Genomic DNA, 57,671 nt, shown 5'->3' on the forward strand with positions numbered 1-57,671 from the left:
GTGTAATCGGCAAGGTGATTACGTACAGTGCTTTCATGAATGCGTAATGCTTGAGAAATCATTGCCGGGGTCCAGCCTTCGGATGCAAGCAGTACTGCTTTGATGCGGTCACGAATACGCCCGTCACGCGTTTGAGCATGCTGGGTCTCTAGGACTTGTTTTTGTTCAGGAGTAAGGAGTAGTTTCATAATCGTTAGCTTGATCCTCATTTCACTGAAAATCAAGCATCTTCATTGATCACGGGTATAAGTACTTTATTAAACAGTTATTATAAAGCTGGGCAGTGATCGCTCAATCGTAGGCTAAATTTTACCGACAATAAAAAAGATGCCCTTAGGCATCTTTTTATGGAACTCATGTTATCGAACAAATGCTGTGACTGTTAATCAACAATACGCAGTAATTCGTTGATACCCACTTTACTACGGGTTTTTGCATCGACTTTCTTAACGATAATAGCGGCATAGAGGCTGTACTTGCCACAGGCTGATGGTAAGTTGCCAGAAACAACAACAGAGCCTGCTGGTACACGACCGTAATGCACTTCGCCGGTTTCGCGATCATAAATTCGAGTACTTTGGCCGATATACACACCCATGGAAATCACTGAGCCTTCTTCAACCACGACGCCTTCAACAATCTCAGAACGCGCACCGATAAAGCAGTTATCTTCGATGATGGTTGGGCCCGCTTGCAATGGCTCAAGTACGCCACCAATACCTACACCGCCAGATAAATGCACATTTTTACCGATTTGTGCACATGAGCCAACGGTCGCCCAAGTGTCAACCATAGTGCCTTCATCAACATAGGCACCTAAGTTCACATAGGATGGCATCAACACGGTATTTTTACCTATGAATGAGCCTTTACGTACTGTCGCCGAAGGCACTACACGAATGGCTTCCGCTTTAAAGCGGGCTTCATCATATTCGGCAAATTTTAACGGCACTTTGTCGAAGTATTTGGTTTCGGCGCCATCGATAACCACGTTATCGAAAATACGGAAGGACAGTAATACCGCCTTTTTCAGCCATTGGTGCACATGCCATTGTCCGTCGATTTTCTCGGCGACACGGACTTCACCTTTGTCGAGCATATTGATGACATTTTGCACATCGTCACGCACACCGGCGTCAACTGTGCTTGGTGTGATGTCGGCGCGCGCTTCAAAAGCCGCCTCAATACGTTGGCGTAAAGCCTCCATTTACTTCTCCCACTGGTCTCGTTAATTAACTGATTCGATATTCTTTGCACTCAGGGCACTGATTAAAGCGTCCCTGAGGGTATTCTCTTGGGTTTCGTTAAGTTGCAAGCCGTCATTGGTCTGCAGCATAAAAAAGTCTTCGGCTCGCTCACCAATGGTGGTGATTTTGGCCGCAAGTAATGTTGTGTTGCAACGGTAAAAGATATCCCCGACTTTTGCCAGTAATCCTGGAGAATCTAAGGCGATAAGCTCCATCATACTTGTACCATGACGACTGCTTTCGAGGAAACTCACTTGTGTCGGCACATTAAAAGGTTTCATCTTGCGCGATAGTTTTCTAAAGCGCGGCAGTTTTGGACTGTCGCTCGACAGGGCTTTCTCGAGCGCCTTACGGATACTTTGGATGCGTGAAAGCTGGCTAACGGGCTCACCATCCTGCTCTAAGATCACAAAGGTATCGAGGGCATAATTGTCTTTTGACGTCATGATGTTGGCATCATGGACGTTGATATTTTTATTGTCGAGTACCGCCATCACAGTTGCGAACAATTTAGGTCTGTCTTGGCAATAGACAAATAGCTCAGTACCACCACGGGTGGTGTGTTTGGACACTAAGACTAAAGGCTCATCCTGTTGTTTGTGCTTTAAAATTGCTTCGGCGTGCCACGCGACTTGATTTGGCTGATGGCGTAAAAAGTAATCTGCCTTAAAACGTTGCCACAGGGCATCGAGATCTTTCTCTTTCAATCCGCGGCGCAGCAGCTCTTTTTTCGCCTTAGCTTGGTATTCACGCACTCTGGCACGAATATCGACGGGTTTTTCTTTACCGCGGGCGAGCACCCTTTGGGTCGAAAAGTACAAATCGCGCAGCAGTGAGCCTTTCCAGTTGTTCCAGGTTTTTTCGTTGGTGGCGCAGATATCGGCGACGGTTAAGCAGTACAGATAGCTTAAATGCACGGCATCGCGGACTTTATTGGCAAAGTCGGCCACCACATCGGGATCGGAAATATCACGGCGCTGGGCGGTGACAGACATCACTAGATGATTCTCAACCAGCCAAGCGACTAGACGGCCATCGTGATCGTTTAACCCGTGCAGCTTACAAAAGGCGAGGGCATCGCTTGAGCCCAGTTTACTGTGATCGCCACCGCGGCCTTTGGCGATATCGTGGAAGATAGCGCCTAATACGAGTAAACCTTTTTTAGGCAGTTGGTTGATGAGAATCGAGCCTAAGGGAAATTCTTCCTTTTGTTCGGCTTGGGAAAAACGCTCGATATTGAGCAGTAATCTGTGGGTGTGTTCATCGACCGTATAGGCGTGGAACAGGTCGAACTGCATCTGGCCTTCAATATTTCGCCATGCGGGTAAATAGGCCGATAACACGCCGTGTTTATGCATTAAAGACAAAGCAACAATGCCGCGGGGATGGCGCAGAATTTCCATAAAGGCTTGGCGACAAAGCGGGTTTTCTTGTAAGGCTTGCGGCTGGGCGCGTCTTGCTCGGCGCAGCGAACGCAGCGTTGGTGCGTAGATACCTTTGATGTTGGAGTTTTTAGCGACCAACAAAAACAGCCGGACAATTTCTTCGCCGCTATCGAAAAGATCATCGCTTAGCGCTTCAATAAAAGTGCCGCGGCGCTGGTAGTGTTTATCTATCGATTGAATTTCTAAAGCTTTTGTATGCCCCAGTGTTGCCCGTTTAAACAGCTGCAGCAACATTTCGTTTAGCTCCATCACTCGACGTACCGTGCGATAGTAACGTTTCATCATTTGCTCAACAGCAAGCTGGGTGGCGTCTTCATACCCCATAAGCTCGGCAACTTGGCGCTGTACATCAAAGAGTAAGCGATTTTCATCGCGACCGACCACCATATGCAGAGCAAAGCGTAACTTCCACAAAAAGTGCTGACATTCGAGCAGCTCTTCTAATTCACCGGGCTCTAAAAAGTCGTATTGGACTAATTCTTCGAGGCGAGCGGCGCCAAAGTGACGCATGGCTACCCAAGCAATGGTTTGAATATCCCTAAGACCACCGGGACAACTCTTGATATTGGGTTCTAAATCGAAGGCACTGGCTCTGGCATGGCGGGCATTTTGCTCATCCCGTTTTGCGATAAAAAAATCGCTTGAAGTCCAAAAGTCACTTTGACGAATCGCATCATAAAGTTGATCGAATAAAAATTCGGGCCCTTCGAGCAATCGTGCCTCTAACAGATTGGTGGCTATGGTGATGTCTTCACGGCCGAGGATAATCGTGTCGTTTAACGTACGGACACTGTGGCCGATTTCCAGATTGGCATCCCATAGAAAGGCAATAAACTGACTGAGTGCTGCTTCGGCGGCGGGTGACAAGATATCATTAAACAGGAACAGCAAGTCGACATCCGAGTGGGGATGCAGCTCACCACGGCCATAGCCGCCCACGGCAATCAGGGCAATATCATATTCCCTTAGACCGTGCTGTTCCCAAGCTTGCTTGACAAGGGCATCGACAAATTGACAGCGCTGCGTGACGAGCTCTTCAATCGGGGTTTTAGCCTTAAAACTGGCCAAAAGAATCTGATTCTGTTCGATTAATGATTGTTTAGCGAGCAGAGCTATATTCATCGAGTCCCTTGTTTTTATGTTTGTTAGTGTGGCCTATCGCTCGTGATTGATAATACGTGGGAAATCCTCATCCTCACGCAGGGTAAGTACTTCAACCCCTTTTTCAGTCACCAGTAAGGTATGTTCCCACTGGGCTGAATTTTTACCATCGGAGGTCGTTACCGTCCACTTATCATCGCGATCGAGTATGGTCGTGTGGCGACCGGCATTGATCATAGGTTCAATGGTGAAACACATGCCTGGGCGTAATACTGTGTTATCGCCGTTACGGTAGTGCATGACCTGAGGTTCTTCATGGAAACCCGAGCCAATACCGTGGCCACAATAATCTTGCACGATGGAATATTTCTCAAGGCCTGTTTTGCTTGCTTTGATGAATTTTTCGATAGTATTGCCGATTTCACCCAGTTTTAAACCTGGACGAACCTTACGAATAGCTAAATACAAGCTTTCTTGCGCGATGCGGCACAGACGTTTGTCCTTCGCGCTCACTTCACCGATTAAAAACATCATCGAGGTATCGCCGTGATAACCGTCTTTAATCACTGTGATGTCGATATTGAGGATATCGCCTTCTTTCAATGGTGGGTTGTCGTTTGGAATGCCGTGGCAAATCACATGGTTTACAGAAGTACAAATGGATTTAGGAAAACCATGGTAGTTAAGCGGCGCCGAAATCGCACCTTGCTCTTCGGTATATTTGGCGCAGAGGTCATTGAGCTCATTGGTGGTCACGCCCGGTTTAACATGCGGCGCGATCATTTCTAATACCTGTGCGGCTAGTTTGCCCGCAGCACGCATTTTTTCAATTTCTTCAGCGGTCTTGATGACTATACTCATTGCGTTTTCTCTTGTGTCTTTAATGTCTGTTGGCCACGCAACCTAATGCAAAAATTTGTGCTTTAGGGCTATTTATGGTATAAAGCGCGCCGTTATGTTTAAGTCTTGATGAATTGTCTAAGCCAGCTTTTGCGCTGCTTTGATACTTGCAAGACTAAAGATGGCGGCCATTATACATGGCTATTTGTCTAAATACTAAATCACACACGTGTCGACACATTCTTCGGGGTGCCCTCAGTTGTTATATAAGGGGTCGAAGACATGGGATACGTGGAGGTCTAACCCCCTAAACTTTAAGGTAATAGAAATGACTACAGTTTCAATGCGCGATATGCTTCAGGCCGGTGTCCACTTCGGTCACCAAACCCGTTACTGGAACCCAAAAATGAAGCCATTCATTTTCGGTGCTCGCAACGGTGTTCACATCATCAACCTTGAGCATACTGTGCCAATGTTCAATGAAGCGCTAGCTTTCATCAGCAACGTAGCTTCAAAGAAAGGTAAAGTATTATTCGTTGGTACTAAACGTGCTGCTGGCGAAGCGATCAAAGAAGCTGCTCTGTCTTGTGACCAGTACTATGTTGATCACCGCTGGTTAGGCGGTATGCTGACTAACTGGAAAACCGTTCGTCAGTCAATCAAACGTCTGAAAGAACTGGAAAGCCAATCAGTAGACGGTACTTTCGACAAGCTGACCAAGAAAGAAGCGCTGATGCGTACTCGTGAGCTTGAAAAGCTGGAAAAATCTTTAGGTGGTATTAAAAACATGGGCGGCCTGCCAGACGTATTATTCGTCATTGGTGCTGACCATGAGCATATCGCTATTAAAGAAGCTAACAACCTGGGTATCCCTGTTGTTGCAGTTGTTGATACTAACTCTGCGCCAGATGGTGTTAACTACATCGTTCCTGGTAACGACGACGCTATGCGTGCTATTCGCCTGTACACTTCTTCTGTTGCTGCTGCTGCAAAAGCTGGCCGTGGTCAAGATTTGGCTGTTCAAGCTGAGCAAGACGGTTTCGTAGAAGCCGAATAATAATAAGGCGGGATGATTATCATCACCCTTATTAACCAAGATTTTTGATTGGTTAACAGGGGCCATTCGGCCCCTGTTTTATATCTGCAAATTAGTCGATTTTTTATAGAGGATTTAACAATGGCAATTACTGCTGCCCAAGTTAAAGAACTGCGCGACCGTACTGGCGCAGGCATGATGGATTGTAAAAACGCTCTGACAGAAGCTAACGGCGACATGGAGTTAGCAATTGACAACATGCGTAAGTCTGGCGCTGCTAAAGCGGCTAAAAAAGCGGGTAACATCGCTGCTGACGGTACAATTCTGATCAAGAATGGCGAAGGTTTCGCTGCGCTATTAGAAGTTAACTGTCAAACTGACTTCGTTGCTAAAGATTCAAACTTCTTAGCATTCGCGAACGCAGTATTAGATGCCGCTGCTGCATCTAAAGTGACTCTTGAAGATTTAAAAGCACAGTTCGAAGATGCACGCGTTGCATTGGTAACTAAAATCGGTGAAAACATCAACATTCGTCGTGTTGAGTACATCGATGGTGCAAACCTATCTTCATACCGTCACGGTGAGCGCATTGGCGTTGTTGTTGCCGGTGAAGCTGACGAAGAAACCTTAAAGCACATCGCAATGCACGTTGCTGCTTCTAAGCCTGAATACGTGAACCCAGAAGATGTTCCTGCAGAAATCGTTGCAAGAGAACAAGCTCTGCAAATCGAAATGTCAATGAACGAAGGCAAATCGGCAGAGATCGCTGAGAAGATGGTTCTTGGTCGTATGAAGAAGTTCACCGGTGAGATTTCTCTGACTGGTCAAGCTTACATCATGGAACCAAAGAAAACTGTTGGCGAAATTCTGAAAGAGAAAGGCGCTAAAGTCACTAACTTCATTCGTTTAGAAGTGGGTGAAGGTATTGAGAAGAAAGAAGAAGATTTCGCGGCTGAAGTTGCTGCTCAAATCGCTGCTTCTAAAAAGGCTTAATCGCCAACGCTAAATACCCCCAAGACCGCGGCAATAGCTGCGGTCTTGTTATGACCAGGATAAAAATTATGAGCACCAATCCAAAACCCGCATTTAGACGCATTCTTCTTAAATTAAGTGGCGAAGCACTGATGGGCGACGAAGGCTTCGGCATCGACCCTAAAGTATTAGATCGCATGGCTCAGGAAGTGAAAGAGCTGGTTGAGCTGGGTATTCAGGTGGGTGTGGTTATTGGTGGTGGTAATCTGTTTCGCGGTGAAGGCCTAGCAAAAGCAGGCATGAACCGTGTGGTGGGCGATCACATGGGTATGCTGGCAACGGTTATGAACGGCTTGGCAATGCGAGACGCCCTGCACCGTGCCTATGTTAATGCTCGTCTGATGTCAGCTATCCCGTTAAAGGGTGTGTGTGATGATTACAATTGGGCTGAAGCGATCAGCTTGCTAAAATCTGGCCGAGTGGTTATTTTTGCTGCCGGTACAGGTAATCCTTTCTGCACGACCGATTCTGCGGCCTGTTTACGCGGCATTGAAATCGAAGCTGAAGTCGTATTGAAAGGCACTAAAGTCGACGGTGTATACTCCGAAGACCCAATGAAGAACCCAGACGCCGTTAAGTATGATGAAGTGACTTATGCGGAAATTCTGGAAAAAGAATTAAAAGTAATGGACTTAGCCGCCTTTACTATGGCGCGTGATCACGACATGCCTATTTTAGTCTTCAACATGAATAAGCCTGGCGCTCTACGCCGCGTTATCATGGGTGAAGAAGAAGGCACGCTGATCAGAGCGAAAAAAGTTATTTAATGACCAAGAAGGACATTTAACGTGATTGAGAACATTAAGAAAGATGCGCAAGAGCGTATGGGTAAATGCGTTGACGCGACTAAAAACCAAATGGCAAAAGTGCGTACCGGTCGTGCCCACCCAAGCCTGCTGGATTCCATTCAAGTCTCTTACTACGGCACTATGACGCCACTAAACCAAGTGGCTAACGTGGGCGTTGAAGATTCACGCACTTTGTCTGTGACTGTGTTTGACCGTAGTGCTATCCAAGCCGTTGAAAAGGCTATTATGAGCTCTGATTTAGGTCTGAATCCTATGTCAGCTGGCGCGACATTACGTATTCCATTACCCGCGTTGACTGAAGAACGTCGTAAAGACTTCATCAAAGTGGTGCGTAACGAAGCTGAAAACGGTCGTATTGCTATCCGTAACGTGCGTCGTGATGCGATTTCTGAAGTGAAAAAGCTTGAAAAAGCTAAAGCTTGTACTGAAGATGATGTGCGTCGCAGTGAAGAAGAAGTGCAAAAGTTCACCGATGCTCACATTAAAAAGGTCGATGAGATTTTAGCGGCCAAAGAAATTGAGTTGATGGAAGTCTAATCTCAGTTCGATAAGCTAGAGTTGATGCGCCGTGTAGGGGTATACTACACGGCGTTTGTCTATTTTAAAGGGCTGTATTAGATGTCATCCACAGTGGAACTTGATCCGCACCCTAGGACGAGTGAGAGTGATTTATACACTCAAACGACCTTGCCGGGACAATTACCCGAACTCGTGAAACAGTCGTTACCTAAGCATGTTGCTATTATCATGGATGGCAATGGGCGTTGGGCACAAACCCAAGGTAAACCACGAGTGATGGGACATAAGGCTGGTGTTAAGGCCGTTAGAAGAGCCGTAAGCACGGCAAGCCAATTAGGCATTGAATCGCTAACCTTATTCGCATTTTCTAGCGAGAATTGGCGTAGACCGGATAAAGAAGTCAGCTTGCTGATGGAGTTGTTTTTTACCGTATTACAGCGCGAAATTAAATTGCTGGATAAGAATCAGGTTAAGCTCAACATTATTGGCGATATCAGCCGCTTTTCGGCGCGATTACAGAAGCAAATTGCTGCTGCTCAAGAAAAGACATCTCGCAATACTGGCTTGGTTCTGAATGTTGCGGCTAACTATGGTGGCCGTTGGGACATACTTCAAGCAGCACAAAAATTAGCGGAAAAGGTCGAAACTGGCGAAATGACCAGCAGTCAGTTCACCGAAGAAGCCTTAAGTGCACATTTGTGCATGCAAAATCAGAGTGAAGTTGATTTAATGATCCGCACGGGCGGGGACTGTCGCATCAGCAATTTTGTGCTGTGGCAGGCGGCCTATGCAGAATTGGTGTTTACCGACACCCTTTGGCCTGATTTCGATGAACAGGCTTTTCATGAAGCGATAGCCATTTTTGCAAGTCGCCAGCGCCGTTTTGGTCTGACTGGAAGTCAGATTGATGAGATGCGTGCATTGTAAAACCTCATGAGGGATTTTTTTTGCTAAAACAACGAATAATAACAGCAACTTGGTTAGTTCCATTAGTTTTGGGGGCGATATTTTTGCTCCCTGCCAGCTACTTCGCCTGGGCCTTAGTTGCCGTCTTCCTTATTGCAGCAAAGGAATGGGGAAGAATTATCGATAATCAGTGTGATGTCACTCAGTGGAGCTTTACCTTCACAGTCGGCATCCTATTGGTGGCAATTAATCTGATTGTGCCAATTGATGCAGTTTGGTTAAGCCACCAGTTACATCCTATCTATTTGGCCATTCTCTATATTGGTGCATTCTGGTGGTTAGCATCACTATTATTAGTGGTAACTTATCCTAAAAGCGCTAAGTTCTGGCAAAAGAATCCTATGTTTAAGTCCATGTTTGGACAGTTAACCTTAGTGCCTTGCTTTGTTGCTCTTATCGCGCTCAAATCTATTAGCTCACAAACTTCACCCTATTACGGCCCAGTATTAGTACTGTTAGTGATGTTGATTGTGTGGGCCGCAGATTCTGGGGCTTACTTCGTCGGTAAAGCGATAGGTAAAACGAAACTGATGCCTGCAGTGAGCCCTGCTAAAACCTTGGAAGGCCTAGTTGGTGGTTTAGTGACGACTATGCTCGTGGTTGCAGGTGTTATGTATTATTCGCCAGAGCAAGAACTGGGTTTAGTTGTGGCAGTGACCTTATTTGTTGCTTTAGTGTCAGCGCTGGGCGATTTATCTGAGAGTATGTTTAAGCGTGCGGCCTGTATTAAAGATTCTGGCACTATTTTGCCCGGTCACGGCGGCGTGCTCGACCGCATCGACAGCCTGACTGCAGCCTTGCCGGTGTTTACCCTGATCTACATTGCATTCTGGATGTAACGCTATGCAAAATATGGTGATTTTGGGTGCTACCGGTTCAATTGGTGCTAGTACCTTAAGCGTGATTTCGGCTAATCCATTGGCTTATAGCATCTATGGATTGGTGGCCAATGCGAGCGTTGATAAGATGCTGGCTTTGTGTGTAGCCCATAAACCGAAAGTCGCACATATGGTGGATGAAGAGGCTGCGAAACAGTTACGCGCCGTTTTACCCGCTGCGCTCAATATCCAAGTCACTACTGGCATAAACGATTTACTCGGTTTAGTGACGGCTGCCGAAGTGGATACCGTAATGGCAGCGATTGTCGGGGCGGCAGGGCTAGTACCAACCCTTGAAGCCGTGAAGGCGGGAAAGCGAGTATTACTGGCCAATAAAGAAGCTTTAGTCATGTCGGGTGAGTTGTTTATTGAGGCGACTAAGCGCTCTGGTGCTGTGCTATTGCCCGTGGACAGTGAGCATAATGCTATCTTTCAATGTTTACCCCTAGAAGTGCAGGCTAACCTCGGCCGTTGCGATTTAGCTGCGTCGGGTATATCCCATATTTTGTTAACCGGTTCTGGCGGACCTTTCCTGCGGTCGGATCTTGCGACACTTGCGGCCATGACGCCTGCCCAAGCCTGTAAACACCCTAATTGGTCCATGGGACCTAAAATCTCTGTTGACTCCGCCACTATGATGAATAAGGGTTTAGAGTTCATTGAGGCGCGGTGGTTGTTTAATACTCAGGCTGAGCAACTTAAAGTGGTTATTCATCCGCAAAGCGTGATCCACTCTATGGTGCAGTACCGTGATGGTTCGGTTATCGCCCAAATGGGTAACCCAGATATGCGCACACCGATTGCCCATTGCATGGCTTATCCGCAAAGAATTCATTCGGGCGTTGAACCTTTAGATTTTTTCAAAGTCGGACAGTTAAGCTTTTATGAACCTGATTTTGAACGTTTCCCCTGTTTGGCTTTGGCTATGGAGGCGTGTGCCCAAGGCCAAGAGGCTACAACCGTATTAAACGCTGCCAATGAGGTCGCTGTTGAAGCATTCTTGCAGGGGCAAATTGGTTTTACACAAATTGCAAAAGTGAATGAGGCTTGTTTAGTCACTGTGCCTAAACGTCCTATGGGCAGCATAGAAGATATTTTAGCCTTAGATGCGCAAACCCGCGTCTATGCGCGTGAGACATTAGCAAGCATCGCTTAGCAATAGCTGAGTGATTAAATTTATAACGTAAGGAGTGGGATGTTAGATTTTTTATGGAACTTAGGTTCTTTCATCGTTGCACTGGGTCTGTTAATTACTGCCCACGAATACGGCCATTTCTATATCGCGCGACGTTGTGGCGTGAAAGTCGAACGTTTCTCCATTGGTTTTGGTAAGGCTATTTGGCGCCGTGTTGGTAAAGACGGCACTGAATATGTGTTAGCCATGATCCCCCTTGGCGGCTATGTCAAAATGCTCGATGAGCGTGTTGAAGACGTTCCCGATGAATTAAAAGATCAAGCGTTCAATCGTAAAACCGTATGGCAACGTATTGCGATTGTGGCCGCAGGTCCAATTGCTAACTTTATTTTTGCCATCGTTGCCCTGTATTTTATGTATCTGATTGGTGTGCCATCACTTAAGCCTGTGATCATCTCGACGACCCCCGGGACTGCTGCTGCGCAAATTCAAATCACAGAGCCAATGCAAATAACGGCCATTTCCGGTCAGGCTGTGCGTAACTGGGAAGAGGTGAATTTAGCTTTAGTCGGCCACATAGGTGATGAAAGTCTGAGTGTATCGCTAACGCCATTGAATGGTTTGCAAGGTTTAGACTCTAGTGCGCGGTCTTATACCTTAGATACGCGTAATTGGCGTTTTGATCCTGAAAAAGAATCCCCGATTACGGCATTAGGGTTAGGGATTTATCGTCCCGAAATCGTCCCCACCATTGCTGCGATTAGTCCTGACAGTGCCGCTGCGAATAGTGAGCTAAAAGTCGGTGACACCTTAGTCGCAATAAATGGTAAAAATTATACCGATTGGCAGGCTTTTGTTGACATTATTCAACATTCTGCCAATGTGCCTGTGAGTTTAACTGTGCGTCGCAATGGCGAACAGTTTAATGTGGCAGTGACACCCTTAAGCAGTAAAAATGCCGATGGCCAAGAGATAGGTATGCTCGGGGTGAGCCCAACCCAAGCACAATGGCCAGACAATATGCGTTTACAACTTGAATATGGACCAATCGATTCTTTCGGTATAGCAGCGGATAAAACATGGCAACTTGTTGCTGTGAGCTTTAAGATGATTGGCAAATTATTTACCGGCGATGTGTCGGTGAAAAACCTGAGTGGACCCATTTCGATCGCACAGGGTGCGGGCAGTAGTGCAAACTATGGCTTGGTCTATTTTCTCGGGTTCCTCGCGCTCATCAGCGTCAATTTAGGCATCATTAACTTGCTGCCTTTACCTGTGCTCGATGGGGGACACCTGCTGTATTACTTTATTGAAGTAATAACTGGTAAACCTGTACCTGAAAAGGTGCAGGAAATAGGATTCAGATTTGGGGCAGCAATACTGCTGATGTTGATGAGCGTTGCGCTTTTCAATGATTTTGCCCGACTCTGAGCAAGGACAGACTAATAATTAGAAGTGCTCTATGAGATTGAATAAACTTTTTGCCTCGATGTTATTCGTCGGTGCGTCGTTTTCAGGGACTGTGTTGGCTGATACTTTCCAACCGTTTGAAGTGACCGACATCCAAGTTGAAGGTTTGCAACGAGTTGCACTCGGTGCTGCCTTGTTAAGCTTACCAGTAAAAGTAGGTGACACTGTTGACCAGTTAAGAATCCAGCAAGCGATTAAAAGCTTGTATGCATCGACTAACTTTGAAAATGTCTCCGTGAGCCGAGATGGCGGCGTATTAGTGGTGAAAGTCACTGAACGTCCTACCATCAGTGCCGTGACATTCGATGGCAACAAAGACATTAAAGACGAACAGTTACAGGAAAGTCTGGACGGTTCTGGCGTTAAAGTCGGTGAGTCGCTCGATCGCACTATGTTGACCGGTATTGAAAAGGGTCTGCAGGATTTCTACTACGGCGTGGGTAAATACGGCGCGAAAGTGGAAGCTCAAGTGATTAACTTACCCCGTAATCGGGTTGAGCTGAAATTTAAGTTTACCGAAGGTTTAGCGGCCGAAATCCGCCAAATTAACGTGGTCGGTAATCATGAGTTCACCGATGCTGAGTTGATTGGCATGCTGGAACTTAAAGATTATGTGGCTTGGTGGGATCTGTTCGGCGAACGCCGTTATCAGAAGCAAAAGCTGCAGGCCGATCTCGAGACCATCAAAACCTATTATCACAATAAAGGTTATATCCGCTTCGAAGTCACCTCGACTCAAGTGGCCATGACGCCTGACCGTAAAGGTTTATATATCACCATCAACGTAGATGAAGGTGAGAAGTATAAAGTTAAAGAAGTAAACCTGACGGGTGATTTGATGGGCCGTGAAGAGTTGATGAAATCAATTCTGCCAATCAAAGCAGGTGATATGTACAACGGCGGTGATGTGACTTTCACCGAAGAAATGTACAGCAAGTATTTAGGCCGCTTCGGTTATGCTTACCCTGAAGTGAAAACCTACCCTGAAATTGATGATAAGACTAAAGAAGTCACCTTAAACATCAATGTTAAACCGGGTAAACGTGTTTACGTACGGGCGATTAACTTCACTGGTAATACAGTGACTAAAGATGAAGTGATGCGCCGTGAGCTGCGTCAGATGGAAGGCGCTTGGTTAAACTCAGCGCAAGTTGAGCAATCTAAAGCCCGTCTTAACCGTTTGGGCTTCTTTGAAACCGTTGACACTGAAACCATTCAAGTGCCGGGTACTGATGACTTAGTTGATGTTGCGGTTAAAGTGAAAGAGCAGCCATCGGGCTCATTTAACGCGGGTGTCGGTTATGGTACTGAATCAGGTCTGAGCTTGCAGTTTGGCGTACAGCAAAACAACTTCTTAGGTACAGGTAATCAAGCGGGTATTAGCTTGAGTACAAATAAGTACTCTAAAAACGTTAACTTATCCTATACCGATCCGTACTGGACAAAAGACGGAGTGAGTTTAGGCGGGAGCGTTTATTGGAGTGAGTTTGACGCCAATGAAGCTAACTTAGAACGCTATAAAAACAGTTCGTATGGTGTGGCGCTTAACTCGGGTTTCCCGATTAACGAATACAACCGTATCAATGGTGGTATTGGCTATCGTCACAACACGATTTCTGAAATTTCTGCCTATGAGCAGGCACGTCGTTTCTATAACATCTATCGTGATGATGATCCGAATGCCGACTTAAGTTTTGATAACTTCGAACTCAGCCTAGGCTGGTATCGTAGTACCTTGAACCGTGGCACTTTCCCAACAGATGGCTCGTCCCAGCGTCTGAATGGCAAAATGACTTCGCCAGGGTCTGATTTACAGTATTTTAAGACAGACTTTGACACTAACTTCTATTTTCCTGTTAACCGCAGTCAGAGCGTTGTGCTCTTGGCCCGTGGTCGATTAGGTTATGGTAACGGTTATGGTCAATTTAATGATAATGACCAAATTTTGCCTTTCTGGGAAAACTATTACTCAGGTGGTAGTAGCTCACTACGTGGCTTTAAGTCAAACTCGGTCGGTCCTCGCTCCTTCTATATGTATAGTGGTAGCGAACCTTGCTTGGATCCATCGGGTGATGGTTGTAACTTCCCTCAACCGGATCCTGATAGCATTCAAGTCAGTTCTGGCCGCTCTATCGGTGGTAATGCTCTTGCAACGGCAAGTATGGAGTTGATTGTACCAACCCCATTCTTGGATGAGGCTTACACTAACTCAGTTCGTACTAGCTTCTTCGTCGATGCGGGTAACGTCTGGGATACTGAGTTTGACTATGATTTTTATCGAAATAGTTTGCCTGCGGAAGAGTTTGCTAAGTTACAGGACTTTAGTGATCCAGCACGCCTGCGCGCCTCTTGGGGCCTGAGTGTGCAATGGTTATCACCTATGGGACCTATGGTGTTCAGCTTGGCGTGGCCGCTTAAAGAATATGAAGGTGACCAAACGGAGATCTTCTCTTTCAATATTGGCAAAACTTTTTAAAAGGCATACACTCGGCAAGTTTTGCTGACAATAACAAGGTAACAAGGAGTTTATTTTGAACAAGATGGTAAATTGTGCGCTGATGACGTTAGTTTTGTTAGGCGCGCCGTTAGTGGCACATGCTGAGAAAATTGCCGTAGTGGATATGGGCGCTGTGTTTGAACAGCTCCCACAACGTGAACAGATCTCTCAATCTCTGAAGAAAGAGTTTGGTGATCGCGTAGCTGATGTCCAAAAAATGCAAGAAGAAATGCGTTCTCTGATGGAGAAACAGCAACGTGATGGTGCATTAATGAACGATGCACAAAAAACTGAGCTGGTTCGTAAAATGGAATCGCTAAAATCTGAATATCAGTTAAAAGGCAAAGCATTGGATGAAGACCTACGTCGTCGCCAAGGTGAAGAGCAAAATAAACTGTTAGTTAAAGTGCAAAAAGCCATCAACACTATCGCTGAAAAAGACCAATATGATTTGGTATTACAACGTGGTGCTGTCATTTATGTTAAGCCTAACGCTGACATCAGTGGCAAAGTGGTTGAAGCCTTAAGCAAAGGCAAGTAATAGATGAATAGTGTGACTTTAAAAGAGCTATGCCTGTTATTAGACGGTGATATCCAAGGCGACGAAACGCTAATTATTAATAGTGTGGCGACCTTAGAAAATGCCAAGGCGGGTCAGATCTCTTTTTTAGCCAACAGTAAATACCGCTCTCAGCTTGAGGCAACTCAAGCGAGTGCGGTGTTATTGTCAGCTAAAGATGCGCAGGATTATCAAGGTACTGCGTTAATTGTAAAAGATCCATATGTCGGTTTTGCTCGTGTTGCTCAGTATTTGGACACGACACCCAAAGCGGCGGTAGGTATCCATCCTTCGGCACAAATTGATTCTTCAGCCCATTTAGGGGAAGGTGTCGCTATTGGCGCGAATGCTGTGATTGGTGCGAACGTCATTTTAGGTGAAAATGTGCAGATTGGTGCCGGTGTTGTGCTGGGACAAGATGTGGTTATTGGCTCAAAAACACGTTTGTGGGCTAATGTCACAGTCTATCACGATGTGCATTTAGGACAGGATTGTATTATCCATTCGGGTGCCGTATTAGGCTCAGATGGTTTTGGTTATGCTAACGAACGTGGTCAGTGGATTAAAATTCCGCAGACAGGTGGCGTGCGTATTGGCGATCGGGTTGAGATTGGTGCTAATTCAACGGTAGATCGTGGGGCATTAGGCCATACAGAGATCCACGACGGTGTGATTATTGATAACCAAGTGCAAATTGCCCATAACGATATTATCGGCGAAAATACTGCTATCGCAGGCAGTACTACTGTCGCAGGCAGTGTCACTATCGGTAAATATTGTATTATTGGCGGTAGTTGTGCCATCGCAGGTCATTTGAGCATTGCCGATGGTGTGCATGTGTCTGGTGCTACCAATATCACCACTAATATGCGTGAGCCTGGCTTATACTCTTCTGCCACCGTGGCAATGGAAAATAAACTTTGGCGTAAAAATACAGTTCGTTTCCGTCAGTTAGATGAACTGTTCCAGCGTGTTAAAACGTTGGAAAAAAATTTAAAAACACCAGATTAATTGCCCCAAGGCAATTTGAGGAACTCGGTTCGTGTCTAATCAAATGAACACTATGGATATTAAAGAAATACTTAAATATCTACCCCATAGATATCCATTCCTATTGATCGATCGTGTGCTTGATTACACTCCTGGTGTTAGTCTGCAGGCGATCAAAAACGTTTCAATAAATGAGCCATTTTTTCAGGGACATTTCCCGATACAACCTGTGATGCCAGGTGTGCTTATTTTAGAAGCGATGGCACAGGCAACTGGCCTGTTAGCCTTTAAAACGATGAGTAGTGATGTACCACCGCCAGGTGTGTTGTATTACTTTGCTGGTATCGATAATGCGCGTTTTAGACGTGTGGTTGAGCCAGGAGATCAAATTCATTTTGATGTCAAAATGATTAAAGAGCGCCGCGGGATTGGCGTTTTCTACGGTGAGGCCAAAGTGGATGGTGAAGTGGTTTGTTCCGCTGAAATCATGTGTGCCCGCAGAGAGATTAGTCAGTGATAGATACATTAGCGTTTGTGCATCCCGATGCAAAAATTGGCAATAACGTCACTATTGGCCCTTGGACCTATATCGGTGCGGGCGTCGAAATTGGTGATGATTGTTGGTTGAGTTCCCATGTGGTGGTCAAAGGTCCAACGATTATCGGCAAAGGGAATCGTATTTTTCAATTCGCCTCCGTTGGTGAAGAATGCCAAGACAAAAAGTACGCTGGCGAGCCGACACGACTGATCATTGGCGACAATAACGTCATCCGTGAAAACGTGACCATTCACCGCGGTACAGTTCAAGATAACAGTGAAACCCGTATTGGGTCGAATAACCTGTTTATGAACTATGTGCATATCGCCCATGACTGTGTGGTCGGCGATAATGTCATCATGGCGAATAACGCATCTATTGCAGGTCACGTGCACGTCGGTGACTGGGCGATTTTAGGCGGTATGACAGGCGTACATCAGTTTGTGCATATTGGTGCCCATGCGTTTACTGCCGGTTGTTCTTTAGTTTTGCAGGATGTGCCTCCTTTTGTGATGGCAGCGGGTCAACCGACAGTGCCTCGCGGCTTAAACAGCGAAGGTATGAAGCGTCGCGGTTTTTCTAAAGAAAGCCAGTTAGCCGTGCGTCGTGCTTATAAAACGTTATATCGTAGCAGCTTAACGGTAGAAGAAGCGATTGAAGCATTAGCTGAAGATGCGCAGAACGATGAGCAAGTCAAATTACTGCTTGAGTTTGTAAAGTCATCGAGTCGCGGCATTATTCGCTAACTTGATGACCACATGACAACAAAAGGGCATTTTTATGCCCTTTTGTATTATTGGTTTAAGCCTTTTTTGTGGTAGACGTAGTCGTTAAAAATGCGTTTATTCATCAATGCATTCGACCATAAATGAGCTTAGTCATTAATTGAATCATTAACTTAACATAAGTGTAGGCTTGGAACGATGCATTTTAGGTGTGGTTTACCTCTTCATCCAATGCCATTAATTCATGAGACGTGATTGGTTTATGAGCAATAAAACTCCATTAGTGTTTGCCATGGTTGCCGGAGAACTCTCAGGCGATATTTTAGGTGCAGGTTTAATGGCTGCGCTGCAAAAGACCCATCCCGATGCGCGCTTTGTCGGTATCGGTGGACCCCGCATGGAAGCCCTAGGCTTCAAATCCCTGTTTGCGATGGAAGAACTCGCAGTGATGGGAATCGTTGAAGTGTTATCTCGTCTACCTCGCTTATTAAAAGTGCGGTCATCCTTGATTAAAGAGATCACCGCGCTTAAGCCCGATTGTTTTATTGGCATAGATGCACCGGATTTTAATATAGGCCTCGAGCTTAAACTTAAAGCCCGCGGTATTAAAACCGTCCATTATGTGAGCCCATCCGTGTGGGCATGGCGCCCAAAACGTATATTCAAAATCGCGAAGGCGACCCATATGGTGTTGTCGTTATTGCCATTTGAGAAAGCTTTTTATGACAAGCATCAAGTACCTTGCACCTTTGTGGGTCATACCTTAGCGGATGATATTCCGTTGCGAAGCGATAAAGCGGCGGCGCGTCAGTTACTTGAACTCGATGCCGATGCAGAATATTTAGCTATTCTACCGGGATCCCGTGGTGGCGAGTTAAAGCAACTGGCTGAGCCTTTCGTGAAGGCGGCTTTACTGATTAAACAGAACTTCCCTGATATACGTTTTGTGACGCCACTGGTCAATCAAAAACGCCGTGAGCAATTTGAGCAAGCGCTGAAGGATTTTGCACCGGATCTCGAAATTCATATGGTCGAAGGTCAGTCGCGCGAAGTCATGGCGGCTGCCGATGGCATTTTATTAGCATCTGGCACCGCGACGTTAGAAGCCATGTTGGTCAAGCGTCCAATGGTGGTGGCTTATCGTGTTAGCCCTATGACCTATTGGATTGCTAAGCGCATGATGCAGGTCGAGCGTTTCTCGTTACCGAATCTACTGGCTGGAAAAGATCTCGTCCCTGAGCTCATTCAAGAAGATTGCACGCCAGAGAAAATAGCTGCAGCGGTCACAGTCGAGTTAAATCGAGATTTTACGCCGCTCAAAGCTGAGTTTGATGCCCTGCACCAAGTGTTACGCCGTGATGCGAGCTTAAAAGCCGCTGAAGCGGTAATGGCACTGGTTGAGCCTAAACCAAGTCATGCTAAATCGCTGGAGGCTAACTAGTGGCAACTTTTAAAAGTTTAACCGAAGCCGATTTGCTGGCCTTTTCGACGGGATTAATTGCTGGTGTGGATGAAGTCGGCCGTGGGCCATTAGTCGGCGATGTAGTGACTGCGGCTGTGATTTTAGATCCAAACAAGCCCATCAGTGGTCTGAATGATTCCAAGAAACTCAGTGAGAAGCGCCGCGAAGCTTTGTTTGATGAGATTTGTGAAAAAGCCCTGTGTTATCACGTGGGCCGCGCAAGTCCTACTGAAATCGATACGCTTAATATCTTGCATGCCACTATGTTGGCAATGCAGCGCGCGGTTGCTGGGCTTAAGATTGCGCCTGCGTTGGTGTTAGTCGATGGCAATCGCAGTCCAGCATTTGTTGCCCATAATGGCGCCTCGCTTACCAGTCACAGCATCATTAAAGGTGATGGTTTAATTGCCAGTATTAGTGCCGCATCGATTATCGCCAAAGTGACGCGGGATCGTGAGATGGATGTGCTCGATGCTGCTTATCCGCAATACGGTTTTGCTAAGCATAAGGGCTATCCGACTAAGGCGCATTTTGAGGCCATCGCCGAACATGGGGTGTTTGACCAATATCGTAAAAGTTTTAAACCCGTCAAGGCATTACTGGGGCTGTAAGCTGTGCTCCCAAGCTACCTGAAGATACGAGTTTCAGGTTGTTTGGGTATAAGTTCCCGTTATCCAGCAAAGTCACTGGCTCTGGCTGCGTGACTTTGTTAGTCTGCTTTCTAGTTATTGTTAACCTGCTATTCAAAGATAATCCTAATTATGTCCGATCCTCGTTTTGTGCATCTTCGTGTCCACAGTGACTTCTCTATGACCGATGGCGTGGCCAAGGTCAAGCCTATTTTGGCGCAGGTAGAAGCGCAGGGAATGGCCGCGGTCGCCTTGACTGACCAAAATAACTTTTGTGGTTTGGTGAAGTTTTACAGTGGTTGCCATGGTGCGGGGATCAAGCCGATTATTGGTGCCGATTTTTGGATGCAAGTGCCTGGATTTGACGGTGAATTATGCGCCTTAACCATCATTGCGATGAACAATGTCGGTTATCAGAATCTGACCCAAATCATCAGCCAAGCCTATTTGCGTGGCCAAGTGGCCGGCCGTGTAGTGATAGACCAAGAGTGGTTACTCACTTATAACGAAGGCATTTTGCTGTTATCGGGCGCCAAAGAAGGCGATCTGGGTAAGGCATTGCTCAAGGGCAATGGCACACAAGTCGAATCTTTATGCGACTTTTATCAGACCCATTTCACTGACCGTTATTTCCTCGAACTGATCCGCACAGGTCGCCCCGATGAAGAGCGTTATCTGCATATGGCGGTGGCCTTAGCGCAGGAGAAGGGCATCCCTGTTGTGGCGACCAATCAGGTGGTGTTTCTTAAACCCGAAGATTTTGATGCCCATGAAATTCGGGTGGCAATTCACGATGGCTTTACCCTTGCCGATCCTCGTCGACCTAAAAAATACAGTGAACAGCAGTATTTGCGTAGCGAAGAGGAAATGTGTGAACTATTCGCCGACATTCCTGCGGCGTTGGCGAACAGTGTCGAAATCGCTAAACGCTGTAATGTAACGATCCGTTTGTACGAATATTTCCTGCCCAACTTCCCGACGGGCGATATGTCCATTGAAGACTTTCTGGTCGACTGTTCGAAGAAGGGTCTTGAAGAGCGGCTCGAGTTTTTGTTCCCTGATCCTGAGGTGCGCGCCGAGAAACGCGGCGAATACGATGAGCGCCTCGACATTGAACTTAAAGTGATCAACCAGATGGGGTTCCCCGGTTACTTCTTGATCGTGATGGAGTTCATCCAATGGGGTAAAGATAACGGTATTCCAGTCGGGCCTGGTCGTGGCTCGGGCGCGGGTTCACTCGTGGCCTATGCGCTTAAGATTACCGACTTAGACCCATTAGAATTTGACTTACTGTTCGAGCGATTCCTCAACCCTGAGCGGGTTTCTATGCCCGACTTTGACGTCGACTTTTGCATGGATAGACGTGATGAAGTGATCGACCATGTGGCCGAATTGTACGGCCGCGAAGCGGTATCGCAAATCATCACCTTCGGAACTATGGCGGCAAAAGCGGTTATTCGTGACGTTGGCCGTGTGCTGGGTCATCCCTATGGCTTCGTTGACCGAATTTCTAAACTCATTCCACCAGAACCTGGGATGACGCTGGCGAAAGCGTTTGAGGTCGAGCCAGCCCTGCAAGAATCCTATGATGCCGATGAAGACGTAAAAGATTTGATCGACATGTGTCGCAAGCTCGAAGGTGTGACGCGTAACGCGGGTAAACACGCGGGTGGTGTGGTGATTGCACCGACTAAAATTACCGATTTTGCGCCGCTCTATTGCGATGCAGAAGGTAAAAACCCTGTAACACAATTCGATAAAAACGACGTCGAAACCGCAGGTTTAGTTAAATTCGACTTTTTGGGTTTACGTACTTTGACCATTATCGACTGGGCACTGGAAATGGTGAACAAGGTCGAGGTCAAAAACGGTCGCCCACCTGTGCGTATCGAAGCGATTCCGTTAACGGATGCGGCATCTTTCCGCTTGTTGCAAAAATATGAAACCACGGCGGTATTCCAGTTGGAATCCCGCGGTATGAAGGATTTGATTAAACGTCTGCAGCCTGACTGTTTTGAAGACATGATCGCACTGGTGGCATTGTTCCGCCCTGGGCCTTTGCAATCGGGCATGGTAGATAACTTCATCGAGCGTAAGCATGGGCGCGAGGAAGTATCGTATCCCGATTCTCAGTACCAGCATGAATCCCTAAAAGAACTGCTATCGCCGACCTACGGTATTATTCTGTATCAAGAGCAAGTGATGCAGATTGCACAGGTGTTATCGGGTTACACCCTTGGCGGCGCCGACATGTTGCGCCGTGCTATGGGTAAGAAAAAGCCCGAAGAGATGGCCAAGCAGCGCAGTATCTTTAAAGAGGGCGCAATCAATAACGGCGTCGATGGCGACTTGTCGATGAAGATCTTCGACTTAGTGGAAAAGTTCGCTGGCTACGGTTTTAACAAATCTCACTCAGCCGCCTATGCGCTTGTGTCTTATCAGACCTTATGGCTAAAAACCCATTATCCTTCGCAGTTTATGGCGGCGGTAATGTCGGCTGATATGGACAACACAGATAAAATTGTGACTTTGGTCGATGAATGCGAGCGTATGGGATTACCGCTCATTCCTCCGGATGTGAACAAAGGCTTGTTCAAATTTACCGTCGATGATGATTTGCGCATTGTTTATGGCATTGGCGCCATTAAAGGCGTGGGTGAAGGTCCAGTTGAATCGATTTTAGAGGCGCGTAAAGATGGCCCCTTCGTGGATTTATTCGATTTCTGTGCCCGTATCGATTTGAAAAAGCTCAATAAGCGCGTGATTGAAAAGCTGATCTGCGCGGGCGCACTCGATACTCTAGGGCCGCATCGTGCGTCTATGATGGCAACCTTGCCCGAAGCGATTCGCGCTGCTGATCAACATGCCAAAGCCGAGGCGATTGGCCAACACGATATGTTTGGTTTGCTCAACAGTGAACCCGAAGACAGTAAGCAGCAGTTTGTCGAATGTACCCCATGGCCAGATAAAATTTGGCTCGAAGGCGAGCGCGAAACCCTAGGCTTGTATTTGACTGGTCATCCGATCAATCAATATTTAAAAGAGCTTAAGCATTACACGTCCGGTCGTTTGAAAGATGTGCATCCCACCGAACGCGGTAAAACCGCTAAGGCTGCGGGTTTAGTGGTGGCAACGCGAGTGATGCTGACCAAACGCGGCTCGAAAATGGGTCTGTTGACGCTCGATGATAAGAGCGCACGTCTTGAAATCATGTTGTTTACTGAAGCCTTTGAAAAGTTTAATCATCTGCTGGAGAAAGACCGCATCCTCATTTGTGAAGGTGAGGTGAGTTACGATGATTTTGCCGGCGGTAACCGTATGACGGCGCGTAACATCATAGATATCAGTGAGGCGCGCAGCCACTTTGCCAAAGCGCTGGAAATTGATATGGATGGCAGCGAGTTAACGCCATCGGCGTTAGACACTTTCGAGCAAGCCCTAAGCCCGTGGCGTAACGGCGCTGTGCCTGTGGTGATTAATTACACTCAAGCTCAAGCCAAAGGTCAGTTTAGACTCGCCGATGCTTGGCGAGTGAATCCAACCGATGATTTAATGCTTTCGCTCGAATCATTGCTCGGGCCAAACAAGGTGAGAATTTTATTCTAATGTTGGCGAATGTCTTAGGTGTAAACAGATGAAGTTAACTTATGTCGGCTAAGTTTGACGAAGCATTGACTGCTGGCGATCTCAGCGCGCATATCAGTGCTTTTTTGGCTGCGCAATCGTTAGCCCCTGACTGCAAGTTAGTGCTGGCTTACAGTGGCGGAGTTGATTCCGAAGTCTTAGCCTTTGGTTTAAGCCGGTTTGCACGGCAACACCCGGAGTTTACTTATCAGCTAGTGTATGTACACCATGGCCTAAGCGATAACGCTGAGGCTTGGGCACAGCATTGCCTTGAGCGGGGTCTGCATTACGGTTTGCCTGTTACGGTTGAGCGAGTCACGGTTAATCGCGGGCCAAGATTGAGCCTTGAAGCCGAAGCGCGCAAAGCGCGTTATCTGGCGATTGAGCGGCATTTAAGTGCCAATGATGTGTTGCTGACGGCTCACCATGAAGACGATCAGCTTGAGACTATCTTACTGGCACTCAAGCGGGGTCAGGGGCCTAAAGGGCTGGCGGCCATGGGACAAGTGCAAGCATTAACACATGGCAGACAACTGCGGCCGTTATTGGATATCAGCCGTGAGCAAATTGAAGCCTACGCAAAACAGCAGGGCTTAGTGCATATCGAAGATGAAAGTAATCAAGACGATAAGTACGATCGAAATTTTTTACGCTTAGAAATCATTCCCCGCTTAAAAGCGCGTTGGCCGAGTATTGCGACAACTGCGAGTCGCAGTGCGGCATTGTGCGCCGAACAACAGGCGACGCTGGATTTACAGGTGAGTGAACGTTTACCTTTATGGTTAACCCAAGCCCCTTACCATACTCAAAGTGTATTCAAGCTCGATGGTTTTGCCGAACAGTCAGCCGACTGGCAAGCGTTACTCTTACGTGGCTTTATTGAATCCCAAGGTTTTGCTTTGCCCTCAAAGGTGCAGCTTAAGCAAATCATCACTCAGCTTCTTAACGCGAAAGACGATGCTAAAGTGCATATTCGAGTGGGTGAGTGTGAAATCCGTCGCTTTGCTAATCAAGTCTATTTATTCAAGTATCAAACTCACAAACGTCACACTCAGCCTGTGAGTTGGACCTTGCCACAGCATGACTTTATTTCTTTATTACAGGGAGATAGTACCGAATTAGTCGTGTCGCCTGCGGGCTTAGCGAATGGTGAGCAGATTAGGCTGATAGTGACAAAACAAGGTCCCAGAGTCCGTTTACCTTGGCCTGATGAAGTCGTTAGTGTGCGTTATCAACTTGCGGGACAATTTCGCTGCCACCCTAATTCTCGGGGTAAGGGGCGAGAATTAAAGAAACTGTGGCAAGAGTTTGCCATTCCGCCTTGGGTACGCGAAAAGGTGGGGTTTGTGTTTTATGGCGAGCAACTGGTGATGGCAATTGGACTGTGGGTTGAAAAGGGCTTTATTGTTGAGTCGAATGGACTTGGTTTACAGGTGTTTGTTGAGGAAGCAAAGGAATTCTAGTCGAGAGTTAATCTTGGAATATTGGTGTGTTCTAGGAAAGCGAGAGGAGAGTGGAACGCAGCGCGTCAGTTTGATTTAGACCTTTATGGGGTACGCGCTGCGAGTGAGTTATCGCATTTCATTTGGCATCCCTGCGCGTGTTAAACTAATTGATTTTGGCTGAGTTTATAGCAGTTACGTCCGGCGGCTTTGGCTTGATAAAGCGCCTTATCGGCAAGTTCATAAAGTTGTTCGGCTTCAATGGTATCGTGTGATTCTGCCGCCCCTAAACTACAGCTCACCCCAAATTGATTGAAACTACTGTGCTGATTGATTACCGAGACAATCCGTTCACATAACAAGCCAGCCGCATGAATATTGCCTTGGACAATAATGACGAATTCATCACCACCAATCCGGAAGGCTTGATCTGTGTTGCGTATGGTTGCACGAATGATGTCACCAAATTCCTTCAGAATATAGTCACCACATTTATGGCCGAATTTATCATTAAGTTGTTTAAAGTTATCAAGATCGAGAACTATGAGAGCGACTGCTCCTTGTTTTCGATGGGCTCTGGCGGTCGCATTACTGAGACTCTGACTGTAATAATGGCGATTGCCTAAGCCAGTGAGCGAGTCAAACATAGCTTGCATCGACATTTCTTGATATTGCAACGCATTTAATAAAGGTTGCAATAACAGCGGTTCAATATCCTGTAAGTTTGAGGTTTGTGATGGCGTAAATGGCGTCACCAGTTGGTACTGAATCGTTAATGGCATTCCTGCACACATGAGCTGTCGTTTGACGCTGATACCATAACGTTTGCCCCAGCTGAATTTGTGCTCGCCATAGGTTAAGCGCACGCCTTGGATCGGCAAGTGTTGTCCCAGCACTTTGCCATAGCAGGCAAAGACTGTCCTAGGATCTAAACTGGCATGCAGTTGTTGGATCACTTGTATCAAGTCCAATGGATTATCATTGGGACTATAATGTTCTGTTTGATAGCGATATTCGTCGGGATACAGCTCGGTCGCTAGGCCAAAGTCCATAATCATCACTCCAGCAAATGTTAGTGCGATACATCTCTAACCTAGTCTAAGCAAATACCGTGCCGCAATATTTGTTAATAAAATTTGTCTTTGTTAGTCATTCAGTTAAGCTTAAAACTCAGCGTTAGATTTTTTGACACGTCAGCATTTTGACAGGAGTCATAGCCCCAATGGAACATAGCTTTTTAATCCAAGTATTACTTATGCTCGTGATTGCCATTGTGGCCATTGCTGTGCTGCGTCGTTTGGGCCTACCCGCAATTCTGGCTTATTTACTCACAGGGGTTGTGAGTGGCCCGAGTGGTTTTCATTGGTTTACCCAGCATCAAATGCAATCTGTCGCCGAGCTTGGCGTTGTGCTGCTGATGTTTACCTTAGGCTTAGAGTTCTCTGTGCCGCGGCTGTGGGCCATGCGCCGCACTGTATTTGGCTTAGGCAGTGCGCAGATGGTGATCACAACCTTGTTGACCATGGGCGTGGCCCTATTGTGCGGCTTGAATTGGGTTGAAGCCTTGGTTATCGGTGCTGCCATCGCGTTGTCATCTACTGCTATTGTCCTTAAATTACTCAATGAACAGGGATGGCTGAGGCGCCGCCACGGTGAACTCTCCGTCAGCGTGCTTTTGTTCCAAGATTTAGCGGTTGTGCCGTTGTTGATCCTATTGCCATTACTGGCCAATGGCGGCGAACCTTTGATGGTCGCGGACATCGCCTTTGCCTTGCTTAAAGGCATATTGGCTTTTTTCCTCTTAATGGCGTTTGGTAAGTGGGCGTTGCCGCGGATATTTGATGAGGTTGCGCGTTCTCGCTCCAATGAGCTGTTTGTATTATCGACCTTAGTCGTTGCGCTTGTCACAGGGGCTTTTACTCAGTGGCTAGGATTATCTATGGCGCTGGGGGCATTTATGGCGGGTATGCTGCTGGGAGAAAGCCAGTACCGCCGCCAACTTGAGGCGGATATACGACCGTTTCGCGATCTATTGATGGGACTGTTTTTCATCTCCATTGGCATGATGCTGGACTTTACCTTAGTGATGCGTTTCTGGTGGCAGATACTGCTGATCTTAGTGGCGGTTGTGCTAGGTAAGGCGCTGATCATTCATGGCATTTTAAGATTAGTAGGCGAGCCCTTTCGAATTGCGATGAGTACGGCTATGAGCTTAGCTCAAGTGGGGGAGTTCAGTTTTGTGGTATTGGCTTTAGCGGTCAACTATCAACTTTTAAATAATGAGATCAGTACCATATTAGTCATGGTCGCCGTGCTTTCCATGGCAATAGCTCCTTGGTTAGTTCGTCATAGTGTGGATATTGCTAAGTGGGCGCTGGGGATCCGTCAGGCAAAGCATGTGGATGAAGCTGTGCCATTGATGATGGATGATCATGAGCTGGTGATGATTTTTGGTTACGGCCGAGTAGGACAAACCATTGCCCGTTTTTTAAAAACTGAAGCTGTACCTTATCTGGTATTGGATCTCGATCCAACGCGCGTCACTGAAGCGCGTCGTGCGGGCGAACCTATTTATTTCGGTGATGTGTGTAAACGGGCAATTTTAAAACAAATGGGCGTTAAACAGGCCAAGATGATCGTTATCACTTTTTGTGAGTCACGTAGTTTAGAAGAAGTCTTACCTTTATGTAAGTTATTGGCACCAGAGGCTAAAATTTTAGTTAGAACCAAAGACGACAGCGATCTAGACTTGCTTAAAAAGGCGGGAGCTAATCAAGTGATCCCTGAGTCTTTAGAGGGGAGCTTGATGTTAGTATCGCAGGTACTACACCAATGTGGTGTGCCATTGGCACGGATCCTAAAACGGCTAGAATCTGAGCGGCGCAATCATTATCAATTTTTACACGGCTTCTTTTCCGGTACAGAAACTGATTTTACTTTAGAGTCATTGCATGCGGTGGCATTACCGCGTGGGGCCGATGCGATTGGTAAAACTGTTGCCGATATCATGTGGGAAACATTGAAAGTAGAGTTAAGGGCGATTCGTCGCAATGGCGCTGAAGTGGAACATCCTGAGCAGGACTGGGTTTTTCGTGCAGGGGATATCTTACTGATAGTGGGTAAACCACGGCGACTTGAGAAAGCTGAGGCTAAGCTCCTACATGGCTAAAGGCCTGAGGTTCACTCTTTTGAGATGGATGAAAATGCAGATATAAAAATGCCGACATAGTGTCGGCATTTTTGTCTGGAACTTGTTAACTTAAATTAGACAAAGTCTAATTACAGAATAACTACGTTCGCAGCTTGAGGACCTTTTTGGCCTTGTTCGATGTCAAAAGAAACCTTTTGACCTTCAGCAAGAGTTTTAAAGCCTTCTGAAACGATTGCGCGGAAATGAACGAATGCGTCAGCGCCACCATTGTCAGGAGAAATAAAACCAAAACCTTTATCTTCGTTAAACCATTTAACTACACCAGTAGTTTTAGACATGAATGTCTCCAAAATTTTCAAACAAATAATTCGCAATTATGCGGTATGTTAGCCAGAAATAGAATTATTTACATTGATGATAAGTTATGAGTGGAAAGCTTCATGACAGCAAAAAAATATTACAGGCGTAGCGAAGGTTTTCAAATACATAATATTGCTTATAAATAGGTCTGAATCACAGGCCGGAGTGCAGATTAACATACTCTAGGGGTTTGTATAGTTTTATTTTTAAATGCCTCTCATATTGAAACTGCTTTTTTGCGACTCATTGAGTGCGCAAATTAGATATAACTATTAATATTCAACTATTTAGATTTTATTTTTGATTGTTATCTAGTGTGAAAGTTTTTTTATGTTTGCCATGACTGACCTGCGATTAACCTTTCAATCCGTTCCATTAGGTTTAAATACGGCTTATATGCTTAGGTAAGGATTCTGTCATGATTCGTTACGTTATTGAATTGTTGCTTATTTGTGGTTAATGGTATTCTCGTCATCCAATAAAAACGTGCTTGAGCTATGGATTCAGGGCGATAACTTTAGATTGAATATAATAAGAATGGAGAATGACGTTGAAAACAGTACTAAAACGGATTGGACTCGGCAGCTTAGTCTTAGTGCTGTTATTAGTGGCGCTGGCAGCCCATGAATGGTTTGCGAAAAAACCGTTTTTCTTTCGCGCATTTCTAGATCGAAGTGTGGTCAAGATGGCTTTCGAAAGCCCTGAGACCTTAACCTCATTGGGTTTCTTAGAATCGGTAGGGATTACAGGCCATAACGCCGAGTTGGATGATAATAGTCCAGAGGCGATGGATAAGACTTTCGCGCAAGTGCGAGATCTGCGTGAAACCTTATTGAGCTATTCCGATGCGGATTTAGGTGAAAATCAACGTATCTCCAAGGATATTGCCCTATATCTTGCCGATTTCGCATTGGTCTCTGAGCCCTATCGTTACCATAACTATCCGCTGAATCAGTTGTTTGGCGTGCAAAACGGGTATCCAAGCTTTATGCAGGCGCAGCACCAAGTGCATTCTGTGGGCGATGCTGAAAACTATCTGTCGCGTTTACAAAAAGTGAAACTTAAGTTTGCGCAAACTCTCGAAGGCTTAAAAATTCGTGAGGCTAAGGGGATTATCCCGCCAAAGTTTGTGATTGAGCGTGTTCTGACCGAGATGAATGAGTTTGTCGCGACGCCGATTCAAGACAATATTCTCTACAGTTCCTTCAAAACTAAATTGGTTGACACGGATATCAGTGCCGATGAGCAAGCACGGTTATTGGCAGCGGTGGAAGCGGACATTAAAGGTTACGTGCATCCAGCGTATCAATTATTTATCGACTACCTTACCCAGCTACAAGCCAAAGCTGGGACGGATGATGGTTATTGGGCGCTGCCAAATGGCAACCTTGCCTATGAGCAACTGCTGAAGTTCTTCACGACCACTAATTACACTGCGGACGAAATCCATGCCAAAGGGCTCGCTGAGGTAGATCGCATTCAAAATGAAATCATGACTATCTTAGCCGCTGAAGGTTACGATATAAGCCAAGGTTTCTCGGTCGCGATTGAAGCATTAGCCGCCGATCCTAAGTTTTACTACAAGGATAGCGATGCGGGTAGGGCGCAAATCCTCGTCGATTATCAAGCGATTCTTGATGAAGTGAATGCGGGACTCGGTGATGCCTTCCGTATTCGACCCGAAGCAGGCATGGAAGTGGTGCGCATTCCTGAATTTAAAGAGAAAACGGCACCGGGTGCCTATTATCAGCAGCCCGCGATTGACGGTAGTCGTCCAGGGCGTTTCTATGCCAATTTATATGACATCAAGGCTACGCCTAAATACGGTATGCGCACTTTAGCCTACCACGAGGGGATCCCTGGGCATCATTTCCAAATTGCGGTGGCGATGGAGTTAGAAGGTATGCCACTTATTCGTAAGATGGCGCCTTTTACGGCGTACATTGAAGGTTGGGCTTTATATAGCGAACGTTTGGCTTGGGAGCTCGGTTTTCAAAAGGATCCCTTTGATAATATCGGTCGTCTGCAGGCAGAGTTGTTCCGCGCTGTGCGTCTAGTGGTAGATACAGGTATTCATCATAGCCGTTGGACTCGCGAGCAAGCGATTGACTATATGAAGAAAAATACTGGCATGTCCGATCGTGATGTCACGGCAGAGATTGAGCGTTATATCGTTATGCCAGGCCAAGCGACGGCCTATAAAGTCGGCATGATGAAAATTCTCGAACTGCGCGAAAAAGCCAAGTTGGCCTTAGGTGATAAGTTCGATCTCAGGGATTTCCACGATGTAGTTCTGAAGAATGGTGCAGTTCCTTTGGATATCTTAGAAACATTAGTCGATCGCTACATTGCTGATAAAAAAAGTGCTGATACAAAAAAGGCTGAGGCCAAAGCCACTGACGCTAAAGCGAAAGTTTAGCATTTGGTTGTAACAGTTAACGCTCAGTAATTGATAATAAAATATTACTTATCAATGGCTTTGCTCTGGGTGAGACCCGTTCCCTGTCTGCGGATAAGTTTGTTATTTTATCCTGCGGGCATGGTGGGGCTGTCTATCGTGGCTATCATTCTGGCTTTCGGCCAAGGCTTTCAATACAATCCCACACAACTTATTGATAAATGTCGCGCGGCAATGGCTTGCTATTGCTCGGAGTTGATATTTTTAGTTTCAAGGTTTTTACATGAATCGCTTGTCCCCCCAAGATCCTATCCAATTGACTCGAACCACTATTGAGTCATTATTCACGCCGCCAACCTTAATGCGTGCCCGTGATTATGTGATGAAGGGACGGGTGTTGAGCGCCAAAGCGAACGCCGATTTTCGTCATATTGAAGGTCGTGTCATGGGGACGGAATCCCAGCCCTATCGGCAGGATATTCGCCTTGTCAGCATGAACCATAAGTTGATCATGAATGGCTTCTGTTCATGTCCCGCCACTGGGCATTGCAAACATATTGCTGCCGTACTTTACAGTTTACTGAGTGATAGAACCGTTGAAGATCAACGTATTGCTCAGTGGTTACATCTGCTAGACGAAAGTGATGATCTCACGGTTTCAAATGTTGATTTACTCTACGACGATCGCGTGCTGTACGTGTTATCTAAAGATGATAACGGTGTGTTTCTTGAGCTAAGAAAAGGCAAGTTGGCGAAGAATGGTGGCTATAACAAAGGCTCGAAAATCGCTTTGTCTGACGTGCAATATTATATGCCCGCTTGGATTGGCGCAGAAGACGTGCTCATCATCAATCTCATCATGTCAACCCGTCGCCATGGTGCCTCGCGTCTGTATCTTAAAGCTCAGTTAGGTGCCATGGCACTGGAAAAAATGCTCGTCACTGGGCGGTGTTTTTGGGAGGAGAGCCGTTTACCGCTCACCCGAGGTGAAGCGAGCAAGCCTGAATTCATTTGGCTAGATAAGGATGCCGAGCATAAACAAATGCAGTTAATGCTGCCCAATAAGGACAATTGGGAGCTGATCCCCTGTGAGCCACCGACTTATATCGATTTAGATTATTTTAAAGTGGGCGCATTAGACACAGAGATCAGTGTTGAAAAACTCTTGTTACTCAGTCAGATGCCGCCAGTGCCTAGCTCTCAGATTGAACTGGTGAGCCACAAACTGATTAAGCATTTTTCGGCGAAAACGGTACCTACGCCTGCTTTGATTGATTTTGTCGAGCTGCAAGTGCCGCTTCAAGTTAGGTTGACCTTAACCTCGCAGGATTTACCTGAGTTTGCTATGGCGCAGCCATTAGTGCTGCTGGAATTTGTCTATCAAGATGTGGTGCTCGGCGGCCAATATCCCGACGAGCCCTTGTCCTTAGTCACCCATCAAGGCAAAACCTATCAAGTCGCGCGTCAACTCGATGCGGAAATGGATGCGATTAATCGTCTGATGGCATTGGAACTGGTGGAGCTGGCGCCTTCTTTTATCCCTAACAGTGGCAGGTATGTCAGTATTTGGGGGTTAGGTTCACTGCCTGAAACGATTGATGCTTGGTTGCACTTTATTCAACAGGAAATCCCGGCGCTAGAGGCTTTAGGTTACCAAGTGCATTTTGCCGACAATTTCAGCTTAAATGTCATTGAGACTCCGCTGGCGATTGAGCTGGATGATACGCAAGAGGGGTGGTTTTCTCTGTCACTGAATGCTGACATCGATGGTCAAATAGTGCCTATGCTGCCCTTAATTGCCACTTGGCTTAAGCAGTACGGTGAGCCCGCCGATGATGCAGAACTGTTGTTACCCAGCCCAAATGGTGATTGGTTAAAAGTCAAAGCCAGCGTGATTAAGCCGCTGATCAGCATTATTTTAGAACTATTCGATAGCCACAAAGGCAATAGCGTGTCTTTGCCTAAATACCGTGCCCACCTATTAAATGATTTTGCCGACAGTGATATTCGTCTGCTTAATGGTGAACGAGTGCGCAGTTTAGCGACTAAGCTCGAAAATTTTAACGGTGTGTTAGAGGTCGCAGTCCCAGACAACTTAAATGCTGAGTTACGTCAGTATCAACAGCAAGGGTTGAATTGGCTCTGTTTCTTAAAGGAATATCAGCTTGGCGGTATTTTGGCCGATGATATGGGGCTGGGTAAAACCATTCAAACCTTGGCTTTTTTACTTAAGCAGCAAGAACTAAAATCCACGGTGGCAAGTTGTTCACCGAGTTTAATTATTTGCCCAACGAGCTTGGTGGGCAATTGGGCGAAAGAAGCCGCGAAATTTGCGCCATCGTTAAAGCTTGTCGTGATTCATGGCGCCTTGCGTAAGCCTTTGCTCGAACGCTTAAATGAGTTTGATATTGTGGTGACGACCTATCCGCTGATCGTGCGCGACAGTGACTATTATCAACGGCAGGTGTTTGAACATATCGTGCTCGATGAAGCACAGCAGATAAAAAATGCGCAGGCGAAAGTGACTCAAGTGATTAAAGATCTTAAAGCGCCGTTTAGATTGTGCCTGTCGGGTACGCCGCTTGAAAATCATTTGGGTGAACTTAAGTCTTTGATGGATTTTTGTTTGCCCGGACTACTCGGCACGAATGTTTTTTTTAACAAATCCTTTAGGCACAAAATTGAACGTTATGGCGATATGGAGCAAGCGCAAATCTTGAGTCAACGGATTGCGCCTTTTGTGCTGCGTCGAACCAAAGATGAAGTGGTCGGTGAATTACCCCCTAAAACCGAAATCTCCCAGAGCTTAGAGTTAGAAAAAGATCAGCGAAATCTCTACGAGAGTATTCGACTGGTGATGGAGAAAAAACTGCGGGATTTATTTGCCACTCAAGGCGTTGGTAGCAGTCATATTGAGTTTCTCGATGCCTTACTTAAGCTACGCCAAGCCTGCTGTGATCCGCGTTTGGTGAAGTTAGAGCAAGCGCAGAAAGTGAAGAATAATGCTAAGTTAGATTGGCTGAAACAGAACTTACCAGAAATGGTGCAAGAGGGGCGTAAGATATTGATTTTCAGCCAGTTCACTAGCATGCTCAGCTTGATTGAAGCTGAGCTGGTGGACTTGGGGCTCGATTACAGTAAGCTCACAGGACAAACTCGCCTACGCCAAGCGCAGATAGATAAGTTCCAAGAGGGCGATACGCCTGTGTTCTTAATCAGCTTAAAAGCGGGCGGAACTGGGCTTAATCTCACCGCGGCGGATACTGTGATCCACTATGATCCCTGGTGGAATCCGGCGGCGGAAAAACAGGCTACGGATAGAGCCCATCGCATCGGCCAAGATAAGCCAGTGTTTGTCTATAAGCTGATTGCAGAAGGTACAGTAGAAGAAAAAATCCAAGAAATGCAGCAGCATAAGCAAAGTCTGGCGGACAGTATTCTCGAAGGTAAAGGCAAGGGCACATGGCAAGGAAGCGCCGATGAACTGTTATCGCTCTTTAGCTAAATCGTGGCCAGTTTTCTAAATTGATTGAATCATTTGACTGAGGTGAACCATGCAGTACCAAGTCGACACTCATACTCATACTGTGGCTTCGAGCCATGCTTATAGCACGATTCATGACTACTTAGCGGTGGCAAAGCAGAAGGGGATTCGCCTATTTGCTACCACAGATCATGGGCCTGCGATGGCCGATGCGCCGCATTTTTGGCACTTTGTGAATTTAAGAGTTTTGCCGCGTATGGTTGATGGCGTCGGGATTTTGCGGGGTATCGAAGCCAATATCAAAAATATCGACGGCGAGATTGATTTCTTTGGTGATTATTTAAAGCAGCTCGATATTGTGCTCGCAGGATTTCATGAGCCCGTCTATCCTCCGTCAGATAAAGCGACTCACACAGAGGCCATGATTAATGCGATTAAGAGCGGCAAGGTTGATATTATTACTCATCCGGGAAACCCAGCCTATCCAATTGATATTGAAGCCGTTGCCCGCGCCGCTGCCGAATACGGTGTGGCGCTCGAAATTAACAATTCCTCCTTTGAAGTGTCCCGTAAGGGCAGCGAAGCCAATTGCACTGCGATTGCCAAAGCGGCCAAGGAATTTGGCACGATTTTAGTTATGGGCTCTGATTCTCACGTGGCTTTTAGCTTAGGCGGTTTTGCGCGGGCGCAAGCGATTATCGATGAAGTGGCTTATCCGCCATCACGATTACTCAATAGTAGTCCTTCAGCACTCTTAGCCTTTTTAGCCGCCCGTGGCCATGAAACCGTTGCTGATTTGATCCCCTTATTCAGTGACGATGAGCCATGCTGTTGATTAGTGATGAAAATAGTGGCAACTAAAGTGACGCCACTTCAATGCGGGGCGGCGAGTGCCACAGATGCTAACATTCCTCAAGTGGTGTTAATCACTGGCGCTAAGAGTCAGCTCGCTCAGGCCTTGCTGAGAGTCGCTGCCGATATTGGCGAGCTAGCCCTAAATAGCAGCACAAGTACAAACTCAGTCGCACCAATTAAGCTTTATGCGCTAAGTCGCAGTCAGTTAGACATTACCGATGCCGCCAATATTGCCGCCGTATTTGATCAATATCGACCAAGCTGGGTGATCAATTGTGCGGCCTATAATGCGGTCGACGCAGCTGAGCATGATGCAATCGAAGCTAATCGCGTGAATGCACTCGGCCCTGAGTTATTGGCGCAGCAATGTTGGCTGTCGGGGGCGGGCTTACTGCATGTGTCGAGCGATTATGTGTTTGGTGGTCATGCTGTTCGTGATGTTAGAGAAACTGGCGTTGAGCAGTATCAAAATCCAGACTCAGCTTCAAATCATTTACCAAGGCCATTTGTTGAAATTGATGCTCCCGAGCCGTTGTCTGCTTACGGTACGAGTAAGTTGCTCGGCGAGCAGAAGGTATTGGCGGTTCTGGGCGAGGATGCAACGATTGTGCGTACCTCATGGCTCTACGGTCAAGATGGGCATAATTTTGTCCAAACCATGCTGAACTTGATGCGCACTCAACCAAGCTTGGAGGTGATAGTCGATCAAATCGGCTGTCCGACGTGGAGTGATGCACTCGCTAAGGTGATTTGGCAATTAGTCATGCAACAGTGCTCGGGCGTATTTCATTACAGCGCCCAAGGCCAATGCAGTTGTTATGAATTTGCCTGTGAAATCCAGCGACAAGCCCTAGCGCTCAATCTGTTAAGTCAACCTGTGGTTATCCAGCCGATTACCAGCGCTCACTATGCTAAACAAGCATTAAATCGCGGCGTGAGTTTGGCAAAAAGACCGAGTTATAGCGTGTTGAATAGTGCCAAAGTGCAGTCCACTTTGGCTGTCAATACCTTACTGACCATGCCTGATAACGTCGTATGGCAAGATTGGCGTCAGCAACTGAATTGCATGTTGCGACGCTATTATGACGACAATTAACGTGACTCACATTTGGGGTTAGGCAGCTTTAATCAGGCGTTAAGCGTTTACATCATCGTAGTGATTAACGCTTTCGAAAACAATAAGCCCGCCAATAATCAGATTTAAGCGACGGCTTTAGACTATCAATATGAAACATAGGCTGTGAATACGAATGCAGCTGGACTTAAGCCTCTTCTCAGCGCCAATGGCTTGCCTTAGTATCGTAATCACTTTGTTTATCTGTGGTTTTGTGCACCGCGGTTTAAGCTGCGAGTCTTAGTCTATTTTGCTTGATGTATGATGAATTTGTTCTAAATTCCCCTTGGATGACAATGGCATAATGCCAAGATATTTTACGCATTAAGGAAGTTTCAGTGACAGACAAGACGACAATAGCGCAGACATTAACCAAACAAGATCTACTGCAAGTGGTCGCGATTGCCAAAGCCGCAGGCGATGCCATTATGACGGTTTATGGTCAAGATGACTTTTCGGTGAGCCATAAGGGGGACGATAGCCCTGTGACGGCCGCCGATTTAGCCGCGCACCACGTGATAGTGGCGGCATTGGCAAAGCAGTTTGTCGGTATTCCTATTATGTCTGAGGAAGCGGCGGATATCGCGTGGGACGTGCGTCGTCAATGGCAAACCTATTGGTTGATTGATCCTTTAGATGGCACTAAGGAATTTATTAAACGCAATGGCGAGTTTACCGTCAATATTGCGCTTATCCATCAAGGGGTTGCTATCGCAGGTGTAGTATATGCGCCTGTGCTCGATACGTATTATTACGGCGCTAAACATTTAGGTGCGTGGCGCCAACAAGCGGGTCAAGAGAGTCCCTTATTGGGCGCCAACACGCCACGCGAAATGCCGATGATTGTCGGCAGTCGCTCGCACTTGAGCCCTGACTTAGCGCAATATTTACAACAGTTTGGTGAGCATGACATCTTAAGCGTGGGTAGCTCGCTTAAGTTTTGTATGTTGGCAGAAGGCAGTGCCGATCTGTACCCCAGACTGGGTCCTACCAGTGAGTGGGATACCGCAGCGGCGCAAGCTGTGCTCGAAAGTGCAGGCGGCACAGTTGTCTGTTATGACTCAGGTGAACCATTAACTTATAATCAAAAACCTGACATTTTAAATCCTTACTTTATTGCCACAGCTCCTGGCTGGGTAAAATAACGATTGCCTAGAATCAATCTCACTTGATGAAAGGGCAAGCTAAACACTGGAGTAGTAATTCATGATGCGCATGGGCGTCGATTTAGGCGGAACAAAAATAGAATTAGTCGCACTGAGTGATGAGGGCAATGAGCTATTTCGCAAGCGTGTGACGACGCCACGTGACTATCAGGGCACGCTTGCTGCGGTGGTTGATTTAGTTAAGGAAGCGGAAGCGACTCTTGGCGAAAAAGGCACTGTCGGCGTGGGTATTCCAGGTGTGGTATCGCCCTATTCAGGTTTAGTCAAAAATGCTAACTCGACGTGGATCAATGGTCAGCCCCTCGATGTACATTTAGGGGAATTGTTGCAGCGTGAAGTGCGGGTTGCCAATGATGCAAACTGTTTTGCGGTATCAGAGGCGGTCGATGGGGCAGCCGCTGGCGCTTCTGTGGTGTTTGGCGTGATTATTGGTACTGGCTGCGGCGCGGGTGTGGCAATTAACGGCAAAGTTCACGGTGGTGGTAATGGTATCGGCGGTGAATGGGGTCATAATCCTTTGCCTTGGATGACTAAGGAAGAGTTCAATACCACCCGTTGCTTCTGTGGTAATCCCGATTGTATCGAGACCTTTATCTCTGGCACTGGCTTTGTGCGTGATTATAATGCGGCTTTGACGACGGCGGGTACAGTGCGTGCTCCTGCCAAATCAGGTGCCGATATTATGTTGTTAGTCGATGGAGGTGACGCCATTGCGGTTGCTGCGTTTGATCGTTATATGGATAGACTCTCACGTTCACTCGCCCATGTAATCAATATGCTCGATCCCGATGCCATAGTGTTGGGCGGCGGAATGTCGAATGTCGCGGCGATTTACCCAAGATTACCGGCATTGCTGGCCCATTATGTGGTGGGGCGTGAGTGTCATACGCCTGTTGTGCAGAATCTATACGGTTGTTCATCGGGAGTGCGCGGTGCCGCTTGGTTGTGGGAAAAGTGATCCATTATTGAGGATATAAACTCCACCAGTGAACTCATTACGCTATGAAATCAACGTCTAGTGATATCAGAGTCTTGTAAACAATAGCCCAGTAAAACGCTGGGCTAGTTTTATGTGCGATGTGTTCCCCCCGTATTTTGATGCTATGATTGCGCTCCTTTGGATTGCTTGGCATGGACATCATGTTTTGGGTTAAGAAAGTTGTTTCACAGGGGATGATGCCGATTCCCTTTATCCTATTGTTATTACTGATTTCTTTTCTAGTATGGCGCCGTCGCAGTATGGCGAAATACTTAGTATCCTGCGCTTTTTTTCTCTTACTGTTTTTAAGCAGTCAACTGAGTGTGAATACCTTAGTGCGGCCGTTAGAATCAGCTTACCCGATTAATTCCACGCCCATCGCAGGCGCTTGTTTTGTGATGGTATTAGGTTCAGGGCATGCTGATATAGTAGGAGCGACTGCGGTGCAATCCTTATCAGACGTCGCCCTTACAAGGTTAACTGAAGGAATTCGGCAACTTAAGTTGGGTCAAGAGTGTATGTTGATTGTCAGTGGCTGGGGCGGTGAACTCACTCAATTTTCCCATGCTGAAATGATGGCTAAAGCCGCGGTAGAGCTAGGTGTTGATAAAAGCCGAATTATTCAATTTCCACTGGCGCGCGATACGATAGAAGAAGCGCAATACTTAAAGTGGGAGTTAGGGGAGGAGCCCTTTCGCTTAGTCACATCGGCCACTCATATGCCAAGGGCGATGGCTATTTTCGCCGCTAAAGGCTTACACCCCGATGCTGCCCCAACGGATTTTATTGGCCGAGATGATTTTTGGTGGCGGTTAACTGCCGATAATTTAGTGGCTTCTCAACGGGCGATTCACGAATACATTGGCCGTTTGTGGTTATGGATAAAGGCCGTAAGTTAAAGGTGTGGTTTGCCAAGTTCAGTCTAAAGATAGTGAGTTTTAACAGGAAGATGAACAATGACAATTGAGTCAGAAATAGTATCTGTGCGTCCTTTATCGAAACGAAATGGGTTAACCTTAACTTGGCTGGGAGGCTTAAGTCTGGTGCTGGGTTTGGGACTGTTTCTGACGTGGCCGGCCTTGTTTGCTGTTGGTTTGATGTTTTTTAGTTTGGGCGCTATTTCACTCATTCTCGGTTTAGCCAAGGTGTATGAGCCGGAAACGACTCTAGCACTAGATGACAAGGGGCTGACCTATTTTCATCGCCGCGGCAAAGTGTCTATCGATTGGGATAATATTCAGCGGGTCGATATTCCGCGGGTGACTAATGGTTTAGATACTATAGAGTTATCTTATTTAGGCATTAAACTGAAACATTTAAATCCCATTCTCGATAATATTTCCCTGCGTCTAGCAACAGGATTATTAACTGAACAGCGACCTTTGCTGGTGACAGCCGCCTCTCAAGATGCAGACTTAGCGACTTTAGAAACTTATCTCGGCGCTGAGTTTGGCCCTTTAGTGATAGAAGGGGATCGTTATCGTGGTGTATTGGCTATGTTTGGGCATCGCTGCGTGATGTTAGATACGCGTTTAGGGTATCACTTGTATATTCCCCATGACAGTTTAGATAGGGAACCTAAGGACTTTATTAAGTTACTTAGACAACGTATTGCACAATGTAGCCGCTCAGCTGGTTAAATCTACAATCTCAATTGAAGATCATCAGCAATAAAAAAGGGGACCCTAGGGTCCCCAATGAGTTGCAGAGATTAAAGTTTGGGTTGTGCAGGGGCAACCCAAAGGTACTAGTGTGCTACCTCTGCGTGTACCTTATCTACACCGTAGGTTTTACCTTCAGCATGACAAGTTGCGCAAGATTCTACTGGTAAGTTAGGATCTGTCATTGCGTCAGCTTCAACCACAGCACCGTTGCTTCTAAAGTGAGCGACAGCCGCTGCATCAGAGTGAGCGTGACAGCTACGGCATGATTCAGCTACTGGGCTAATGTAGTTGCTACCCACTTTGATTGAACGTTTCTCAGAGGCTAAACCACCGTCAGCCGCAAACAGTTTTGCATCATCTTTGTGACATGCAGAACATGCAGTTTCTGGTGACGGATAACCGACTAATTCACCATTGGCATCGCGGAAGATCCCTGCGATAACATCAAAGTTACCACTGTGGAAACGGTGGGCGACGGTGAATAAGTCTTTGTTATTGAAAGTGACTTCTGGATTAATGACTTTGCTACCGTCTTCACCTTTAGAAACCACTGTTTTATGGCCTGATGCACCTGTTGTATCGTTGTGACAGTTCATACATTGATCAAAAGTGTAAGTTCCGTGTCTGGTGCCCTTGATATAATCTAAGGTGCCGTGACAGGCGTTACATTTTGCTTCTTCTACGGTAATTCGAGCAGGATCTGTCATTCGAGCTTTAACTACTGCAGAAGCATCTAAGCTATAGAATTTAACAGGAGCAGTGTTACCAATTGGATTTGTTGGGCCAAATTCAAGTCCTGTGGCATTACAGCTACTCACTTTACCTGCTTTGATACAGACGTTGGCTTCTGAACTGACGTAGATAGTACCTACAGCTTGGGCATCGGGAATATCTTTTACAAAGGTTAATACACCATCTGCCAGCGTACCATTTTCAAGCTTAAGAGCGATTGCTGTTGGTTTGACATCTCTCCAAGCATAAACAGTACCATCAGTAGTTACGTTACCCAGTAATAAGCCGTTAGCCACAAACATACCAGTAGGGTTAGTTGTCGCGTTATACACTTTTAAATCGGTTCCATTAGGAATTGCAGCGCCATTCATGGTCACATTGGCTTTTAATGTCAATGTTTTCATTCCAGGTGCTGCTGAAGTCACTACTGCCGCACTGGTAAAGTCAACTTTGAATAGGCTTGCATACTCAGCGCGTTTACCGACACTGTGTACAGCTTCAGGTGTTAAGCTACCGCTGCCATGGCAAGATTTACATTGAGTATCATCAGCTTGGGCTAAACCAAATTCTGAATGGTTTTCGCCAGTGGTGAAGTTCACATTGATATGACAACCCACACAAGCTTGTGCATAAATATTGGTGTTATAACTTGGTGCACCATCATGACAAGATTTACATTCTTTCAAATCAGATGGGAAACCAACTTCACCGAAATATTCTTTTGCTTCGCCACTTAAGCTGTCACTGATGTGATGACCTGCGTGGATCCTGTGGATCATGGGGGCAAAATCAAATACCCAACCTTCAGCCAGTTGTGCGTCACTTGGAACGAGATCAGGGTTATGGCAAGTTACGCAGTTTTTAACATCTTGGTAGTTATGATGGGCTTCAATCTTCGCGATATGGCCGTCTACCTCACCGTGACAGTTTTTACATGCCGCACTAGATACTGTGTCTTTACCCGATACACCTAATTCATCTGTTGCAGGGATAAAATCAACGGGTACAGACAAAATCTTGTCAGATAGGACGACACCTGTACTATCGGCGATGTTGTAAGCACGTAAAAAGACTCTGTGTACTGCGTTTGGATTATCATTTGGATTAATGATTGGCGCTGCGCCACCATAAGTCCAAGTTGCTGTGTAAGTGCCTGGCGTCGCTGTATCTTCGGTTAAAGTACAAGCGTTTTTAGTTCCGTTCAGGCCGTTTAGAGTACAAGTTAACGAAGTGCCAGCGGCATTTGCCGTGGCATTATTTTGCCACTCAATCGGCGCGCCAGTACCTGAGGTGTTTTCATTTGCTGTTAAAGAATAAATTGCAATTTTATCCAGTCCTTTGAATGGGACTACTTTGCCTGCATTTTTACCCGTAACAGTAAATTTAACACTGAAGCCTTCACTGCTGGTCACTTTAATGTCTGCAGGACTTAAAGTGAATGCCAGATCTGTAATGGATTGGGCTGTCGTTGCGAAGGAACCCGCAGGGGCTCCGGGTGTACCTGGTGTTCCGGGAGTGCCTGGTGTTCCGGGTGTACCTGGTGTGCCAGGTGCCCCATCTTGACCATCGCTTCCGTCCCCGCAGGCGGTAAGACTTAAGGTACTGACGAGAGCCAGTGCCAGTAGAGATTTATTGTAGTTTTTCATCATCGCGTCCCTTTTTCTATCTATAAGACTGCGTGTGCAGTGCCTCTAATATAGGAGGATTCATCTACTTATAAAGTGGTATTTGCAAATTTGTATCTGATATGTGAACGATGATTTAACACCTGCGAATGGTAATTCTAAACTTTGCATTTTGATATTTTAAATAGTGAAATTAAGCTGCTAGCCTATGATGTGTATCACAATTTCAATCTTTAAACTTAGGTCGAAATGATGAATTCATTTTCGGTTAAGCAAAATGAACGATGTTAAGAGAGCCTGAATCTTAAGTCGTTATCTTAAGGTTTTGAGCACAAAAGCAATGGGATAAGAGAGCGAGCATAGGGGGACGATATGGCATTTTAAAGTGATTGAATTGTGCCTTGGATAAATAGAAGCCATAGCCCAGTAAACCCACTTAACATCCATGACGTAAGCTAGGTTGATGAACTTAGTGTGTAATCTATTTTTGTATTAGTGTGCTGGTTCGAGTGCGGCAAGTAAGGAGCGCACGACGAGATCACACTGGCTTTGGCTGTAACGCCGATGAACTGCAGGTTTCTCAATCAGATAATAATGTGGCGCCATCATCGTTTCGTGGAGTTTATTAAGCTCTGTGTCGCTAAGGCGCTCGAGATGTAATCCGGGCATATGTTTAACTGTGTGCATATCAATGCTAGAACAAAAAGCCACACTCTTCATGGTTAATAGATGGGCATACCATTCCTCCCTGTCTATCACTTTCTCTACGGTAGGCAGTAAGATACCTTGGCGCTGGCAAAATAATTCTAAGGGATCGATTTTACTGTTAAAGCCCTTGAGTTCTTGAAATAGAAACGGATGGCGACAAATTTGCTCTAAGGTAATATTCGTCTCAACGTCCCAAAGCGGATGTTGCTTGGCTGCAACGATATAAATGCCATTGATTGAGCCAAGTTTGGTATAACTTAATTCTTTATTTTCAGCACTTTCAAACGTAATCCCAAAATCAAGTGCACCTGCGTGGATCAACTCAGCGCTATTTTCCTGCCATTTATGTAAGCGTATTTGTCCTAGCTTTTGGGCAAGTTCAGGAGTGCTTAACTGAGGTGCTAAAAAGCTTAGCAGGCCATTACAAGCAGCGATATGCAGCGGTAAGTCGGTATTGATGGCCGCATTTTGTATCTGGATTGCAGATTGTTCGAGGTGATAAACCGATTCAGTAAACTGGCAAATAGCAACGTAGAGACTTTCTGCTAATGGCGTCGGTTTAAGCCCCTGTTGACGACGATAAAATAGTTCATCGTTAAAGGTTAGGCGTAATGCATTGAGGCAGCGGCTTATTTTGGGGGCAGAAACATCTAGCGCTTTGGCCGCACTATTTGCGTGCCCAGTGTCGAAAATACTTTTAAATACAAGCAAGGTAAAAACATCGAGTTCACAGATCTGTTTTAGTAATAAGTTGCTCATTTTGTATTTTGCCCTGTATGAGTCTTAAATGTTTTTGCGGCGCTATTAGGGGAGTTCTGTGTCCTTGCGATAACCCGAACCACCGCGATCAAATATCATGGATACTAACTGCCAATATTAACATTCAGCATGCGGATTAACTGTGATCCCTCTCGGCAAAATAACAATTATTTAACTATTGTAAAGAGAGGGGGGAGTTAGATGAGTAGACGCTATGTTTAACATCGAGCGATAAGGAATGATTGAGCTAAAAGAGTGAGTCAAAGTCTGCTCACCTAAGGCGGCGAGCAAACGATAGTGATGCATTTCGGATTAACGAGATTCTATGACGTCGTTTTGCACGGACGGTAAGTTGAGTGGATCTGCTGTTGGGGTATGGCCTATTGCATGGGAATAAATGGTTGGTGCATCTTCTTTAATCCGCATCCCGATAAATTGGCCACCCTCAAGGATTTGCATTGAGGTACTTGCCACTTCGCCGTCGACAACACCATTACGTTGGATCACTAAACGCTCACAAATGAGTCTGCCTTTGAAGTGTCCATCGACGATAAATTCATGGCACTTTACTCCACCTTGAATTATACCGCCTTGTTCTATGGTGATATTGGCCTCAGAAAGCAGCTGACCTTGGATATCACCGCCAACAAGCACGTCGCCTGTTAATTCGATATTTCCCGTGAGTTTAGTGCCTCGAGCAATAAAGCTAAAAGAGGTACTTTTTTTAGGCGGGAAAAACAGTTTTTTTACAAACATCATCATAAATTAACTTAATTCGAGAAGGGATTAACTGAGTTCAACAGAGGCGCGATACTAGCTTAAAATCCATGAGAAGCACAGCTCTGCATGTGTTAATGCAATTACAGTGTTCTATCAAGTTGGTCGTTTTATCTCAATGGCTTTGCTAGGGCAAGGAGCTACGCAGGCACCGCATCCAGTACAAAGATCAAGGTCTATTTTGGGGCTCGGAGCATGACCAATACTGAGCACAAAACTGATGGCTCTTGGTTCGCAGGCATCCTTACAACTTTGGCACCAGATCCCTTGAAAGGTTAAGCAGCTTTCTTGGATATGGGCTTGGTATTGCCAAGGTGCTTGAGTCAAATCGAAAATATTTTCAGGGCAAGCCTTAGCACACAGGGTACAAAATGTGCACTCATTGTCCTTAAAGGTGACTTCAGGAAATCCGCCATCACCTTTGATGATAATGTGAGTTTCACAAACCTCAAGACAGGCGGAACAACGAGTACACACATCGGTGAACTCGATATCATCACGCACCCAAGGCGGCCTTATCGCATTATCTTTACGCCGGCGAAAGAGGCTGCGACGGCTGTGATTAATACTTTGAGTCATGTTGCTCCTCGGGTGGTTAATGCTGTAAAGCGATGGTATTTAGAGGGTAAAGAAAAATGGCTTGGGAGATTTCCACAAGCCATTCAAGTTATTAGCCGTTATAACCATTGGGATTGGTTGATTGCCAATGCCAGCTACTGTTGGCCATATCTTCTAGGGTATGAGTCGCTTGCCAGCCAAGATCTTCCCTTGCGTGGGTTGGATCGGCGTAGCAGGCAGCAATATCCCCTGGACGACGTGGCGCAATTTGGTAGGCAATGGTGTTACCACAAGCTTTTTCAAAGGCTTTAACCATGTCTAATACACTATATCCTTGGCCTGTGCCTAAGTTATAGGTCACTAGACCAGGCTTAGTGGCCAATTTTGCGAGCGCTTTTAAATGGCCATTGGCTAAATCCACGACATGGATATAGTCACGCACGCCAGTACCGTCGTGGGTCGGATAATCATTACCAAACACGCTTAAGGCGGTGCGTTTACCCACGGCAACCTGCGCAATAAAGGGCATTAAGTTGTTAGGGATATCGTTAGGATCTTCGCCGATTAAGCCACTGGCATGGGCGCCAACCGGATTAAAATAGCGCAGACGGGCGATATTCCAGCTCGGATCGGCATTGTGTACATCTGCCAGTATATGTTCAACCATCAACTTCGACTGACCATAAGGGTTTGTTGCCCCTGTGGGGAAGTCTTCGGTGATCGGTAAACTTGCGGGATCGCCATACACAGTTGCCGATGAGCTGAATACGAGATTTTTTACCTTAAACTCTGCCATGACTTGGCAAAGGATAAGCGTACCCGTAACGTTATTCTCATAATACTTCAGGGGTTTTGCGACGGATTCTCCCACCGCTTTTAATCCTGCAAAGTGGATAACTGAATCAATAGCATGATCGTTAAACACTTTCTGCAATAACGCTTTATTGAGAATATCGCCTTGATAGAAAGTAACCGATTTACCAGTGATCCGCTCGACTCGGTTTAAGGCTTCTATGCTTGAATTAGACAAGTTGTCCAATACAATCACATCATTACCAGCATTGAGCAGTTCTACTACTGTGTGGGTGCCAATATAGCCAGCACCACCGGTCACTAAAATCGTCATTACTTAATTCCTTTTACAACGGTTTTTAAATAGTGCGCAAAATCTTCACCGATTTCGCTGTGGCGCAGGGCATATTCAACGTTAGCACGCATATAACCTTGCTTGTTACCACAGTCATGGCTCTTACCTTCCATGTAGTAAGCATTTACGGTTTCTTGCTTCATTAACATCGCAATCGCATCAGTTAATTGAATTTCATCGCCTGCGCCCGCAGGGGTTTTAGCCAGTAGCGGCCAAATGCTGGCTGGTAAAACATAACGGCCTACAACGGCTAAATTAGAAGGAGCTTCATCTACAGAGGGTTTTTCAACCAGTTCGACTAATGGCTCAGATTCACCCGGTTGTAAATCATGACCATTCACATCGGCAATACCGTATTGGTTGACGACGTTATGTGGCACGCCTTCCACCATGATTTGACCGACTTGGGTTTCATCAAACAGGGCAACCATAGCGGCTAAGTTATCGGTACGAAGGTCACAGCTGGCTTCATCTATGATCACATCCGGTAGCAATACGGCAAATGGTGCATCGCCGACGACAGATTTAGCACACAAAATCGCATGACCTAAGCCTTTAGCTTGAGATTGGCGCACGCTGATCACTGTTACATCTTTAGGACAAATAGATTGTACGGCTTCAAGTAACTGACGTTTAACGCGGCGTTCTAATTGGGCTTCTAGTTCGAAACTGGTATCGAAATGGTTTTCGATAGAGTTTTTACTGGCGTGGGTCACGAGTACAATTTCTTTGATCCCAGCTGCGATAGCTTCACTGACTACATATTGAATCAATGGCTTATCGACAACAGGTAACATTTCCTTTGGAATTGCTTTGGTCGCTGGAAGCATACGAGTGCCTAGGCCTGCGACAGGAATAACGGCTTTACGAATTTGATGTTGTTTCATTGCGAACCTTTTAGGTCAAGGAGATGCGGTTAATGGCCAATATTGTAAATGACCTGCACAGAAAAGCTATTTAGAAACGCTGAAAACTTAGGATATTTAAGTATTTTTACAGCGAAGTCGACGTAAGTTTTAGCAAAGGTAGCACAGAGCATCTAATCCAGCATGGGTGATGTGCACTTGCATGGCGTTTTTAATACCCTTGTAATATTTGCTTTACGTTTACGTCACAGTGGTGGTGCAAGAATAAAGTGTGAGGGAGTTAACAAATTTAAAGGCTTAGATCACTATGGTTCCATGAGCGCTAGCCACTAAGTGAAGACTATGACGAAAGGAACAGAATACATCGCTCACAGAGCTGATGACACAGGGTTTATCAACTACCCGCAAGAAGAACATGAGATTTGGAGCCAGCTTTATGCCCGTCAAGCGATAAACCTGCCTGGCCGTGCTTGTAAGGAGTATTTGCAAGGGCTAGATGCCTTGGCTATGCCAAAGGATCGTATTCCGCAACTTACTGAAATTGATACTGTATTGCAAGCGACCACCGGCTGGAAAACGGCAGCCGTACCTGCGCTTATTTCCTTCGGCCGTTTCTTTGAACTACTGGCCAATAAAGAGTTTCCTGTGGCGACATTCATTCGCCGTAAGGAAGAGTTTGATTACCTGCAAGAGCCTGATATTTTTCATGAAATCTTTGGTCATTGCCCTTTGCTCACCAACCCTTCATTTGCTAATTTTTCACATATGTATGGCCAATTAGGTTTAAATGCCAGCAAAGAAGAAAGGGTGTTTTTAGCGCGTTTATACTGGTTTACGGTTGAGTTTGGCTTGCTACAGCCTAAAGATGGCCCCTTGTGTATCTATGGTGGCGGTATTTTAAGCTCACCTGGTGAAACTTTATATGCAATGGAAAGTGACGTGCCAGAACGTCAACCCTTTGATTTATTGAATGTGCTACGAACCCCATATCGCATCGACATTATGCAGCCGATTTATTATGTGATTGAGCACATTGATATGCTTGATGAAATTGCCAAAATGGACATCATGAGTTATGTCACTAAGGCACGTCAGTTAGGTTTATTTGCTCCTAAATATCCTCCCAAAGCCAAGGCGAGCTAGTCTCGATTCGATGGATGGTTTGATGTGTTATTTGAGTCGCCATCTAATTTAGTCATGTGATTTAAGTAATTAATAAGTAATGAGTAAAGTGCAACTGAATATCCCTATTAATGTTGCCAACAGGAGTATGTATGACTGCGTTATCGAATATGAAATGTGAAGCGTGCCAAGCCGATGCACCAAAAGTGACCGATGAAGAGTTGGCAGAACTTATTCGTATGATCCCTGACTGGGGCGTGCAAGTGCGTGACGGCGTAATGCAGCTTGAGCGCGTCTACAAGTTTAAAAACTTTAAACTGGCGATGGCATTCACGAATAAGCTGGCGGATTTAGCGGAAGAAGAATTCCATCATCCCGGCATTTTCACTGAATGGGGTAAAGTGACTGTCACTTGGTGGTCGCACTCCATTAAGGGGCTACATAAGAATGACTTCATCATGGCCGCCAAGACAGACCAGTTACTAGGTTAATTATTTAATCAATTTAATCAGCATCTTAATGTGTTTTATGATGCTGATTTTTTCTTCCTGTTACAATTCAACTGTAAACTAGGCTTGCCACTTTCAGTTTAACCTTCTAACGTATACGGGCTCTGCTATTTCCCCTCATCGCTGACGTTTTCGTCAAAGGTAACGATTTGCCTAGCAAGCGTTATTTTTGTTGTAAAGCCTAAGGCGAAAAATAGCTCTGCACGGTTTATCCCCAAAATTCAAATCAAAAAAGGGAATATCAGTCATTATGCGCTTGGAAGTCAGCTGTCAGGATCGTGTTGGTTTAGCCAAAGATATCTTAGTCGTGTTAGAGCGTTATGGTATTAATTTAATTGCCATTGATGCCAGTAACCAAGGATTCCTGTACTTACAATTTGCCGAAATCAGTTTTGAAACCTTGAGTGCCTTGATGCCGCAGATCCGCAAAGTGGAAAGTGTCCACGATGTGCGTACGGTGTCATTTATGCCCTCAGAGCAAGAACATTACGCCCTTAAAACCCTGCTCAAAACCTTACCCGACTCCGTTTTTTCTATCGATGCCAAGGCACGTATTCGTATCGTTAATGAGTCCGCCTTGCTCAATATAGGCATGGGTGAGCACGAAGTGCTCGAAGAGTCGCTTAATCATTGGGTGCAAGGTTTTAACTTCAGCCGATGGTTGAGTGAAGCACAAGTATTGCCACAAGCGGCGCGAGTTCAAATCGGCCCGAATGAGTATCTTGCCGAAATGCTGCCGATTTACCTACCTGATGAGGATGAAAGAACCATCTTGGTTGGTGCTGTGGTGTCGCTAAAATCCCCTGCGCGTGTTGGAAAACAGTTTAACGCGCTGCAGAACCAAACCACTGGCTTTGAAAATGTATTAGCCAGCAGTGACAAGATGAAGGAAGTGCTTAAGCAAGCGCGGCGTATGGCCCAGCTCGATGCACCTTTGTTGATCACGGGTGAAACGGGTACTGGCAAAGAATTAATGGCCAGAGCTAGCCATGATGCGGGGATGCGCCGTGAAAAACCTTTTATCGCCATCAACTGCGCCGCTCTGCCCGACAGCGCTGCCGAAGAGGAATTATTCGGTTACGTCAGTCAGGGCAAAGTCGTCAAACGAGGCTTTTTTGAAGAAGCTAAGGGTGGCACAGTATTTCTCGATGAAGTGGCGGAAATGTCTAGGGCGGCTCAAGTTAAGCTGCTACGGCTATTGCAAGATGGCACTTTTAGACGCATAGGGGGCGATGAAGAAGTGCGTGCTGATGTGCGAATTATTTGCTCGACCCAGAAAAATTTAGCTGAACTATGCCAAACCGGCGAGTTTAGGGAAGATTTGTACTATCGCATCCATGTGCTGAGTTATCACATTCCGTCCTTACGCGAGCGTAAAGTCGATATCATTCCACTGACGGAAATGTTCCTCGAACATTACAGTCAACAGTTGTCTAGCCCAGTGCGGCGGATTTCGGCCCAGTGCCGCGACCATTTGCTCACCTACGCTTGGCCAGGTAACGTACGCCAATTAAAGAACGCGGTCTTTAGAGCCGTGTCTATGTGGGATGGCTCGGCCGAGTTGACGGTAGAACAGCTGAAATTGCCGTCATACGCCGAAGGTTTTGGTTACTTTGATAATGAGTTTGAGGGCAATCTGGACGATGCAATGAAGCAGTTTGAAGCGAGTTTGTTGCGTCGATTATATCCGGCCTACCCGAGCACTCGCCAGTTGGCGAAAAAGCTAGGTGTATCACACACAGCTATTGCTAATAAACTGCGTGAATACAAGATAGCCAAGCGCCGTTAGTTAGAGTCTCGTTGGGTTGACACAGTCAATGTAACAGTATCGTTCCACTTAGTTGCCGACTTTTCAGGCATATTGCTTACCGAGATATTGATAAGCGGTAACTAGGTTATAAACGTAATGATTAGTTTACAAAATGTGAAATAATTGACCTAAATGTGATTTTGGTCACGCTATAGGAATCTTGAGCTGCATCGGGTATTTCTACGCGCAACAAATACGTTAAAGCAAGTAAAAGCGCATGCCTCGTTGGCGCGAACTGCGTAACATGTATGCCCTTAATGAGTCAAAAAGTTCGATTTAAATCGCCGAATATAAGCTGGGTGACGTCGCGTGTTTTCCAGCACAATAAAATTGTACACCTAGCCGAAGAGCACTGGAGCCAATATGAAACTTGCAAGTTATAACAATGGTCGTCGTGATGGTCAGTTGATGTTAGTCAGCCGCGATCTCACTAAAACGGTTGCCGTTCCTGCCATTGCCCACACTATGCAGCAATTACTCGATGGTTGGGATTTACTGAGACCGCAATTGCAAGAATTGTACGATGCGTTAAATGAAGGCATGTTAGATAACGCGCAAGCGTTCGACGAAGCTAAGTGTTTGTCGCCATTACCGCGTGCTTACCAATGGGCCGATGGTAGCGCTTATGTGAATCACGTTGAGTTAGTCCGTAAAGCCCGTGGCGCAGAAATGCCAGAAACCTTTTGGACAGATCCGTTGTTTTATCAAGGAGGCTCAGACAGCTTTATTGCCCCTAAAGCGGATATCCCATTGGCGAGTGAAGACTGGGGTATCGATTTCGAATCTGAAATTGCGGTTATTACCGATGATGTGCCTATGGGCGTGAGCACTGACAATGCAGCTAAGCACATTAAATTGTTGATGCTAGTTAACGATGTGTCATTGCGTAACTTGATCCCTGGTGAGTTGGCGAAAGGCTTTGGTTTTTTCCAATCTAAACCATCGAGCAGTTTTTCGCCTGTGGCTGTGACACCGGATGAATTGGGTGTCCGTTGGGAAGATTCGAAAGTGCATTTACCGCTGATCACCTATTTAAATGGTGAATTATTTGGTCGTCCGAATGCGGGCGTTGATATGACCTTTAATTTCAGTCAGTTAGTTTCGCATGTTGCAAAAACCCGTCCATTGGGCGCAGGCGCGATTATAGGCTCTGGTACTATTTCTAACTATGACCGTAGCGCAGGTTCGAGCTGTTTAGCGGAAAAACGTATGTTAGAAGTGATTGCCGAAGGCAAAGCCACTACGCCATTTATGCGTTTTGGTGACACAGTGCGTATCGAAATGCTCGATGATAATGATGTAACCATTTTTGGTTCTATCGATCAAAAAGTGGTTGAATACAAAGCCTAAGGCTTTCCCTTAAAGGGCTACACCGACTCAAACTAACGGGGCTTAATTGCCCCGTTTTTATACTGACTTTTATAAGGACATGAAAATATGAAACTTTACGGTTATTGGCGTTCCAGTGCAGCCTATCGGGTTCGTATTGCCCTTAATCTCAAGGGGATTTCAGCCGAACAGTTTTCAGTGCATCTCGTACGTGATGGCGGCGAGCAACATAAAGCGGCCTACATTGCGCTTAATCCTTTAGAGTTAGTGCCAACCTTAGTGGTGGATGATGAGCTGGATGTGGATGCCTTATCGCAATCTTTAGCGATTATCGAATATCTTGATGAGATACATCCACAGTCGCCATTATTGCCTGCATCGGCTCTTGAACGTGCCCACGTGCGCGCTATGGCACTTACGGTCGCCTGTGAGATCCATCCATTAAACAACTTGCGGGTATTGCAGTATTTAACGCAAACCTTAGGTGCTGATGACACCGCCAAAAATACTTGGTATCACCATTGGGTCGCAAGTGGTTTTACGGCCTTAGAAACCTTGTTAACACGGCATAGCGGTCGTTACTGCTTTGGGAATGCCGTGACATTAGCCGATCTGTGTTTAGTACCGCAGGTGTATAACGCCCAGCGTTTTAATGTGGATTTAACGCCTTATCCCAATATCATGCGCGTGTGGGCCGAGTGTAACCAGCTTGAAGCCTTTGCCAATGCGGCCCCAGAGCGCCAAGCGGATGCGGTGTAACGAATTGTGCGGATACGGTTTTTACGAATAGAAAGAATGGATGATGAGACTTGCTTTGAGAGTCTTATCTCAGCGATGGAGTTTAAATGCTTTTCAGTAAAAAATGTCCGTATTGCAAAGGTAAACTCGGCGCTAAGGATGTGCCGATTAACGAAGGACGCTGCTGCCATTGTGATAAGCCGATACTGTACAAATTCAATATAATAAAATGGATACTACTGTTTGTGCCCATCTACATTGTTAGCGTTAATCTGCTAGACAAAGATGTACATGGTTTTTGGATTTGTGTTGCGGTGATGGCACCTATTTATAGTCTCGTTTCTCTGCTCTGTCATGAGGTCGTAAAGTGCTCAGAAACCGATGGCGAAGTGGAGTAAGCCTAATGTCTTTCCCGTGTTTTTATCTATATTGAAGCGGGCGATACTGTTATGAGTGGTGCTACGGGGAATGTTATGAATGATGCAATGAGTGAAACAGCGCTAGAGCATCAATTACTCGAATGGATAGCTCAAGACTGCGAGCGAGTGAGGGCGCTTGAACTCGCGCTTCAATGCGCCCAAGTATACTCAATGCCGCAGTGGTGTCTGGCGGCGGGATTTGTCCGTAATTTAGTCTGGGATCGTTTGCACGAATTTGAGTTGAGTCCACTGAACGATATCGATCTGATCTATTTTTGCCCTTTAGATATTAGCCCTGAGCGGGATCTGGCGATTGAAACCTATCTTCATCAGCTTGCCCCTGAGTTACCTTGGTCGGTTAAGAATCAGGCGCGCATGCATAGTCGCAATCAAGACATGGCTTACACATCTTGTATTGATGCTATGGCCCATTGGCCAGAGTTAGAAACCGCGGTTGGGGTGGGTTTAAAATCTCATGTTGAGACAAATACTCAGGTAGATGCAGAGACTGATCATCATTGCACGCATTACGGTATTGAGCTGGTGGTTCCCTTTGGGCTGAACTCCCTGTTTGCCCTCAAATTGAGCGCCAATCCAAAGCGATCATTACCCGTGTTTCATCACAGAGTCGCGACTAAGGGCTGGCTAACTCGCTATCCTTTGCTTACGTGTTGTTACTCAAGCTAATCTTCTCACTTTCTTATTCGTTCAGTCTAAAACAGACTTAACCGCCTCACACTATCATTCCATGCAATCTAGTTATCTAACATGATAGGTATCATCCTCAAGCCGTTTTTATTTGTCCATTTTTTGTTTTTATCCTAATACCAATCGTATTAAATATCTGTTCATTCAGCGGGAGTTCAACGCGCTTTAGACAAGGCGAAGGCTTGAAGGCATAGTGGTGCTCTGTCGAAAGCCTTAAACGCAGTATAAAGCGCGTTGAAACCCGCCCTTCGGGAGCCACACAGGCATCCCACTCCGGTGTTGTATTGACTTAAAAGGGAATAACCATTTTTGCGTCAATGCGCCTTGGATTGAGATGCCTGTGAGGCTCTGAACTGATTAGATATTTAATGTGATTGGTATCATTTAACTCGTCTCAATAATTTGAACTTAATGTTCAAATAACCTCTTAGTTAAGTGCTTTTCATTGTTACTAAAATGTTTATGGTGTTATTGATCACTACCTCTTGCGGTAGTCATTAGTGATGGCTAATGCAACACTTAGCTCACAGAAAACAAAGGGGTATTGTCAATAAATGTTTGAATTTCGTGATTCAGCTCCCATGTGTAGTACCTATAAGTGAGTATCGCTCACTCACTTTGATTTGGATCAATAAATCAGCCGCATATCTCTGGCAGTGTAGGCGTCAATTGTTAAGGATGTAATACAAAACAAAAACCTATGTTGTACATATGGAGTATGATGATGAATAAAAACACTGTTTCTACACTGGTCGCTGCCACCCTTTTAGCCGCTGGTTTTTCTGCCTCTGTATCGGCTCACCAAGCGGGTGACATTATCGTTCGTGCGGGTGCTGTGGTTGTTGCGCCAAATGAATCAAGTGCCAACGTTTTAACTTTGGGTGAGTTTTCAGTCGATAATAATACCCAATTAGGCTTAAACTTTGGTTACATGTTGACAGATAACTTTGGGATTGAGTTATTAGCGGCAACCCCTTTTAGCCATACCGTTTCTTTGCCTGCAGATGGTGTCGGTGAGATTGCTGAAACTAAGCAACTGCCGCCAACGCTAGTGGCGCAGTACTATTTCGGTAATTCTCAATCTGTTATTCGTCCTTATATTGGTGTAGGTGTTAACTACACTAACTTTTATGACAATGATTTTAATGCCCATGGCAAGTCTCTAGGATTAAGTGATTTAAGTATGAGTACTTCTTGGGGCTTAGCTGCACAAGTAGGTTTGGATTATCAAGTGAACAAGAATTGGTTGGTGAACGCATCTGTGTGGTACGCAAAAATTAGTACAGATGTTAAGTTCACTGCCGGAGGTGCGCAACAACAATTCGAAACCGATATTGACCCATGGGTTTATATGGTCAGCGTAGGTTACACTTTCTAATCTACGGATCAGATAAGCGTAAAAAAGGAGCCTTAGGCTCCTTTTTCGTTTCTGCACTTTTATCCTGACATGTTCCACTCAGGTTAAGCCGACTTAGCGCTTTGGCTTTTTAGCTTTCCAGTGGCGAGTGTTATAGATAAATTCGGGTAATAACACAGTAAGCCAAGCGACGAGGCGCCAGCGTTTGGTCACATAGACGCGGCGTTTGCCTTGTTTCATCGCCTTGATGATTTGCGCCGCGACTTGTGGCAATGGTGCAAGCCACATCGCACTTTGCTGCATAGCGGCTTTATCGAGCAAACCAAGTTGGATATCGGTAATCGTAATCGGTAGCTTAAGGCGCTGAGCATGCATACTTAAGCCCTCAAGGTAATTCTGCCCAAAGGCTTTTGAGGCGTGATAGGCCACACTCGGCCCGCCGCGCAGGCCCGCAATCGAGTTGATTGCCGCCAGTTGTCCATAACCTTGCTCGCGAAATAGTCTAAATGCCGTATTGCAGATGGCAGCAAAACCTCGCACATTGACATCGATAATGTCTTGCTCCGGTAGCCAAGGCAACTCGGGGTCATAGCTATTGAGGCCAGTATTGACTAAGACTAAGTGCGCGCCGCCAAGAGTTTGCCAGACTGATTCAAGTTGGTTGATGATGGCTTGAGGTTGTTCAATTTGAAGTGCAAAAACTTGTACTTTTGTTGGCAAGGATAAGGCAAAATCGCGCAGTGATTCTGGATCTTGGGCGAATAAGACTAATTCAACCTGTTGATCTGCCAATTGCTTTGCAAGTTCACGACTTAATTGTGAGCTAGCTCCCACAATTATTGCAGTTGCTTGGGTCATAGATTTTTCGGCAACGAAATGGTGGCTTATGATAGAAAGTTATGCTCACCAAGACAAGATTTATAGCTTGGGCGTGTGGACATCTAGAAGTCTTTATGTATGATTAGGAGAAACAAAATGAACAAATGGTTGCGTTTAAGCGCGTTGAGATTAACAGCCTTAGCATTAATGGCCATCATGGGGGGGTTATCGGGTTGTGCAACACCGAATGCTATCGTTGAGATAAAAGGCGAGACCTTATATCGCGAACGGATAGCCTTACCTGCCGATGCTAAGGTCATAGTGCAACTGCTTGATGTCTCAAAAATGGATGTGCCAGCCATAGTGATGGCGGAGCGCGTACAACAAGGTGCTGCGACACCGGCACCATTCAGTTTTGCGATTGGTAGCGATCAGTTCCAACCCGGTCACACTTATGCCATAGGTGCCCGGATTATGTTGGGTGATAAGTTATTGTTTATTAATACTCAAGCCTATCACATTGATCTCAATTCCACTGAGCCAATGACGATACTGCTAGAGAAAGTCGGTGGCTAGTTAGCCCGCTCAGAAGTGAGCTGACATACGCGCCGAATCCGTTAGTATTTACGAACAGAAGAGGCGCGGTATGCCGGTTAGAATTCCAGATCATCTGCCCGCAGCAGGGGTGTTAGAGTCAGAAAATATTTTCGTTATGTCCGAGACTCGGGCGGCGAATCAAGATATCAGGCCGATGAAGGTGCTGATTTTGAACTTGATGCCGAACAAAATCGAGACTGAAACCCAGTTATTGCGCTTACTGGGTAACACGCCTTTACAAGTCGATGTGGATTTACTGCGCATTCACGACAAAGAGTCCAAGCATACTTCCATCGACCACATGAATACTTTTTACCGTGACTTTGAAGCCGTGCGCCATAAAAATTACGACGGTCTCATTATCACAGGCGCGCCGCTTGGGCAAATCGATTTCGAAGATGTGGTTTATTGGGATCATATCCGTGAAATCATCGACTGGTCCCAAGAGCATGTCACCTCAGTGTTGTTTTTATGCTGGGCAGCCCATGCGGGCTTGTATCATCTCTATGGTTTAAATCGAAAAATATTGCAACAGAAGCGTTCTGGCGTATTTGTACATAGGCGCACTTGTCAGCATTTCCCACTGCTACGTGGTTTTGATGATGAGTTCTTTGCACCCCATTCGCGTTTTGCCGAGATGGATGTGGAAGAAATTAGGCAACACCCGCAGCTGCAAGTGTTAGCGCAGTCCGATGAAGCCGGGGCCTATTTAGTATTAAGTCGCAATAACCGTAACTTGTTTGTAATGGGTCACCCTGAATATCAAAAATCGACTTTAAACGATGAATACCATAGGGATTTAGCCCAAGGCTTAACGCCAAATGTGCCACAAAACTATTATCGAAATAATAATCCAGAAGCTGAAGCCATTGCCCGCTGGCACAGCCACGGTAGTTTGTTGGTCAGTAATTGGCTCAATTATTACGTTTACCAGTTAACGCCTTATGACTTAAGTGATATGACGGCGATGACGCCG

50 protein-coding genes (1 of these 50 running past the window's edge) are annotated in these 57,671 nt (G+C 45.9%); 36 read left to right on the top strand and 14 right to left on the bottom strand.

Going from position 1 to position 57,671, the window contains the following annotated elements; all coding sequences use genetic code 11:
* From L5M38_RS14095 to map, 4 genes are all read right to left on the bottom strand, one after another.
* On the bottom strand, positions 1 to 188 hold a 188-nt coding region (locus L5M38_RS14095; protein WP_263179487.1), incomplete at its 3' end, for a helix-turn-helix domain-containing protein.
* Between the two features lie 194 nt (positions 189 to 382).
* Positions 383 to 1,207 carry a 2,3,4,5-tetrahydropyridine-2,6-dicarboxylate N-succinyltransferase gene (gene dapD, locus L5M38_RS14100; RefSeq protein WP_263179488.1) on the bottom strand — a complete coding sequence of 275 codons (825 nt, stop codon included), beginning with the start codon at positions 1,205 to 1,207 and terminating at the stop codon, positions 383 to 385.
* Positions 1,208 to 1,228: 21 nt separating this feature from the next.
* A complete protein-coding gene (gene glnD, locus L5M38_RS14105; RefSeq protein WP_168823186.1) occupies positions 1,229 to 3,814 on the bottom strand; it encodes a bifunctional uridylyltransferase/uridylyl-removing protein GlnD in 2,586 nt (861 codons plus the stop codon).
* Between the two features lie 33 nt (positions 3,815 to 3,847).
* Positions 3,848 to 4,678, bottom strand: a complete 831-nt coding sequence (gene map, locus L5M38_RS14110; protein WP_226058787.1) for a type I methionyl aminopeptidase — start codon at positions 4,676 to 4,678, stop codon at positions 3,848 to 3,850.
* A 283-nt stretch (positions 4,679 to 4,961) separates the two neighbouring features.
* On the opposite strand from map, the gene rpsB reads away from it, so the two are divergent.
* The 17 genes from rpsB (at position 4,962) to tilS (ending at position 24,965) form a co-directional block, all read left to right on the top strand.
* Entirely contained in the window at positions 4,962 to 5,690 is a 729-nt protein-coding gene (gene rpsB, locus L5M38_RS14115; RefSeq protein WP_028760607.1) for a 30S ribosomal protein S2, read from the top strand.
* A gap of 120 nt (positions 5,691 to 5,810) precedes the next feature.
* Positions 5,811 to 6,662, top strand: a complete 852-nt coding sequence (gene tsf, locus L5M38_RS14120; protein ID WP_028760606.1) for a translation elongation factor Ts — start codon at positions 5,811 to 5,813, stop codon at positions 6,660 to 6,662.
* 68 nt (positions 6,663 to 6,730) lie between these two features.
* On the top strand, positions 6,731 to 7,468 hold the full coding sequence (pyrH, locus tag L5M38_RS14125; protein WP_006080981.1) for a UMP kinase: 738 nt from the start codon (positions 6,731 to 6,733) through the stop codon (positions 7,466 to 7,468).
* A 21-nt stretch (positions 7,469 to 7,489) separates the two neighbouring features.
* A complete protein-coding gene (gene frr, locus L5M38_RS14130) occupies positions 7,490 to 8,047 on the top strand; it encodes a ribosome recycling factor (RefSeq protein ID WP_012088724.1) in 558 nt (185 codons plus the stop codon).
* An 81-nt stretch (positions 8,048 to 8,128) separates the two neighbouring features.
* Positions 8,129 to 8,956, top strand: coding sequence for an isoprenyl transferase (locus L5M38_RS14135; RefSeq protein WP_028760605.1), 828 nt, complete (start codon positions 8,129 to 8,131; stop codon positions 8,954 to 8,956).
* 20 nt (positions 8,957 to 8,976) lie between these two features.
* Positions 8,977 to 9,834 carry a phosphatidate cytidylyltransferase gene (locus tag L5M38_RS14140; RefSeq protein WP_105249720.1) on the top strand — a complete coding sequence of 286 codons (858 nt, stop codon included), beginning with the start codon at positions 8,977 to 8,979 and terminating at the stop codon, positions 9,832 to 9,834.
* A gap of 4 nt (positions 9,835 to 9,838) precedes the next feature.
* Complete coding sequence (ispC, locus tag L5M38_RS14145) at positions 9,839 to 11,029, top strand: 1-deoxy-D-xylulose-5-phosphate reductoisomerase (RefSeq protein ID WP_263138103.1); 1,191 nt, start codon at positions 9,839 to 9,841, stop codon at positions 11,027 to 11,029.
* Positions 11,030 to 11,068: 39 nt separating this feature from the next.
* The gene (gene rseP / locus L5M38_RS14150) at positions 11,069 to 12,439 is read left to right on the top strand and encodes a sigma E protease regulator RseP (protein WP_263165821.1); all 1,371 of its coding nucleotides are present in this window, start codon (positions 11,069 to 11,071) and stop codon (positions 12,437 to 12,439) included.
* A 31-nt stretch (positions 12,440 to 12,470) separates the two neighbouring features.
* Positions 12,471 to 14,954: an outer membrane protein assembly factor BamA gene (gene bamA, locus L5M38_RS14155; RefSeq protein WP_263138105.1), complete on the top strand. Its 2,484-nt coding sequence runs from the start codon at positions 12,471 to 12,473 to the stop codon at positions 14,952 to 14,954.
* 64 nt (positions 14,955 to 15,018) lie between these two features.
* Positions 15,019 to 15,516: an OmpH family outer membrane protein gene (locus tag L5M38_RS14160; RefSeq protein ID WP_028760600.1), complete on the top strand. Its 498-nt coding sequence runs from the start codon at positions 15,019 to 15,021 to the stop codon at positions 15,514 to 15,516.
* Positions 15,517 to 15,519: 3 nt separating this feature from the next.
* Entirely contained in the window at positions 15,520 to 16,545 is a 1,026-nt protein-coding gene (lpxD, locus tag L5M38_RS14165; protein ID WP_263165823.1) for a UDP-3-O-(3-hydroxymyristoyl)glucosamine N-acyltransferase, read from the top strand.
* Positions 16,546 to 16,576: 31 nt separating this feature from the next.
* Entirely contained in the window at positions 16,577 to 17,041 is a 465-nt protein-coding gene (gene fabZ / locus L5M38_RS14170; protein ID WP_006080990.1) for a 3-hydroxyacyl-ACP dehydratase FabZ, read from the top strand.
* A complete protein-coding gene (gene lpxA, locus L5M38_RS14175; protein WP_028760598.1) occupies positions 17,038 to 17,808 on the top strand; it encodes an acyl-ACP--UDP-N-acetylglucosamine O-acyltransferase in 771 nt (256 codons plus the stop codon). Before fabZ ends, lpxA begins: the two co-directional genes overlap by 4 nt.
* A gap of 241 nt (positions 17,809 to 18,049) precedes the next feature.
* Positions 18,050 to 19,228, top strand: coding sequence for a lipid-A-disaccharide synthase (lpxB, locus tag L5M38_RS14180; RefSeq protein WP_113938987.1), 1,179 nt, complete (start codon positions 18,050 to 18,052; stop codon positions 19,226 to 19,228).
* Positions 19,228 to 19,860, top strand: a complete 633-nt coding sequence (rnhB, locus tag L5M38_RS14185) for a ribonuclease HII (protein ID WP_263165825.1) — start codon at positions 19,228 to 19,230, stop codon at positions 19,858 to 19,860. Before lpxB ends, rnhB begins: the two co-directional genes overlap by 1 nt.
* 150 nt (positions 19,861 to 20,010) lie before the next feature.
* Positions 20,011 to 23,484 carry a DNA polymerase III subunit alpha gene (gene dnaE, locus L5M38_RS14190; RefSeq protein WP_263144935.1) on the top strand — a complete coding sequence of 1,158 codons (3,474 nt, stop codon included), beginning with the start codon at positions 20,011 to 20,013 and terminating at the stop codon, positions 23,482 to 23,484.
* 41 nt (positions 23,485 to 23,525) lie between these two features.
* The gene (tilS, locus tag L5M38_RS14195) at positions 23,526 to 24,965 is read left to right on the top strand and encodes a tRNA lysidine(34) synthetase TilS (protein WP_263165827.1); all 1,440 of its coding nucleotides are present in this window, start codon (positions 23,526 to 23,528) and stop codon (positions 24,963 to 24,965) included.
* Between the two features lie 140 nt (positions 24,966 to 25,105).
* On the opposite strand, the gene L5M38_RS14200 is transcribed toward tilS, so the two are convergent.
* A complete protein-coding gene (locus L5M38_RS14200) occupies positions 25,106 to 25,996 on the bottom strand; it encodes a GGDEF domain-containing protein (protein ID WP_105249714.1) in 891 nt (296 codons plus the stop codon).
* Between the two features lie 170 nt (positions 25,997 to 26,166).
* Between L5M38_RS14200 and L5M38_RS14205 the strand changes: the two genes are divergently transcribed.
* Positions 26,167 to 28,113 carry a monovalent cation:proton antiporter family protein gene (locus L5M38_RS14205; protein ID WP_263165830.1) on the top strand — a complete coding sequence of 649 codons (1,947 nt, stop codon included), beginning with the start codon at positions 26,167 to 26,169 and terminating at the stop codon, positions 28,111 to 28,113.
* A 110-nt stretch (positions 28,114 to 28,223) separates the two neighbouring features.
* On the opposite strand, the gene L5M38_RS14210 is transcribed toward L5M38_RS14205, so the two are convergent.
* Complete coding sequence (locus tag L5M38_RS14210; protein ID WP_006080998.1) at positions 28,224 to 28,433, bottom strand: cold-shock protein; 210 nt, start codon at positions 28,431 to 28,433, stop codon at positions 28,224 to 28,226.
* A 566-nt stretch (positions 28,434 to 28,999) separates the two neighbouring features.
* Here L5M38_RS14210 and L5M38_RS14215 point away from each other — a divergent pair.
* The 8 genes from L5M38_RS14215 to L5M38_RS14250 all read left to right on the top strand — a co-directional run bounded on the left by L5M38_RS14215 (position 29,000) and on the right by L5M38_RS14250 (position 40,091).
* Positions 29,000 to 30,874, top strand: a complete 1,875-nt coding sequence (locus tag L5M38_RS14215; RefSeq protein WP_263165831.1) for a DUF885 domain-containing protein — start codon at positions 29,000 to 29,002, stop codon at positions 30,872 to 30,874.
* A 262-nt stretch (positions 30,875 to 31,136) separates the two neighbouring features.
* Positions 31,137 to 34,358 (top strand): DEAD/DEAH box helicase, encoded by a 3,222-nt coding sequence (locus L5M38_RS14220; RefSeq protein ID WP_263165833.1) that lies wholly within the window; start codon positions 31,137 to 31,139, stop codon positions 34,356 to 34,358.
* 49 nt (positions 34,359 to 34,407) lie between these two features.
* Entirely contained in the window at positions 34,408 to 35,172 is a 765-nt protein-coding gene (locus L5M38_RS14225) for a phosphatase (protein WP_263179489.1), read from the top strand.
* Between the two features lie 6 nt (positions 35,173 to 35,178).
* On the top strand, positions 35,179 to 36,288 hold the full coding sequence (gene rfbD / locus L5M38_RS14230; protein WP_263179490.1) for a dTDP-4-dehydrorhamnose reductase: 1,110 nt from the start codon (positions 35,179 to 35,181) through the stop codon (positions 36,286 to 36,288).
* 356 nt (positions 36,289 to 36,644) lie between these two features.
* Positions 36,645 to 37,451 (top strand): 3'(2'),5'-bisphosphate nucleotidase CysQ, encoded by an 807-nt coding sequence (cysQ, locus tag L5M38_RS14235; protein WP_263179491.1) that lies wholly within the window; start codon positions 36,645 to 36,647, stop codon positions 37,449 to 37,451.
* Positions 37,452 to 37,512: 61 nt separating this feature from the next.
* Positions 37,513 to 38,430, top strand: coding sequence for a fructokinase (mak, locus tag L5M38_RS14240; RefSeq protein WP_263165840.1), 918 nt, complete (start codon positions 37,513 to 37,515; stop codon positions 38,428 to 38,430).
* A gap of 218 nt (positions 38,431 to 38,648) precedes the next feature.
* Positions 38,649 to 39,350, top strand: coding sequence for a YdcF family protein (locus L5M38_RS14245; RefSeq protein ID WP_263166099.1), 702 nt, complete (start codon positions 38,649 to 38,651; stop codon positions 39,348 to 39,350).
* A 57-nt stretch (positions 39,351 to 39,407) separates the two neighbouring features.
* Positions 39,408 to 40,091, top strand: a complete 684-nt coding sequence (locus tag L5M38_RS14250) for a DUF2982 domain-containing protein (protein ID WP_131523788.1) — start codon at positions 39,408 to 39,410, stop codon at positions 40,089 to 40,091.
* A 107-nt stretch (positions 40,092 to 40,198) separates the two neighbouring features.
* Here L5M38_RS14250 and L5M38_RS14255 read toward each other — a convergent pair whose 3' ends face one another.
* From L5M38_RS14255 to galU, 6 genes are all read right to left on the bottom strand, one after another.
* Positions 40,199 to 42,496 (bottom strand): OmcA/MtrC family decaheme c-type cytochrome, encoded by a 2,298-nt coding sequence (locus L5M38_RS14255; protein ID WP_263179493.1) that lies wholly within the window; start codon positions 42,494 to 42,496, stop codon positions 40,199 to 40,201.
* Positions 42,497 to 42,964: 468 nt separating this feature from the next.
* The gene (locus L5M38_RS14260) at positions 42,965 to 43,939 is read right to left on the bottom strand and encodes a LysR family transcriptional regulator (RefSeq protein ID WP_263179495.1); all 975 of its coding nucleotides are present in this window, start codon (positions 43,937 to 43,939) and stop codon (positions 42,965 to 42,967) included.
* Between the two features lie 312 nt (positions 43,940 to 44,251).
* Complete coding sequence (locus tag L5M38_RS14265) at positions 44,252 to 44,701, bottom strand: polymer-forming cytoskeletal protein (RefSeq protein ID WP_263179496.1); 450 nt, start codon at positions 44,699 to 44,701, stop codon at positions 44,252 to 44,254.
* A gap of 111 nt (positions 44,702 to 44,812) precedes the next feature.
* Positions 44,813 to 45,295 carry a ferredoxin-type protein NapF gene (napF, locus tag L5M38_RS14270; protein WP_263179497.1) on the bottom strand — a complete coding sequence of 161 codons (483 nt, stop codon included), beginning with the start codon at positions 45,293 to 45,295 and terminating at the stop codon, positions 44,813 to 44,815.
* A 91-nt stretch (positions 45,296 to 45,386) separates the two neighbouring features.
* Positions 45,387 to 46,400 carry a UDP-glucose 4-epimerase GalE gene (galE, locus tag L5M38_RS14275; protein WP_028760579.1) on the bottom strand — a complete coding sequence of 338 codons (1,014 nt, stop codon included), beginning with the start codon at positions 46,398 to 46,400 and terminating at the stop codon, positions 45,387 to 45,389.
* Positions 46,400 to 47,308, bottom strand: a complete 909-nt coding sequence (gene galU, locus L5M38_RS14280) for a UTP--glucose-1-phosphate uridylyltransferase GalU (RefSeq protein WP_263179498.1) — start codon at positions 47,306 to 47,308, stop codon at positions 46,400 to 46,402. Before galU ends, galE begins: the two co-directional genes overlap by 1 nt.
* 321 nt (positions 47,309 to 47,629) lie before the next feature.
* On the opposite strand from galU, the gene phhA reads away from it, so the two are divergent.
* The 7 genes from phhA to L5M38_RS14315 all read left to right on the top strand — a co-directional run bounded on the left by phhA (position 47,630) and on the right by L5M38_RS14315 (position 53,901).
* Entirely contained in the window at positions 47,630 to 48,430 is an 801-nt protein-coding gene (phhA, locus tag L5M38_RS14285) for a phenylalanine 4-monooxygenase (RefSeq protein WP_219250194.1), read from the top strand.
* A gap of 131 nt (positions 48,431 to 48,561) precedes the next feature.
* Entirely contained in the window at positions 48,562 to 48,900 is a 339-nt protein-coding gene (locus L5M38_RS14290) for a 4a-hydroxytetrahydrobiopterin dehydratase (RefSeq protein WP_106650051.1), read from the top strand.
* Between the two features lie 268 nt (positions 48,901 to 49,168).
* Positions 49,169 to 50,707 carry a transcriptional regulator TyrR gene (tyrR, locus tag L5M38_RS14295; protein WP_263165843.1) on the top strand — a complete coding sequence of 513 codons (1,539 nt, stop codon included), beginning with the start codon at positions 49,169 to 49,171 and terminating at the stop codon, positions 50,705 to 50,707.
* Between the two features lie 384 nt (positions 50,708 to 51,091).
* Positions 51,092 to 52,078 (top strand): fumarylacetoacetate hydrolase family protein, encoded by a 987-nt coding sequence (locus L5M38_RS14300; RefSeq protein WP_028760574.1) that lies wholly within the window; start codon positions 51,092 to 51,094, stop codon positions 52,076 to 52,078.
* A gap of 87 nt (positions 52,079 to 52,165) precedes the next feature.
* Positions 52,166 to 52,816, top strand: coding sequence for a maleylacetoacetate isomerase (gene maiA / locus L5M38_RS14305; RefSeq protein ID WP_212600044.1), 651 nt, complete (start codon positions 52,166 to 52,168; stop codon positions 52,814 to 52,816).
* Between the two features lie 86 nt (positions 52,817 to 52,902).
* Complete coding sequence (locus L5M38_RS14310) at positions 52,903 to 53,193, top strand: hypothetical protein (RefSeq protein ID WP_263179499.1); 291 nt, start codon at positions 52,903 to 52,905, stop codon at positions 53,191 to 53,193.
* Between the two features lie 75 nt (positions 53,194 to 53,268).
* Positions 53,269 to 53,901 carry a nucleotidyltransferase family protein gene (locus L5M38_RS14315; RefSeq protein ID WP_263179500.1) on the top strand — a complete coding sequence of 211 codons (633 nt, stop codon included), beginning with the start codon at positions 53,269 to 53,271 and terminating at the stop codon, positions 53,899 to 53,901.
* 97 nt (positions 53,902 to 53,998) lie between these two features.
* Here the strand turns inward: L5M38_RS14315 and L5M38_RS14320 are convergent, their stop codons facing one another.
* Positions 53,999 to 54,181, bottom strand: coding sequence for a hypothetical protein (locus L5M38_RS14320; RefSeq protein WP_263179503.1), 183 nt, complete (start codon positions 54,179 to 54,181; stop codon positions 53,999 to 54,001).
* Between the two features lie 465 nt (positions 54,182 to 54,646).
* Here L5M38_RS14320 and ompW point away from each other — a divergent pair, with 465 nt between their 5' ends.
* A complete protein-coding gene (gene ompW, locus L5M38_RS14325; protein WP_263165849.1) occupies positions 54,647 to 55,300 on the top strand; it encodes an outer membrane protein OmpW in 654 nt (217 codons plus the stop codon).
* A gap of 93 nt (positions 55,301 to 55,393) precedes the next feature.
* Here the strand turns inward: ompW and L5M38_RS14330 are convergent, their stop codons facing one another.
* Positions 55,394 to 56,137: an SDR family NAD(P)-dependent oxidoreductase gene (locus tag L5M38_RS14330; RefSeq protein WP_028760569.1), complete on the bottom strand. Its 744-nt coding sequence runs from the start codon at positions 56,135 to 56,137 to the stop codon at positions 55,394 to 55,396.
* A gap of 117 nt (positions 56,138 to 56,254) precedes the next feature.
* Here L5M38_RS14330 and L5M38_RS14335 point away from each other — a divergent pair, with 117 nt between their 5' ends.
* Both L5M38_RS14335 and metA read left to right on the top strand, forming a co-directional pair.
* Positions 56,255 to 56,674, top strand: coding sequence for a YbaY family lipoprotein (locus L5M38_RS14335; protein ID WP_263165852.1), 420 nt, complete (start codon positions 56,255 to 56,257; stop codon positions 56,672 to 56,674).
* 70 nt (positions 56,675 to 56,744) lie between these two features.
* Positions 56,745 to 57,671, top strand: partial view of a homoserine O-acetyltransferase MetA gene (gene metA / locus L5M38_RS14340; protein WP_028760567.1) — the 5' portion only. 15 nt of this gene lie beyond the right edge of the window; 927 of the gene's 942 nt are visible here — the first part of the coding sequence; it begins with the start codon at positions 56,745 to 56,747; its stop codon lies beyond the right edge, outside the window.

The organism is Shewanella sp. SM101, assembly GCF_025654465.1.
GTDB lineage: Bacteria > Pseudomonadota > Gammaproteobacteria > Enterobacterales > Shewanellaceae > Shewanella > Shewanella oncorhynchi.

What these genes read in the sequence shown, in the direction of transcription:
- dapD (WP_263179488.1), bottom strand. Translation starts at nt 1,207, where the DNA reads ATGGAGGCTTTACGCCAACGTATTGAGGCGGCTTTTGAAGCGCGCGCC.
- glnD (WP_168823186.1), bottom strand. Translation starts at nt 3,814, where the DNA reads ATGAATATAGCTCTGCTCGCTAAACAATCATTAATCGAACAGAATCAG.
- rpsB (WP_028760607.1), top strand. Translation starts at nt 4,962, where the DNA reads ATGACTACAGTTTCAATGCGCGATATGCTTCAGGCCGGTGTCCACTTC.
- tsf (WP_028760606.1), top strand. Translation starts at nt 5,811, where the DNA reads ATGGCAATTACTGCTGCCCAAGTTAAAGAACTGCGCGACCGTACTGGC.
- pyrH (WP_006080981.1), top strand. Translation starts at nt 6,731, where the DNA reads ATGAGCACCAATCCAAAACCCGCATTTAGACGCATTCTTCTTAAATTA.
- L5M38_RS14135 (WP_028760605.1), top strand. Translation starts at nt 8,129, where the DNA reads ATGTCATCCACAGTGGAACTTGATCCGCACCCTAGGACGAGTGAGAGT.
- ispC (WP_263138103.1), top strand. Translation starts at nt 9,839, where the DNA reads ATGCAAAATATGGTGATTTTGGGTGCTACCGGTTCAATTGGTGCTAGT.
- rseP (WP_263165821.1), top strand. Translation starts at nt 11,069, where the DNA reads ATGTTAGATTTTTTATGGAACTTAGGTTCTTTCATCGTTGCACTGGGT.
- bamA (WP_263138105.1), top strand. Translation starts at nt 12,471, where the DNA reads ATGAGATTGAATAAACTTTTTGCCTCGATGTTATTCGTCGGTGCGTCG.
- L5M38_RS14160 (WP_028760600.1), top strand. Translation starts at nt 15,019, where the DNA reads ATGGTAAATTGTGCGCTGATGACGTTAGTTTTGTTAGGCGCGCCGTTA.
- lpxD (WP_263165823.1), top strand. Translation starts at nt 15,520, where the DNA reads ATGAATAGTGTGACTTTAAAAGAGCTATGCCTGTTATTAGACGGTGAT.
- lpxB (WP_113938987.1), top strand. Translation starts at nt 18,050, where the DNA reads ATGAGCAATAAAACTCCATTAGTGTTTGCCATGGTTGCCGGAGAACTC.
- dnaE (WP_263144935.1), top strand. Translation starts at nt 20,011, where the DNA reads ATGTCCGATCCTCGTTTTGTGCATCTTCGTGTCCACAGTGACTTCTCT.
- tilS (WP_263165827.1), top strand. Translation starts at nt 23,526, where the DNA reads ATGTCGGCTAAGTTTGACGAAGCATTGACTGCTGGCGATCTCAGCGCG.
- L5M38_RS14200 (WP_105249714.1), bottom strand. Translation starts at nt 25,996, where the DNA reads ATGGACTTTGGCCTAGCGACCGAGCTGTATCCCGACGAATATCGCTAT.
- L5M38_RS14205 (WP_263165830.1), top strand. Translation starts at nt 26,167, where the DNA reads ATGGAACATAGCTTTTTAATCCAAGTATTACTTATGCTCGTGATTGCC.
- L5M38_RS14210 (WP_006080998.1), bottom strand. Translation starts at nt 28,433, where the DNA reads ATGTCTAAAACTACTGGTGTAGTTAAATGGTTTAACGAAGATAAAGGT.
- L5M38_RS14215 (WP_263165831.1), top strand. Translation starts at nt 29,000, where the DNA reads ATGACGTTGAAAACAGTACTAAAACGGATTGGACTCGGCAGCTTAGTC.
- L5M38_RS14220 (WP_263165833.1), top strand. Translation starts at nt 31,137, where the DNA reads ATGAATCGCTTGTCCCCCCAAGATCCTATCCAATTGACTCGAACCACT.
- L5M38_RS14225 (WP_263179489.1), top strand. Translation starts at nt 34,408, where the DNA reads ATGCAGTACCAAGTCGACACTCATACTCATACTGTGGCTTCGAGCCAT.
- rfbD (WP_263179490.1), top strand. Translation starts at nt 35,179, where the DNA reads ATGAAAATAGTGGCAACTAAAGTGACGCCACTTCAATGCGGGGCGGCG.
- mak (WP_263165840.1), top strand. Translation starts at nt 37,513, where the DNA reads ATGATGCGCATGGGCGTCGATTTAGGCGGAACAAAAATAGAATTAGTC.
- L5M38_RS14245 (WP_263166099.1), top strand. Translation starts at nt 38,649, where the DNA reads ATGCCGATTCCCTTTATCCTATTGTTATTACTGATTTCTTTTCTAGTA.
- L5M38_RS14250 (WP_131523788.1), top strand. Translation starts at nt 39,408, where the DNA reads ATGACAATTGAGTCAGAAATAGTATCTGTGCGTCCTTTATCGAAACGA.
- L5M38_RS14255 (WP_263179493.1), bottom strand. Translation starts at nt 42,496, where the DNA reads ATGATGAAAAACTACAATAAATCTCTACTGGCACTGGCTCTCGTCAGT.
- L5M38_RS14260 (WP_263179495.1), bottom strand. Translation starts at nt 43,939, where the DNA reads ATGAGCAACTTATTACTAAAACAGATCTGTGAACTCGATGTTTTTACC.
- L5M38_RS14265 (WP_263179496.1), bottom strand. Translation starts at nt 44,701, where the DNA reads ATGATGATGTTTGTAAAAAAACTGTTTTTCCCGCCTAAAAAAAGTACC.
- napF (WP_263179497.1), bottom strand. Translation starts at nt 45,295, where the DNA reads ATGACTCAAAGTATTAATCACAGCCGTCGCAGCCTCTTTCGCCGGCGT.
- galE (WP_028760579.1), bottom strand. Translation starts at nt 46,400, where the DNA reads ATGACGATTTTAGTGACCGGTGGTGCTGGCTATATTGGCACCCACACA.
- galU (WP_263179498.1), bottom strand. Translation starts at nt 47,308, where the DNA reads ATGAAACAACATCAAATTCGTAAAGCCGTTATTCCTGTCGCAGGCCTA.
- phhA (WP_219250194.1), top strand. Translation starts at nt 47,630, where the DNA reads ATGACGAAAGGAACAGAATACATCGCTCACAGAGCTGATGACACAGGG.
- L5M38_RS14290 (WP_106650051.1), top strand. Translation starts at nt 48,562, where the DNA reads ATGACTGCGTTATCGAATATGAAATGTGAAGCGTGCCAAGCCGATGCA.
- tyrR (WP_263165843.1), top strand. Translation starts at nt 49,169, where the DNA reads ATGCGCTTGGAAGTCAGCTGTCAGGATCGTGTTGGTTTAGCCAAAGAT.
- L5M38_RS14300 (WP_028760574.1), top strand. Translation starts at nt 51,092, where the DNA reads ATGAAACTTGCAAGTTATAACAATGGTCGTCGTGATGGTCAGTTGATG.
- maiA (WP_212600044.1), top strand. Translation starts at nt 52,166, where the DNA reads ATGAAACTTTACGGTTATTGGCGTTCCAGTGCAGCCTATCGGGTTCGT.
- L5M38_RS14310 (WP_263179499.1), top strand. Translation starts at nt 52,903, where the DNA reads ATGCTTTTCAGTAAAAAATGTCCGTATTGCAAAGGTAAACTCGGCGCT.
- L5M38_RS14315 (WP_263179500.1), top strand. Translation starts at nt 53,269, where the DNA reads ATGAATGATGCAATGAGTGAAACAGCGCTAGAGCATCAATTACTCGAA.
- ompW (WP_263165849.1), top strand. Translation starts at nt 54,647, where the DNA reads ATGAATAAAAACACTGTTTCTACACTGGTCGCTGCCACCCTTTTAGCC.
- L5M38_RS14330 (WP_028760569.1), bottom strand. Translation starts at nt 56,137, where the DNA reads ATGACCCAAGCAACTGCAATAATTGTGGGAGCTAGCTCACAATTAAGT.
- L5M38_RS14335 (WP_263165852.1), top strand. Translation starts at nt 56,255, where the DNA reads ATGAACAAATGGTTGCGTTTAAGCGCGTTGAGATTAACAGCCTTAGCA.